Origin of the sequence: Mycobacterium sp. NPDC050551 (genome assembly GCF_040674075.1) — a bacterium.
Lineage (GTDB): Bacteria > Actinomycetota > Actinomycetes > Mycobacteriales > Mycobacteriaceae > Mycobacterium.
This window is the reverse complement of sequence record NZ_JBFARC010000007.1, coordinates 57,118-113,740: the sequence shown is the minus strand read 5'-3', so window position 1 is coordinate 113,740 and position 56,623 is coordinate 57,118. Positions and strand designations below refer to the sequence as shown.

The following is a 56,623-nucleotide window of genomic DNA, read 5'->3' as shown; positions in this document are numbered from 1 at the left end:
GATGTCTGCGGCAAGGGCGCCGAAGCGGCGAGCGTCACCTCCCTGACCCGCTACACCCTGCGGGCGGCGGCAGTGATCGACGGCGACCCGGTGGCGGTGCTGCAGAATCTCGACGCCGTCCTGAAACAGGAACGCGAAGGCGGCACGACCCCGTTCTGCACGGTGCTCTTCGGCGTGCTGGAACGCCGCGGCGACGGCTTCGACGTCGACCTCGCCGGCGGTGGTCATCCGCCTGCGGTGCTGATCTCCGCCGACGGTGCGGTGCACGAGGCGGTGTCGGTCGGCGGGATGCCCGCAGGCATCACGGTGAGCGCCCGCTTCGCCTCGACGCGAATGCGTCTGGGCCCCGGGGACACCCTCGTGCTGTACACCGACGGACTGTCCGAGGCCCGCACCGGCGCGGGCGTCGAACGCTACAACGACGACGGAGCCCTGCTGCGGTTCGCCGCCGCGCACGCCCCGACCACCCCCGCCGACTTCATCGCCGCGGTCCGGGAATTGTTGGAGCAGTTCGGTTCCGGGGTGGAGGACGACGCCGCGGTGCTGGCGCTGGGCGTTCCGAGATGACCGCGCGACTGTTGCATCACCTGATCGCGGACACGGCGGAGGTGTCGCCCGAGCGGCCCGCGGTGCTCGCCGAGGACGCGTCGGCCACCTTCGCCGAGTTGGACCGGCAGGTCGCCGCGGTGGCCGGCTGGGTCGCCGACCGGACCGCACCGGGTGACCGCGTCGCGGTGATCGCCGACAACGGCCTGGCCTATGCCCAGCTGTACTACGGCGTCCCTCGCGGCGGTCGGGTGCTCGCCCTGGTCAACCAGCGGCTGTCGGCGCACGAGCAGATCGCCCAACTCGCCACGGCCGCACCGGTGGTGCTCGTCGCGGACCGTGGTCATCTCGCGGCGCTCGGCGACGTCGCCGGTCGGGTGCCATCGATCCGCCACGTCGTCGAACTGGATTCCGCGCAGTGGCGGCAGATCACCGCCGGGGGCGCCGCGGGACCGAGCCCGGCGCGGCCCGACGACCCCGCGTGGCTGCTGTTCACCAGCGGGTCGACCGGGACCCCCAAGGGAGTCCTGCACACCCACCGCTCGGTGCTGGCCGCCGTGCGCGGCACCATCGCGGGGCGGGCGGTGACCCGGGGGGTGTACCTCCTGCCGTTCCCGATGTGCCACATCGCCGGTTACAACATGCTGGTCCATCACGGCGCCGGGTCCAGTGTGGTGCTGCTGGCGAAGTTCTCGCCGACGGCGTTCGCCGACGCCGTGCAGACCCACGGGGTGACGTCCTGCTCGCTGGCGCCGACGATGCTTCACGGCCTGCTCGACCACCTGGACCGCACCGGGACGACGCTGCCGACGCTGCGGTCGGTCGCCTACGGATCGGCCGCGATCCCCGCCGACCTGCTGCGCCGCGCCATCGCCGTGCTGCGGGTGGACTTCCACCAGGGTTACGGGATGACCGAGACGGCGGGCAACGTCACGTTCCTCGGACCCGACGAACACCGCGCCGGTGTGGCCGCGCCGTCGACGCTGGCCACCGCGGGCCGTCCGCACCGCGACGTCGAGGTCGCGATCGTCGACGACGACGGCCGCCCCGTGCCTGCCGGCGGAACCGGTGAGATCGTGGTGCGCGGCGCGCAGGTCACCCCCGGCTACTGGCCGGACGCCACACCGGCCACCGTGGACGGGTGGCTGCGCACCGGCGACATCGGCCGCATCGACGACGCCGGCCGGCTGACGGTGGTCGACCGCCGCAAGGACGTGATCGTCACCGGCGGCGAGAACGTGTCCTCGCGGGAGGTGGAGGACGTGTTGTCCACCCATCCCGACGTCGCCGCCGTCGCGGTGGTGGGCGTTCCGGACGCCTACTGGGGTGAGGCGATCTGCGCGGTGGTGGTGCCACGCGCCGGCAGCCTGCCGGTTGCCGACGAGCTGATCGCCCACGTCCGGGCGCGGCTGGCGCCGTTCAAACGGCCGCGGCACGTCGTGCTGGTCGACGAGCTGCCGCTGACCTCGAATGGCAAGGTCGCCAAAACCGTTCTGCGACAGAACCTCTGCGCGGCCGGTCAGCCGACGGGGTCGAACCGCACCCGGTAGCCGGTGGGCCAGTTCTTCCCGGTCAGCAGGAACTCGCCGCCGCCGAGGTGGGCGATGCCGTTGAGCACCTGCACGGCCGGCTCGCCGTCGCGCAGGACGGAGCCGTCGGCGCTCGCGGCGACGGTCGCCGACGCCAGGTCGATGCGGACGATCTCGTCGGTGGGCCAGACGTTCGCCCAGACCTGACCGTCGACACATTCCAGCTCGTTGAGCCCGGTGGCGGGCTCGCCGCCGGGCCGGGTGATCTGCACCGAGCCGGTCTCGGTGAAATCCCGCGGATCGATGAAGCGCAACCGGTCGCTGCCGTCGCTGAGCACGAGCCGGTCGCCGTCGCGGCACAGGCCCCATCCCTCGCCTGCGAGCGGCACTTCCCGGCGCGGCGTCAGCGTGGCGCGATCCCACTCGATCGCCACTCCGTCGCGGTAGGTGACCTGCCAGATGCGGTCACCGACCACCGTGATGCCCTCCCCGAAGTACCCTCCGGGCAGCGGCGCGGCGCGGCGTACGGCCCCGGTGCCGGGATCGAGTTCGCGCAGTTCGGACCGTCCCGACAGGCCGGTGCTCTCGTAGAGCGCAGGCCCGCCTGCGGCCGGGGCGATCTCGAGGCCTTCGGTGTAGGCCGAGGTGTCGTGCTGGACCTCGCTCGACACCGTGATGCCGAGGTCGGTCGGTTCCGGGACCGCGTGTGCGTCGGCGCAACCGGCGGCCGACGCGACCACGGCCGCGCAGAGCGAGGCGAGGAGGTGGCGTGGTGTGGGCATCACCGCCATGATGCCCGATCCGGGGGGCGTTCGACACCCGGTCAGGAGACCGAGGACGGCGGCGCCATCGTCGAGTGGGGTGCCCGCCAGTCGGTGGACACGAACCGGCTCCGGATGAGCCAGTCACCGTCGCACGGTGCCAGCGTGTCGCGGTAGCGTCCGCAGTGATCGAGCCCGATCTCGGTGATGACGGTGAAATAGGATGACACGAGCGCGCTTTCGGGTGTCAGCTCGACGAATCGGGTGTTCGAGAGGTTGTGCCGGACGATACGTCGGACGTCGGGCGGCAATTCGGGGTGCGCCGTGGTGACGCCGCCGAGGAAGGCGGCGATCTCGCCGCGACCGGACATCGTCGCGACGCCCCGCACCTCGAGGGTGCCGTGCGGACAGAAGGTGCGGGTCAGCTCGTCGATCCGGCCGGCGTCACCGGCCCAGTGGTAGCGAGCAAGGGTGTCGCGAATTCGTTCGCGCGCCAAGAGCTCCCAGGCATCCACTACAGATCAGACAGCCATCACCACTTCGTAGGACACGGCGTAGCGGCAGACGCCCTGCTGCGGCCGGAACAAGCACCCGCCGTTCTGCGACCACGCCACGATGCGGCGCAGCTTCTTGTGGGAGGGCAGGCGTTTGGTGATCGTGTCGGCGAGTGCGGCACGAAGTTGTTCGTAGTGGCGGGATTCCAGGTCGCGTGAGACCAGAACGTCCCAGGCGGTTTCCTCTACGGGCATCGTCTCAGTGTGGGGTTCCGGCGGTGAGGTCCGGGCATTTGACCGCCGTGTCGGCTGTTGTTATCGAACTGTGTCCTGGTCATTCGCCGCTCGACGCGCACTCCATGCCGCCAGCAGGTGCAGGACGGCGCCGACGGCGAGCAGGATTGCGGCATACAGCCACACCTGCGCGCTCTGCTGCGTCAAGAGCAGCAGGCACGACGCCACACCGAGCACGGGCACCGCGGTCCATACCCGGAAGTGGTTGTGTTCCACAGTGTCCCGGCGCAACACCAGAACCGAGACGTTCGTGGAGATGAAGACGAAGAGCAGCAGCAGCACCACGGTCTCGGCCAGCGTCTGCAGCTCGCCGATCAGCGTGAGCAGCATGGCCACCAGCGTGGTCGCCACGATCGCGGCCCACGGCGTGCGCCGGTTCGGGAGCACCTTGGCCAGCGCACCGGGCAACAGACCTTCCTGCGCCATGCCGTAGGTCAGCCTGCTGGCCATGATCATCGTGAGCAGTGCGCCGTTCGCGACCGCGACGAGCGCGATGGCGCTGAACAGCCAGTCCGGAACACCCACGCCGGTGGCGGACACCACCGCGAGCAGCGGGCCCGACGACTGCGCCAACTCGCTGTCCGGCAGTGCGATGGCACTCGCGACACCGACGAGGGCGTAGACGACGCCCGCGGCCACCAGTGCGCCGAACAACGCCCGCGGATACACCCGGCTCGGGTCGCGGATCTCCTCGACGACGTTGGCCGACGTCTCGAAACCGACGAACGAGTAGTAGGCGATGATGGCGCCGCCGAGGATGGCCAGCGCCGGATTGGCGCCCTCGGGGAACTGACCGACGCGTGACACGTCGCCACCGCCGCGGCCGAGCATGACGGCCACCGCCACGACGACGATCACCAGACCGCTCACCTCGATGCACGTCATCACGACGTTGCTCTTCAGTGATTCGCTGATCCCTCGCGCATTGAGGCAGGCGATCAGCACGAGGAACACCAGGGCGGCGGGTACCGCGGGCACCGGTACGAATGTCGTCAGGTAGTCGCCGGAGAAGGCCAGCGCCAGACCCGCGGCACTCGTCACCCCCGCCGCGAGCATGCTGAACCCCACCAGGAACGACACCAAGGGCTGTTTGAACGCCCGTTCCGCGAACACCGCCGCGCCGCCCGCCTTCGGGTACTTCGTCACCAGCTCGGCGTAGGAACCGGCGGTCAGCAGGGCGAGCAGCAGCGCCAGCACCAGCGGCGCCCACAGCACCCCGCCGACTTCGCCGGACAGCTTGCCCATCAGGGCGTAGATCCCGGCGCCGAGCACGTCGCCGAGGATGAACATGAACAGAAGCGGCCCGGTGATCCGGCGTTTGAGCGCAGGCGGCTGGTCGGTCTGCTGCGGTGCTTCGGCTGTCATCGGTGCTCCCCCTCGCGGCGTATGGCCGTGGGGGGTATTGCCCTCAGAGCGGCGAAGTATGCCTGCCCAGCAGCCACGCGTGCCCGTCGGCTTCGCCGGCGGCGACGATCTCGAGCTCGCCGAACGCGTCGGTCAGCTCGCCGGGAGCCGCGCGGAACGGTCCCGGCGACGCACCGACCTCGCTGAGCGCGGTGACGGCCAGCAGGCCACCGGCCGCCAGCCGGGCGAGGATCGGTCGGTCGAGGCGGCGGTCGCGGAAGTTGTGGCAGACGATGACGTCAGCGGGCGGCCCGGGCGGCAGCCCGTCGTCGAGATCGGCGACGTCGAAGCGGGTGCGGTGCTCGACGCCGCATCGCAGTGCCAGGTCTCGGGCCTGGGTGATCGCCACCGCCGAGACGTCGAGGCCCAGGACGTCCATTCCGCGGTGGGCCAGCCACACCGCGATCCGGCCCTGCCCGCAAGCCAGGTCGAGGGCCCGTCCGGTGTCGGGGAAGGCCGATTCGTGTGCCGTGAACTCGTCGGGTGGGGCCACCGCGTCGACGGGTGCCGGTACCCGGGCGGCGTAGCGCTCGTCCCAGCGGAGCCGGTCGCGTGCGGTCACCCCGGCCAACCTACCGAGCGGGGGCTGTCGCAACTTATTACCGGCCGGTAAGGTTGGGTGGCGCCGCGACCGACCGAGGAGGTCCAAGGTGGAGCTCGAGTTCATGGAACTGCACGGCGAGCGGGTCGCCTACCGCGACGCCGGCGAAGGCGAGACCCTGCTGCTGATCCACGGGATGGCGGGCAGCTCGCAGACCTGGCGCGAGGTGATGCCCCGGCTGTCGCGTCACTACCGGGTCATCGCGCCCGACATGCTCGGCCACGGACAGAGCGGCAAGCCCCGCACCGACTACTCCCTCGGCGCGTTCGCGGTCTGGCTGCGCGATTTCCTCGACGAACTGGGCGTGCAGAGCGTCACCATCGTCGGGCACTCGCTGGGTGGCGGGATCGCCATGCAGTTCCTCTATCAGCATCCCGAGTACTGCAACCGGTTGGTGCTGATCAGCAGTGGCGGCCTCGGGCAGGACGTCGGCTGGATCCTGCGGCTGTTGTCCGCCCCGGGCGCCGAGCTGGTGATGCCCGTGATCGCACCGTCGCCGGTGCTGGCCGCGGGGAACAAGGTGCGGTCCTGGCTGAGCTCGGCCGGGCTGCGGTCACCGCGCGGCGCCGAGATCTGGAACGCCTACTCATCCTTCGCCGACCGCCAGACCAGGGACGCCTTCCTCAAGACGCTGCGCTCGGTGGTCGACTACCGCGGACAGGCAGTGAGCGCCTTGAGCCGGCTGCAGTTGCGCACCGAACTGCCGTCGCTGGCCATCTGGGGTGAGCGCGACGAGATCATTCCCGTGCAGCACGCGCACGACGCACAGGCCGTGCGGCCGGGCAACCGCCTCGAGGTGCTGCCCGACGTCGGGCACTTCGCGCACGTGGAGGCGCCTAATCAGGTCATCGACCTGATCGAGGACTTCATCGCCACGACCACTCCGGCGTTGCCGACCGCAGGCCGCTGAGTCCTACCAGCGGTTGACCTGGCCGGGATTGACGGGCCAGTGTCCCGGCGGGCCATGGAACGGCCACGGCCCGTCCTTGAGATGACCCGGCGGCGGCAGACACCCGGGGCCCGGCGGGTCGACCCAGGGCACGGGGCAGCCGGGGGGGTCCGCTCCTGCGGCGACCGGATTCGCCACTGCTCCGGCGGTGAACAGCCCGGCCAGCATGGCGCCGGCGGCGATTTTCTTGATCATGAGACATCCTCCTCGGGCACACGCCCACTGAGTAGGAACCCGATGTCGGTGATTACCCATTCCCGTGCGTTGCCACGCCGGTACGGCAGCGCAGATAAGTCCTCTTACAACTGCCGATTCCCCATCCGGCCCGGACCCCGGGCTGATACTCGGGGTGGCGGCGAGTGGTCTGACTGATCCGAGAGCCCGACGTTGCGACTCCCTAGACCGGCCACGGCCAATTGCGGCTCAGACCGGCCGCGCCAGGTGCGGCCGGCGTTCGCAGGAAGGGAGTCGGGAGATGTCGGAAGAGACCGAACGCAACATCGAGGTGATCAAGAGGGGCTACGAGGCCTTCGCGGCCGGTGACGTCGACACGGTGATGAGCCTGTTCGACGACGATCTCGAGTGGATCCAGCCAGGCAACAGCGCGGTCAGCGGGACCTACCACGGAAAGGCCGAACTCGGGCAACTGCTCGGACGGATGGCGGAGAAGCAGACCACGGTGAAGGTGAACCGCCTGCTCGGTGACGGGGACACGGTGGTCGCGCTCACCGATGTCACCTCCGACGGTCAGCTGAGCCACGATGCGGACGTGTTCACGATGCGCGACGGGAAGACGGTGCGGGCCGAGATCTATGCCGACACCGCGATGATGGAGCGCGTCTACGGCACAAAGGAGGTGTCGACGACCGGGTGACCGCCCGCGGGGGCCGCGCTAGCCCCGGGCACCCGTGCCGGTGGTAGAAGCCGGCCGGCTGCTCGCGGGGACTCGACGCGCGGCCCCCCACAGCCCCACCCCGATGCCGACGACCGCACCGCCGAGCCCGATGATCTGCTGGCCCCGCTTGAGGTCGTCGTGCACACTCATGCCGCCGAGCAGGTCGGCGGCGTCGGCACCGCCGGAGGCGAGGAACCAGCCCCGGGTGTCGCGGCCTCGCAGGCCTGCGGCGAGGAGGAGCCCGCCGATCAGGGCGTCGCGATACCCCATGGAGCGCAACAGGAGTCGCGCCGAGGGGCCCGGATCGTCGGGTTCTCCCCAGAGCCGGTTGGCGCGCAGCGGGTCGGCGAGGAAAGACACGCCGGACGCCAGCCGGATGCTGCCGGCGACGACTGCGGCTCGGTCCATGGTCATGTCGGGCAGCCTAGGACCATCGACCCGCCGCGGTGCTCAGAATGCGGTCACCCGCCGAAGCCCGCGTCGCGCAGCGCCTGCGCCATCGAGCCGGCGGGCCGGGCCGGTTCCCGGCGACCGGAATCCTTGCCGCGGCTCGGGTTCCGGCGCTCCTGACCACTCCGGCTGCCGGCGTCACGGCGCGGCGCCGGGGTGTTCGCGCGGGGGCCGCGCCCACCCCGTCCCTGCTCTGGCGCGTCCTTCAGCCGCATCGTCAGTGCGATGCGCTGGCGGTCGAGATCGACGTCGGTCACCTTCACCCGCACCACCTGCCCCGACCGGACCACCTCGTGCGGGTCGGACACGAAGCGGTCGGCCAGCGCGGACACGTGCACCAGGCCGTCCTGATGCACGCCCACGTCGACGAAGGCGCCGAACGCCGCGACGTTGGTCACCACACCTTCGAGCACCATGCCGGGCTTCAGGTCGGCCACCTTCTCCACACCTGCGGCGAAGGTGGCGGTGGTGAAGGCGGGCCGGGGATCGCGGCCCGGCTTCTCCAGCTCGGCGAGGATGTCGGTGACCGTGGGCACGCCGAACCGGTCGTCGGCGAAATCGGCGGGTGAGAGCGAGCGCAGGGTGCGTGCGTCGCCGATCAGCTCGGCGAGCGTGACCTTGGAGCGGTCCAGGATCCTGCGCACCACCGGATAGGACTCGGGGTGCACACCCGAGGCGTCGAGCGGGTCGTCGCCGCCGGTGATCCGCAGGAAGCCCGCGCACTGCTCGAACGCCTTGGGCCCCAGCCGCGGCACGTCGAGCAGGGCCTTGCGGTGCGGGAACGGACCGGTCTTCTCGCGGTGGGTGACGATGGCCTCGGCGAGTGACTCGGTGACTCCGGAGACCCGAGCGAGCAGCGGCACCGACGCCGTGTTCAGGTCGACGCCGACCGCGTTCACCGCGTCCTCGACCACGGCGTCGAGGCTGCGGGCGAGCGTGCCGGGCGTGATGTCGTGCTGGTACTGCCCCACCCCGATGGACTTCGGTTCGATCTTGACCAGCTCGGCCAGCGGATCCTGCAGCCGCCGCGCGATCGACACCGCGCCGCGCAGCGTCACGTCGAGGGCAGGCAGTTCGCGCGCGGCGTACGCCGAGGCCGAGTACACCGACGCACCGGCCTCGCTGACCATCGCCTTGATCGGCGCATCGGCACCCGACGCGCGGATGTCGGCGATGAGTTCGGTTGCCAGGGCATCGGTTTCGCGGGACGCGGTGCCGTTGCCGACCGCGATCAGGGTCACCTTGTGGCGTGCGACCAGCGCGGCCAGGGTGGCCTTGGCGGTGTCCCACTGCTTCTGCGGCTGGTGCGGATAGATCGCACAGGTGTCGAGCACCTTGCCGGTGCCGTCCACCACCGCGACTTTCACACCGGTGCGGAAACCGGGGTCGAGGCCGAGCGTGGTGCGTGCTCCGGCAGGCGCGGTGAGCAGCAGGTCCTTGAGGTTGCGCGCGAAGACCGCGGCCGCGTCCTCCTCGGCGCGCTGCCGCAGTCTGATGCGGGCGTCCACCGAGGCGGAGAACATCAGCCGGGTGCGCCAGGCCGCCTTCACGGTGGTGGCCAGCCACGGTGTCGCGGGGGCCGCCGCGGTCATGTCGACTCCGAGCGTGCGGGCGATCATCGCCTGGTAGGCGTCGTCCTCGCCGCCGTCGAAGGTCAGCGACAGCGCTTCCTCCTTCTCCCCCCGCAGCACGGCGAGCACCCGGTGCGAGGGCATCTTCTCCAGCGGTTCGGCGAAGTCGAAGTAGTCGCGGAACTTTTGTGCCGCCGGCGTTTTCGCCGCCTCGTCCGACCACGGCCGGGTGCGCAGTGAACCGTCGGCCCAGAACTTGGCGCGAATCGCGCCGACCAGTTCGGCGTCCTCGGCGGCGCGTTCGACGAGGATGTGCCGGGCGCCGTCGAGGGCGGCCGCCGCGTCGGGCACCCCGTCGCCCAGGTGGTCGGCGGCCAGTGTCTCCGGCAGCTGCCCGGGGTCGGCCAGCAGCCGGTCGGCCAGCGGTTCGAGTCCTGCTTCGCGGGCGATCTGCGCCTTGGTGCGTCGCTTGGGTTTGTAGGGCAGGTAGATGTCCTCGACCCGCGCCTTGGTGTCCGCCGCCAGCAGTGCCGCCCGCAGGTCGTCGTTCAGCTTGCCCTGCTCCTCGATGGACGCGAGCACGGCGGCGCGCCGCTGGTCGAGCTCACGCAGGTAGCCGAGCCGCTCCTCGAGCGTCCGCAGCTGGGTGTCGTCGAGGCTGCCGGTGACCTCCTTGCGGTACCGGGCGATGAACGGGACGGTCGCGCCCTCGTCGAGCAGGCGGACGGCGGCCGCCACCTGGGCTTCCCGCACGGCGAGTTCCTCAGCGAGACGGGCAATTACCGATTCGACGGCGGGGCTCGAAGTCACGCCGAGACCCTACCGAACCCCGCCGACATGTCGCGGCGGGCGGCCGGGGCGTGTCGCCGTCGGCGGTTATCGTCGGGCGATGCCCCTGCAGAACCGGGTCACGCCGGACGGAGACATCATCGCCACCGGGGCGAGGGGCACGCTGATGGGCAACCGGGGCGTCCTGCACGACGCGAACCGCCGCATCGTCCGCAGGTCGCGCAACAGGATGTGGTTGATCTGCCTGCTCGAGTTCCGCGACCGCAGGCGACGGGTGATGACACCGGGCAGCTACACCGAGCTCTTCTTCCTCGACGAGGCCGTCGCGCTGGCCGCGGGCCACCGGCCGTGCGGAGAGTGCCGCCGCGACCGGTACCGGGCCTTTCTCGACGCCGCGGGTGCGGGTGCCGGTCGGGCGGTCACCGGTGCGAAGGATCTCGACGCCCTGCTGGCCGCCTCGCGGCGGGCGCCACGCAGCACCGCTTCGGTCGCCCAACTGCCCGACGGGGTGTTCGTCGACCTCGGCGGCCGAGAGGGCGACCGTGATCTCCGGCTGATCTGGAGCGGCGCGGCCCACCGGTGGACACCGGCGGGCTACGTCGATCCGGTGCCGGTCGCGGCGATGGTCGGCGAGGTGGCGGTGGTGACGCCACCGTTGTCGGTTGCGGCGCTGCGGCAGGGCTACCGGGTGCAGGTCCATCACTCGGTGCAGCGGGCCGGCTAGACCACTGGCCGGCCCGCGCTGAGGCGTGCGGCCATGGTCGCGACCAGGAACCCGCCGAGGGTGAGCCAGCCGGCGGCGCCGGTGAGCCCGTTCTTGGCCAGCAGCACCAGCACGATGCCCGCGAGGCACACCAGCACGCCCGCCGCCGTCGACCGGGCGCCGACGGGGCGCACCGGGGCGTCCCACCACGGCAGGGGCCGGTGTTCCAGCGGCGACAGCAACCGGAAGGCAACAGCCATCACCACCGCGAAGACGACTGCCCGCAGGGCCAGCAGTGCCCAGAAGTGCGGTGCGTGCACGTCGTAGGCGTCCAGACCGAGGGCGTGCAGGGAGAATGCGGCCACTGCGATGGCCGGGATGTGCCAGAGGTAGAGCGTCATCGCACCGCCGTTGCCCACCGCGACGGCGTGCCACACCCGGGGGCGGGCGGCCCACCGCCGGACGGGGCCGGCCGCGGCGACGAACGCACAGGACATCCAGGTGCACTGCAGGGCGAGCAGCAGCGTCGGCGGCGACACGTTGGACATGTGCTCGACGCCGGTCACCACCAGCGACACCTCGTAGACACCGGCTACGGCGAGCGCGATCTGGAGGGCGAGGGCGGCCACAGCGGTGGCCAGCGCGGCGCGCACACAGACCAGGCCCCGCGCGTAGGCCACGCCCAGCACGATCGGGATCAGCCACACGAGCAGGAAGTTGGCGACGCCCGCCACGGGGGTGCCTGCCGTCACCCGGAACCCGTCCACCGCCGCCGCGGCGACGAGCAGCGATGCGACCAGCGCCGCGGCCGAGCGGCCCGACCTCAGCCGGGTCAGCACCGGGACGAAGGCGAGCGTGACGAGATAGACCCCGAGAAACCACAGCAGCGCGACGGACTCGCGTCCGAGCCGGTCGGCCGATTCGCCGCCGAGGGTGACGCGGACGACCAGCAGTCCGAGCGACCACATGGCGAGATACCAGAACACCGGCCGGCACAGCCGTTGAGCCCTGGCGAACAGCCAGCCGCCCCACGCTCCGCCGGAACGCCAGCCGTAGGCGCCCGCGGCGCCGCCCGCAAAGAAGAACAGCGGCATGACCTGGACCACCCAGGTGACCGGCTGGATGTCGGGCAGCGTGCCCAGCAGATTGCCGATGCGCACACCGCCGCTGTCGATCGTGGCGAGCAGCAGGGCGCAGTGGCCGAACATCACGACAACGAGAGCGGCGAGACGGGCGACGTCGACCGCGCGGTCGCGGCCGGGTTTGGTGACGTCGCCGGCGAGCGCGTCGGCCGTGGGCTGGATGAGCGACATGTCCATCAGCATGCCCGGTTGCCCGCGGTCCGGGGATGAGTAGAGCTACGCAACTCGCCCACCCGAGTTGCGCGAGCGTGCACGTCTGCTCGCGACACGCCGTGGCGTACCGGCATTTTGCGCACGCTCGCGAGCCACCACCGGACAGATGTCGAGTAGTGCACTACTCACGACCTACCCCACGCTACGGGCAGACACTCGACGCAGCACATCCCCGGGGGTCGGGGTGTGAAACACGAGAGAAAGGTGTCGCCATGGCCGAGGAGAATGCACGCCACTTCTGCATGGTGCCCATACCGGGGCAGTTCCAGGGCAAGACGAAGGCCGCCATCCTGAACGAGTTCAGATGGGAGCCCGGCACGCAGATCACGGTGGCCTTCTTGGAGGGCGATCCGGATCTGCGGCGGCGCGTCGCCGAGGTGGCCAAGACGTGGACAGGCCCGCAGATGGCCAACCTGGACCTGAAGTTCGTCGACGGCGACGACGCCGACGTCCGGGTGGCGTTCAAGCAGGGCGACGGGTCGTGGTCCTACCTGGGCACCATGTCCAAGGACATTCCCCCGTCGCAGCCGACGATGAACTTCGGTTGGCTCACCCCCGACTCGGACGACTCCGAATTACGGGTGGTGCTGCACGAATTCGGCCATGCGCTCGGCCTGATCCACGAGCACCAGAATCCGATCGGGTCGATCAACTGGGACCGCGCCGCGGTGATCGCCGACCTGTCCGGCCCGCCCAACGAGTGGGACGAAGCGACCATCGAGCACAACATCTTCAAGAAGTACGACCCGGCGGAGGTGGACGCCACCGACGTGGACAACCGCTCGATCATGATGTACCCGATTCCGGCGGCGTGGACCACCGACGGGTTCTCCGCGGGCCTCAACCGCACCCTGTCCGAGACGGACAAGGCGTTCATCCACGACGCGTACCCGTGGTGAGCGACCGCGACAGGTGACGAGGGCACCCGGGTTCCGTGCGCGGAACCCGGGTCTTGCCTCGGCAGAGACGGGCCTCGACGGAACGGGAGACAGTCATGAGAGACCTCGCTGTGGTGGTGGGCATCTCGCGGTATCCACAACTGGCGGCCGACGGCGCCGCTCCCGATCTCGACGGGCCGCACAACGACGCGCTCGCCGTGAAGAACTGGCTGGTCGACCCGGACGGGGGCGCTCTGGCGGAGGACGACGTGCGGCTGATCCGCTCGGACGATCCCGTCGACGCGCACGATCCCGAGCCGGCGACGGCACAGGTCGAACGGGCCCTCAAGTGGGTCGAGGAGCAGACCTGCGAATCGTCGGGACGCAGGCTGTACCTGTACTTCTCGGGGCACGGCTTCGCCCCGCGGCTCGAGGAGGGCGCGCTGTTCACTGCGAACGCATCCCAGATGAGCCCGGAGCACGTGTTCGCCCACGGCTGGATGCAGTGGTTTCGCACGGCGCAGCGATTCCGGGAGGTGGTGTTGTGGATGGACTGTTGCATGAACTTCTCTCAGTCCATCCCGGTCAACGAAGTGCCGCTGCGCACCCGGATCGGCACCGGTTCGGCCGTCCCCGCCTTCCTCGGCCTGGCCGCTCAGACGAAGAGCGCGCTGGAGCACCGCATGGACGACGGGCAGGTCCACGGCGTTTTCACCTGGACGCTGCTGCGAGGTCTGCAGGGAGGTGCCGCCGACGAGCGCGGCCGTGTCACCGGACACAGCCTGCGCAACTTCCTGCTGACGGTGATGCCCGAATTCCTTCCGGATTCTGCGCGCAACTCCACGGCGGTCGACCTCTACCCGTTCGTCCGCGCCGATGACGGGCTGGTGTTCCATCGGCTGCCGGCGCGGCTCAAATATCCTGTGCAGCTGACATTCCCGGCGGAAGCCGAGGGCGAGCCGCTACACATCTGGACGGGTCGCCCCCTGGTGGAGGCCGTGTCGGCAACGGTGCGCAATGGGTCGTGGAGCGGCGAGCTGCTGCGTGGGTTGTACGTGGCCGAGGTGCCGGGAGCCGGACTGCGGCACGGCTTCCAGGTCAGCGGCGCCGGACGGGTACCCGAGACCGTCAGCGACACCGGTCCCGCGGTCGGGCAGTCCGACGGAACGGAGCTCTTCTCGCTCGACGTGGTCGCGGACAACCCGTCGGCGGCGATCAGCGTGATGGACAACGGGTTCGAGCGTGTCTTCGACGGCACCGGGGAGGTGCACGAGGTCGACAGCCCCGGCGTCTACAAGGTGCGGGTGGAGTTCGGCCGTGACATCACCATGGTGTGCGACCAGGTCGTGCTGTTGGACCGCCACGGCGTGCCGGGCCGGGTGAAGTCGCCCCAACTCGCGTCCGCGGCGCCCATCCCGGGAACCGCGTCGACCCTCGGCACGCACGAGTCGCCGTTCGCGGACGCGGCCGAAGGCCGAAGCCGTCACACCCCGTTCGTGCACGGCGGCTCCGGCATCTCGCTGCTGGCACGGCATTGGAGCGACCCCGGCCAGTCCGCGATCGCAGTCCCCCACCCGATGGCCGGCCTCGAACTCGTCGACGCCGCAGGAGTACCGCTGGGCGACCTCGTCGCCGGGTGTGACGTCGACGGACAGCCGGGCGTCGACGCGGTGGCCGTCTGGGAACGCCCGCTCGACCCCGGCGTCTACTTCCTGAGGCAGAGCCGGGACGACGGCCGACGCCACGAGGGATGCCTCGTCGTCTCACCGGGCTGGATCACCCAGGTCGCCGTCAAGCGCGCCGCACACGAAACGCCGTCGGCCGAACACCCCGACGGACTCGCCGGCGTGGCCCTGTTCATGCGCAGGCACGGCGTGCCGCGATCCGCCGACGAGGATGCCGCCGTCGAGGGCGCCCGCGTGGCGCTGGCGCTGAACCGCAACATCCTCGCCGAGGGGCACGGCGAACAGCTCGTCGACATGCTGGTCACGAATGTCACCAGCCCGATCGCCGGCATCATCGGCGGACACCTGCTGCTGCTCGCCATGAAGCAGGCGGCGGCGCCGAATCCCCAGCAGGAGAAGCAGTTCGACACACTGGTGCGGCGGCTGCGGGAACTCGTCGGCGATGCCCACCCCGATGTCGAGGCGCTGTCACTGCGATGCACCGACCCGACGCTGCGCACCACGGCGACTTTCATCGCACCACCCATGCTGCGGTACGGCTGGCAGCTGGTCACCGACGCCAGTTACGACCATCCGGAGCTGATCTCGGCCGCGCTGTGGGAACGGGTGCATGCCACCGTGGCGCTGCGGGCCTACCTGACGTGGGCCATCGACGGGCAGACCCAGCAGGCGCACGCCGATCAACTCAGCGCGTGGATGGGTGCATTCACCTCGGCGTCGCGACCGGCACCGGCCCCCGGGAACGGCCACATCGGGGCGATGGCCGCCCGGCTGCCCGTGCTTCCGCCCGCCGAGTCGTTGCCGTCCGCCGCGAGGGACGCCGCGCGCCGGCTGCAGGTGCCGGCCGTGGCCGCCGAAGCGCTGTGGCGCAGCGCCCGACGGACGGCGGCTAGCTCTTCTCCGTCACCGGCTCCTCGGTGACGCTTTCCAGCACGGTGTTGAGCGTCTTGCTCGGCCGCATCACCGCGGTGGTCTTCTCGCGGTCCGGGTAGTAGTAGCCGCCGATGTCGACCGCATCGCCCTGCACCTCGGCGAGTTCGGACACGATCGCGTCCTCCTTCTCCTCCAGGGTCTTGGCCAGGGTGGCGAAGTGCTCGGCCAGTTCCTTGTCGTCGGTCTGCTCGGCGAGTTCCTGCGCCCAGTACATCGCGAGGTAGAACTGGCTGCCCCGGTTGTCGAGCTCACCGGCCTTGCGGGACGGGTTCTTGTTGTTGTTCAACAGTTTCCCGATGGCCGAGTCCAGCGTCTTGCCCAGCAGCACCGACCGCTTGTTGTCGGTCTTGCGGCCGAGGTCCTCGAAACAGGCGCCCAGGGCCAGGAATTCGCCGAGCGAATCCCACCGCAGGTGATTCTCCTCGACCAGCTGGTGGACGTGCTTGGGCGCCGATCCGCCCGCACCGGTCTCGTACATGCCGCCGCCCGCCATCAGCGGCACGATCGACAGCATCTTGGCGCTGGTGCCGAGTTCCAGGATCGGGAACAGGTCGGTCAGGTAGTCGCGCAGGATGTTTCCGGTGACGGCGATGGTGTCCTCGCCGCGGATCACCCGCTCCAGCGTGTACCTCATGGCCCACACCTGCGGCATGATCTGGATGTGCAGGCCCTCGGTGTCGTGGTCCTTCAGGTAGGCCTTGACCTTCTTGCGCAGTTCGGCCTCGTGGGGACGCTCGGTGTCCAGCCAGAACAACGCCGTCATGCCCGACTCGCGCGCGCGAGTCACCGCGAGTTTCACCCAGTCCCGGATCGCGGCGTCCTTGACGATCGGCATACGCCAGATGTCGCCGGTCTCGACGTTCTGGCTCAGCAGTACCTCGCCGGTGTCGATGTCGACGATGTCGGCCACCCCGTCCTCGGGGATCTCGAAGGTCTTGTCGTGGCTGCCGTACTCCTCGGCCTTCTGCGCCATCAGGCCGACGTTGGGCACGGTGCCCATGGTGGTCGGGTCGAACTGTCCGTGGGTCTTACAGAAGTTGATCATCTCCTGGTAGATCCGGGAGAACGTCGACTCCGGGTTGACCGCCTTGGTGTCCTTGGTGCGCCCGTCGGCGCCGTACATCTTGCCGCCGAGCCGGATCATCGCGGGCATCGACGCGTCGACGATCACGTCGCTGGGCGAGTGGAAGTTCGTGATGCCGCGGGCCGAATCGACCATCGCCAGCTCGGGCCGGTGCTCGTGGCAGGCGTGGAGGTCGTTGACGATCTCCTCGCGCTGAGAGGCCGGCAGCTTCTCGATCTTGTCGTAGAGGTCGGACATGCCGTTGTTGACGTTGACGCCGAGCTCGTCGAACAGCTTCTGGTGCTTGGCGAATGCGTCCTTGTAGAAGACCTTGACCGCATGCCCGAACACGATCGGGTGCGACACCTTCATCATCGTCGCCTTGACGTGCAGCGAGAACATCACGCCGGTCTCGTAGGCGTCCTGCATCTCGTGCTCGTAGAAATCGCACAGCGCCTTCTTGCTCATGAACATGCTGTCGATGACGTCGCCGGCGTCGAGGGCGACCTCGGGCTTGAGCACGATGGTCTCGCCGCTCTTGGTCTCGAGCACCATCTTGACCTTGCGGTCTTGCTCGATCGTCATCGACTTCTCGCCGGCGTAGAAGTCGCCGCCGCGCATGGTGGCCACGTGCGTGCGCGACGCCTGCGACCACTGGCCCATGCTGTGCGGGTGTTTGCGGGCGTACTCCTTGACCGCCTTGGGAGCGCGACGGTCCGAGTTGCCTTGTCGCAGAACGGGGTTGACCGCACTGCCGAGGATCTTGGCGTAGCGATCCTTGATCGCCTTCTCCTCGTCGTTCTTCGGCTCCCCCACCCAGTCGGGCAGGTCGTAGCCCTTGGCCTTGAGTTCCTTGATGGCGGCCAGCAGCTGCGGCACCGAGGCGCTGATGTTCGGCAGCTTGATGATGTTGGTATCCGGCGAGTGGGTGAGCTCACCGAGCGTGGCCAGGTTGTCGGGCACCCTCTGTTCCTCGGTCAACCGGTCGGAGAACTCGGCCAGGATGCGCGCCGCCACCGAGATGTCGCTGGTCTCGACGTTGATGCCCGCCGGTTCGGTGAACGTCCGAATGATGGGCAGAAAGGCGTAGGTCGCCAGCATCGGCGCCTCGTCGGTCAGCGTGTAGATGATGGTCGGCTTCTCGGCGCTCATTGGTCTGTTCTCCCGGCGTCAGTTCGGTCAGTGGCGAAGCGGTCCGCTTGTGGCGGCGGTTACCAGTATTGCCTCGCACACACCTCCCGTGTGATGTGCCCTGCACGACGACCCCGCACCGGCCGTCCGGCGCTGCGCCATGCGGCGCTGCGAGACTTTGCTGCCATCGCCGGCTCCGGCGCGACACGCAGCACCATTCGCGGCGACACCCATGGTGCAGTTCGCCGCAGCCGGCTCGGTCCGGTCGCCCGTCGGGTGGTCGCGGCCCGCCGGTACGGTCACAGTGGGCGCGTGGTCGCAGCCGCGTGCCGGGCGCGATTTCGCAGCCGACACGCTGGAGGAGCACTTCATGAGCACCGTCGCCGAAACCGAGCGGGTCGCCGAACTCGCCCGCACCGTGGTCGCCGAACACGATCCGAAGTCCGTGCCCATCCCTGAATTCCTGGGTGCCTGCTACGACGCCGGCCTGTCCTGGGTGCACTTCCCCGACGGGCTCGGCGGCCTCGGACTCTCCCGCGGGCTGCAGGCCGTCGCCGACGGCATCCTGCAGGGCGCGGGCGGGCCGGTGCCGCTCGGGCTGAATCCGATGGGCTACGGCATGGCGGCGCCGACGGTGCGCGAACATGCCCGCGGCGACGACCTCAAGCGGGAGTGGCTGCGGCCGCTGGCCACGACGGAGCACATCTGGTGTCAGCTGTTCTCCGAGCCCGGTGCCGGTTCCGACCTCGCGGGGCTGTCCACCTCGGCGGTGCCCGATGGTGACGAGTGGGTGGTCAACGGCCAGAAGGTGTGGACCAGCCTGGCCCACCGCGCGCGGTGGGGGCTGCTGCTCGCGCGCACCAATCCCGACGTGCCCAAGCACAAGGGCCTGACCTATTTCGTGATCGACATGCACGCCCCGGGCGTCGAGACGCGGCCGCTGCGCCAGCTGACCGGCCACGCCGAATTCAACGAGGTCTACTTCAACGACGCCCGGATTCCCGACGCCCACCGCCTCGGCGACATCGGGAACGGCTGGGCGGTCGCGATGACCACACTGATGAACGAGCGCAGCGCGCTCGGCGGCAGCGGCAGCCGCCGCGGCGCGGGCACCATCGCCGACGCGGTGGCGCTGTGGGCGTCGCGGCCCGAGCGGCAGACACCGGTGCTGAGGGACCGGCTGACCCAGCTGTGGTTGCGTTCGGAGGCCCAGCGGCTGACGTCGGAGCGCTCGCGGGCCTCGGCGACCGTCGGCGGCCCCGGCCCCGAGGCCTCGATCGGCAAGCTCGTCGGCGCCGAACTCAATCAGCACATCTATCAGTGGTGCATGGATTTCCTCGGCCCGGAGGGACTGCTCTACCACGGCTACGGCATGCAGGACGGCGGCCGGGCCGCCGAAGAGACCGACTGGCGCGGCCCGATCCAGCAGCGGTTCCTGCGCAGCCGCGCCAACACCATCGAGGGCGGCACGTCCGAGGTGATGCGCAACATCCTGGGTGAGCGGGTGCTCGGCCTGCCAGGCGACCTGCGTGCCGATGCGGGCATGCCGTGGAAGGAGATCCCCCGTGGCTGAGAAGTTCAGGTTCACCGACGAACAGCAGCAGTTGCGGGCCGCGGTGCGAAAGTTCTGTGCCGAGCACTTCGACGAGCAGGCGGTACGGGCGTTGATGGAGTCCGACCCGCCGTTCGATGCGAAGCTGTGGTCACGGCTCGGCGCCGAACTCGGCGTGTTGGGACTGTCGGTGCCCGAATCCGACGGCGGCGCGGGCGGCAACCTGGTGGACCAGGCGGTGGCTGTCGAGGAGTTCGGCGCCGCGCTGGCGTGCGGGCCGCTGTTCGGGACGGTGTACCTCGCTGTTCCCGCACTGGTCGCCGCGTCGGCGGGGCCGGCACGTGACGCCCTGCTGGCCGATCTCGTCGAGGGCGCCCGGACCGCGGCGTTCGCGGTGGGTGAGCGCGCCGGCGTCTTCGATCCGGGCGCGGTGACGGTCACCGTCGAGGGTGAGGCATTGACGGGTTCACTGCCGCAGGTCGTCGACGCAGGCGCAGCCGACGTGCTGCTGGTGGCCGCCACCGGAGTCGGCGGCGTGGGGTTGTACGCGGTCGACACCACGGGCGACGGGGTGACGCGGTCGCCGCTGGTGACACTCGACCTGACCCGCCCGCAGGCGGCGGTCGAACTGGCCGGCGCAACGGCCACGCTGATCGCCGGCCCGGACGAGGCGCCGCGGGTGATCCAGCACGCACTGCACGTGGGTGCGGGACTGCTGGCCGTCGAACAGGTCGGCGCCGCACAGCATCTGCTCGATCTGGCCGTCGACTACGCGAAGTCCCGGCTGCAGTTCGGCAGGCCGATCGGGTCGTTCCAGGCGGTCAAGCACCGGTTGGCGGACATGCTCGTCGAGGCCGAGCATGCCCGGTCGACGGCGTATCACGCGGTGTGGGCGCTGACCGACGGGTCCGATGACGCCGCCCTGGCCACCGCCATCGCGCAGGCCACCACCTCGGCCGCGCTGAGCCGCATCGCCGCCGACACCATCCAGGTGCTCGGCGGCATCGGTTTCACCTGGGAGCACCAGGCGCATCTGTATTTCAAGCGCGCCACCACCGATGCGGCGCTGCTGGGCAGCGCCGAGGACCACCGCACGCGCATCGCCGAGCTCGTGCTGGATCCGGCGGTGCCCGACCGGGTGGTCCGGGTCGCCGCAGGCTGAGCCGAATCGGGTTCAGCGCTCCGCGGTGTCGGTGGGGACGGTCTCCTCGGCCGGCGGTCCGCCCACCTCGGCCGCCACCACCGCGGACGGGCGACCGAGGAGCAGGAACAGCGCTCCCCCGACGAATGCCGCGGCGCCTGCGAAGGTCAGGAAGCCGTTGAAGCTGGGGCCGGCCTGCAGGCTGCGGCTCAGGATCAAGGCGCCGAGTGCCGAGGAGACGCCGATGGCGGCCGACAGCACACTGAGCACGGTGCTGTAGATCGTCAGGTGGAAGCGACGCGCCACCAGGTAGGCGATGACGTCGCCCTCGGCGCCCCAGGCAGCCCCGAGGCAGCACACCGCCACCACGACGACGACGAAGCTGTCCCATGGTGACGCGATCAGCAGGCAGCCGAGGCCGGGCAGTCCCATCGCCACGGCCGCGACGATCTGGGGCGGCAGCCGGTCGAGGGCGATGCCGCAGGCGAACCGGCCGACGATCACGGCCACGGCGAATACGGACACCAGCAGGGCGACCGCCTGGCCTGCCGGCACCGAGTCACCCAGCATCACGCCGAGCTGGGTGGTGGTCACCGAGTGGTACAGGTTGCACAGCAGCACACCGGCCAGCAGGATCCAGAACACCCGGCTCCGCCCGATCGCACGGTAGTCGTTGCGGGTGTTTGCTTCTCGGGCGGCGCGACGCAGCGTCCGGTCTTCGGTGGGGATGAGGGCTAGGGCCAGCACGCCGATTGCCGCGATGACGACCGCGATCGCCAGGCAGCCCACCCGCCAGCCGTAGGCGCCGTTGACCGCCTCCAGGGCGGGGACTCCGATCGCGCCGAGCAGAGGCGGTCCGGAGATGGCGATCGCCAGGGCGAGACCGCGCGCCTCCTGGAATCGGGTCGCGACGAGGCGGCTGTACACCGATGGGGTCGTCGTCACGCCCAACGCGATCAGCACGACGTTGATCGCGAAGTACTGCCAGATCGGCCCGGACATCAGCGAATAGGCGATCCAGCAGGCGGGCAGACCGGTGACGCCGAGGATCGCGATTCGGCGCACGCCGAAGAGGTCGGTGAGGCGCCCGTAGACGGGCAGGAAGACGAAGGTGAGCAGGGTGATGACACCGGTCAGTGCGAAATCGGCCCGGCTCCAGCCGAACTCGGCCAGAAACTGCGGCCCCATCGCAGCATTGGTGTAGGCGCTCAGGCTGAGTCCGGCACTGAGGCCGGCGGTCGCCGCGGCCAGTGGCTGCCAGTTGGTCCGCAGTTCGCGGAAGTAACTCATCAAGGGATCGACGGTACCGGTTTGGGTCTCGCGCGGACGGCGAGGAGGCCGCCACCGATGACGAGCACCATCCCGGCGTAGGTGACCGGTGTCGGCGCGTGATGCCAGACCACCCAGTCGATCAGGGCGGTGAAGACGATCACGGAATAGATGAAGGGCCCCACCTTCTCCGCCGAGGCGTAGCGGTAGGCCAGCACGATGAGGACCTGTGAGCCCATCTGCGCGCAGCCCAGGGCGGCCAGCCACACCCAGGCCTGCGCGGGGATCGGTTGCCAGTCGAGGACGGCGACGGGGACGGACAGCAGCGTGGAGAGCAGGAAGTAGTAGAACAGGATCCTCATGACCGGCTCGGTGGATCCGAGCCAGCGCACCGACATCATCGCCACGGCCAAGAACACTGCGCCTGCCAGTGCGGACAGTTCGCCGGTGTCGAACCGGTGGCCCTGGGGCTGCAGCACCAGCAGCACGCCTGCGAAGCCGAGCCCGGCGCCCGCCCATGTCAGCCCGGAGATGCGTGCCCGGGTGACACACCAGGCGACCAGCGGCATCCACAGCGGTGCGGTGTAGGTCAGCAGGGTGGCGTTGGCCAGCGGGATCTGGGTGATCGCGAAGAACAGCGCGTACCAGCAGGCGGTCCCCATTGTCGCCCGCAGGATGTGCATGCCGATCCGGTCGGTCCGCAGTGCCGCCCGTCCGCCCCGCAGCGCCGCAGGGGCGATGAACAGAAAGCAGATCAGGTTTTGGGCGAGCAACAGGACGCCGGTCGAGGTGTACTGGCCCGACACCTTGGCCAGCGCACCCACCAGTGCGACACAGAAGAAGGCGGCGGTGGTGAGAGCCGCTGCCAGCACGAGGTTTTCGGGACGGTACCCGGTTCTGGCGGTCGCCGGCGGCATCATCACCCCCGAGACGCCGGAATGCCGTCCGCGGAAGCGGTTTCGGCGGTGCGGGCATTCATCCGGTTGGTCTCGCGCGCGAGCAGGTGATTGAGTGCGCGTGGCGCGACGACGTCGAGAGCCCGCAGGGCAAGGGCCTTTCGGGGCGCGATGCGGACGGGCCGGTGGCGCGCAGCGGTCACCATCCACTCCGCCGCCTCGTCCGGGGTGAGCGCGGGCAGCCCGGCGTAGGCGCGCGTCGGCGCGATCATCGCGGTCGCCACCAGCGGGTAGTACACGGTGGTCGAGTGCACGCCCGCGTGGCCCCACTCGGTGTCGATGACGCGGCTGACCGCGCTGAGTGCCGCCTTCGACGCGTTGTACACGGCGAACAGCGGCGAGGATTCGGGCAGCACCCGCCAGGTGGCGATGTTGATGATGTGGCCGTCGCCGCGTGCGCACATGCCGGGCGCCAGGCCCCGCATGAGTCGCAGTGGCGCGTAGTAGTTGAGCGCCATGACGCGTTCCACGTCGTGCCAACGGTCGAGCGAGTCGGCCAGCGGCCGGCGAATCGACCTGGCGGCGTTGTTGATCAGGATGTCGACCGGCCCGGCCTCCGCCACGAGGTGGTCGACCTGGTCGAGGTCGGCGAGATCGGCGGTCATGGCGACGGCCTGGCCGCCGTGTGCGGTGATGCGATCGACCAGCTCGGCCAGGAGTTGTTCGCGGCGGGCGACCGCGATGATCGAGGCGCCGCGTGCGGCGAGCTTCTCGGCAGCAACGGCACCGATGCCGGCTGATGCGCCTGTCAGCAGGATCCGCTTGCCTGCCAGATCGACCGGCCGACGCGAAGGCAGATGTGGCAGCGGACGCATCCCCGCCAGCCGCATCGCTCTTCTGATGTCGGGCTTGGCCACCGTTGATCTCCTGTCCGGCCGGCACGAGGCGGCCGGGTCTGTCCACAATCTATGGCCCGCAAGCTGACTCGGCAGCAAATTGACTCAAAGGTCAGAAGCTGACGACGTCGTCATTCCTGCGTGGGTCGGGTCGACTCTCGTGCGGCCCGCGCCAGCACCTGCGGACCCGTCGTGAAGGCTTTTCGCCACGGCGCGACGCCGTCGACCTCCACCTCGATGGTGATGCTCAGCACCGTCCGGATCAGAACGATCATCCCCAGCACCGCCGCATCGGTCAGCGACGGTGTCGAGGTGACGGTCTTGACGATGTCCGCGGCCACGAGCAACTCCAGGCCGAGCAGTATCGCCCCACCGAGTGAGTTGCGCAGCGACTTGAAGGCGCGGCCGCCGTCGCGGGTTCGCCCCCAAGTCACCGCGGCGAGGGCGAAGGCGAACACGAAGCCCACCACCATCGACAGCACACCGGACACCTCGAACACCTGGGTGGCCCGCTCGAAGAACGTCTGCACTCGCACTCAGATCACCCCTGCCTTCACATCGACCAGTCGGCCGCCTGCTCGTTGAGCAGGCCCCATCGCACCGACGTCACCCCGGCTTGCCCGCTCAGCGCACGGATGGCGTCCTCGGCGGACTGGTCGTCGCGGACGGCGGTCGCGTAGTCGGCTCGGAGTTCGGTCTGATCGGCGGTGTGCGCCGGTAGCGACTGCACCGCCCGCAATTGGAAGTGCGGCGCCGGCAGGGCTTGCGTCAACAGTGTTTTGACCGCCGCCTCGACGCGGGCGCCGCACACGACACTGAGCCGGTACTCGGCCGACGTCACGTCGCGCCCGCCCTTGGTGGTCATCCGGTCCAGCCGGGTTCCCAGCGGCTGGAGGAACCAGTTCCCCGCGACGACGATGACGGCGCCGGCAACGGCTTCGCGCCACATCCACGCACCGGCGAGCGCGCCGACGGCGGCCGTCGCCCACAGCGTGGCTGCTGTGTTGAGCCCGGTGACGGACAGCCCGTGCTTCATGATGACGCCGGCACCGAGAAAACCCACGCCGGAGACGATCTGCGCCGCGACGCGAAGCCGGTCGCCTTCCTGGTCGAAGCTGTAGGCGCTGAGGATGAGGAACAGCGCGGAGCCCATGCTGACCAACGCCATCGTCTGCAGCCCCGCCATCCGGGACCGCCACTGGCGTTCGAAGCCGATGGCGATGCCCAGGGCCGTGGCCAGGCCGACGCGCGTCAGCAGTTCGAGGGCCAGCATGCCTGCGATCTTCCCCTCGTCGCCGGCTTTCGTCCGCCCGACACGCTCGGGGAATGCGGCCGGCCCGCCACCTGGTGGTGGCGGGCCGGGTGGGCGGCTCGGATGTCAGGGTTGTGCGGCGACGAGCGGCGGGTTCTGGGCGACCGGACCCGGCTGCTTGGGCGGCTTGGGCGACTGCTCGACGACGGCGAGGCCGGGGTCGACGATCTGGGGCCGGATGTTGCCTGCGCCGCGCTTGGGCGCGGTGGTGACGACGATGGTCCCGCCGCGGCAAGAGACGATCTTGCCGTCGACGAAGACGTCCTGGCCGTCGTCGATCGGGATGTTGTAGCCGTCGGCGTCGGTGTAGTTGCAACTGCCGGCGGGGCCGGGCTCGTTGTCGGTGGCGTGCGCGGTGGCTGGGGCCAGGGCGAAGATGGCGAGCGCGCCGAGCATCGTGGCTGCGTAGCGGAAGCGGGTCAGCTTGTGGGTGTTCGAAGTGGTCATGGTGGGTTCCTCTCGGGCGGGGCTGGTGCCTGGGTGCTGAGAAGAATGTTGCTCGCCGCAGGGGGGTGTCCGTAATCGCCCGCGAGCCAGAGTTCCGCTGTGGCAGGCAAGGTTTCCCTAGTCGTCCGGCAAGGCCGCCGTTGTGGCGCAGTGCTGGTCAGCGACCCGCTTCGCCGAGCGCGGCCCTGACGTCCGCCTGGGTTTCCGCCAGGAAGGTCTGGAACTCCTGACCGGTCATGAAGGTGGTGGTGAAATGGTTTTGTTCGGAAATCTGTTGCCAAGCAGGCGATTTCACCATCTCGCCGAGCGCCTTCTGCCAGAACGCGACGGCGACCTCCGGCATGGCCGGTGGTCCGTAGAGGCCGCGCCAGTTCGACAGCGTGACGTCGAGTCCCTGTTCCCGTGCGGTGGGGGCGTCGAGGCCGGGCAGCCGGTTCTCGGCGAGCACACCGAGCGCCTCGAGCTCCCGTGACTTCAGCTGGCCGACGAACTCGCTGACGCCGCCGATCGCCACGCCGATCGAGCCGTCACGTAGCGCGGTGATCTGGTCGCCACCTCCCTCATGGGTGATGTACCTGATGGTCGACGGGTCGCCGCCGGCCGCCTTGACCAGGAGGTCGAAGGGAGCCTGGTCGTCGTTGGCCGCGCCGACGGCGACACGTCCGGGATCCGCCTTGATCGCGGTCATGAGGTCACCGAGATTCCTGAACGGGGAGTTCGCAGCGGTGACGACGACGTAGTACTCGGTCATCAGACGGGCGATCATGGTGACGTCGCCGTACCCGTACTTCGACACGCCGCGCAGCTCGTTCATCATGATCGACAGCGACGTGACGGACACCTGGTCGTCCCTGCCCTTGTCCTGCTCGACCATGGTGGCCAGGAAGTCCGCGCCGCTCGCGCCCGGCCGGTTCTGAATCGGGAGCGGCACGTCGATGATGCCCTCCTTCTGCAGCGCGTCGACGACCGAGCGGATCGTGAGGTCGAATCCGCTGCCCGGGTTGGCCCCGGCCGTCATCGTGACGGGTCCCGACGGGTATGCCGGTGGGGCCGGCGCCGATTCGGCGTCCTGACAACCGGTCAGCACCAGCGTCGAGGCCACCACGGCGGCGATGGCGTGCATGATCTTCACAAGGGATGCGCTCCTAGGTCGTGTGTCGCGGCCGGCAGCCAGCGCGTTCGGTCGCTGAGAGCTGAGCCCACCCAGAAGCTGTACACGAAACCGCTGCTTCGCGGTCACCGCCTCGATGGATCCTCACACCCAGTTGAAGAATCTGGCCGAGCTGTCCGAGGGGGCGTGGACTTTGCGGATCGACCGCCCAGCGGGATGGCCATCTGTTGCTCAAGATCAACGCAGAGCAGGCCAGCCAGCCCGCTGAGCAGGCACTTCTCTGGACCCGCACCGGTGTGGCCCGTGGGGTTGATTGCGTTGACAAGCACTCGATGCCGTGGTTGCTGTCTCGCGTGGTGGACGGACGGTGATCGCCGCTAGGGTCATCGCGTGCGCACACACTCGACCTTCATGGCATCGGCCGTCGCGGCCGGCGCCGCCGCCTTCCTGCTTGCGGCGCCGATCGCCGATGCCGATCCGCCACCGCCCTGCGCTCCGGAGGATCAGCAGTGCCAAGAGCAGCAGAAGAACCCGGGCGCGGGAATCGCAAACGAGGTCATCGACAACGTCCAGCAGGGCGTCGATCAGGCGAACGAGGCGCTGAACCCGAAACCCAGTGCCTACCCGGGCATCATGGTGCTCAAGAACGGGGTGCCGTGGTGCATGGCTCTGGGCCAGCCCATCCCGCCCGGCGCGGTGATCTCGAACATCCACCCGAGCGGGATGACGTCCTACTGCTGAAACCGCGGGCCACCGTCAGACCGTGACGGCCGCGAGCGCCTCGGCGAGATGGGCATTGAGCTCCTCGACGCTGCCGCTCAAACGGGCCTTGACGTCCTTGGAGTCCTCGTCGGCGAGCACCTCGAAGGCTCCGGCGGCGACACCGTCGTATGCCTGCCCCACCACGCTCGCCGGACTGCTCTTCGGGACCTCGAAGCGGGTGACCATCGCGGTGTCGATCAGCCCGACGATCAGCCCGGTCACGCTGGTCTGCTGCGCCGCCAGTTCGGCGCGCAGAGCATTGGTGGCCGACCACATCGCGGCCTTGGACGCCGCATACGCCGTCGGCATCGGAATCCAGGCGGCCAGCGACAGCACGTTGAGCAGGGCGCCGCCGCCGTTGGCTGCCAGCACCGGTGCGAACGCCTTGGCGACGCGCAGATTGCCGAAGTAGTCGGTCTCGAAGATCCGGCGCGCGACGTCCTCGTCGCCGGTCAGGACGGAGAAGTCCTCCTCGGGTGCGACGGCTGCGTTGTTGACCACGAGATCCACGTCGGTCGCGGTCGCCGCGGCACGGGCGACCGACGCCGCGTCGGTCAGGTCGAGCGGTAAGGGCACCACGCGGTCGTCGTTCCAATCCCGCGGCGCCCGGGCGGTCGCGTAGACGCGTCGCGCACCGCGCGCGAGGGCCTGTCGCACGAATTCACCGCCGAGACCGCCGTTCGCTCCGGTGATCAGCACCGTCCGACCCTCGAGTTGCTCCGTCATCGTGACTCCCGCCGTAGTGTGTGTAAGTGGGGTACGTCCCCACCTACACAAGCGGGGAGACTCCCCGGTTATTCCGAAGCGGAGGTCGATCGGTGGTCACGGTGCCGCGCCCGCTGCGCGCTGACGCACGGCGCAACCGCGAGGCGATCCTGCGCGCTGCCCGAGCGGCCTTCGACACCGAGGGGATCTTCGCTCCCATCGACGGCATCGCCACCGCCGCCGGCGTCGGCAACGCCACCCTCTACCGCAACTTCGCCACCCGAGATGACCTGCTGGCCGCGGTGATCGAGGACAGCGTGGCAGAACTGGTGGCCGAGGCCGACGGCTTCGATAGCGGGTCGGCCGATGATGCGCTGCGCGAGTGGCTCTTTCGGCTCGCATGGGCGCTCCGCATCTGGCACGACCTGCCGACATGCATCGCCGGTGCAGTGGACGACGCCGACTCACCGGTCAAGGACGTGAACACGCGGCTGACCGACCGCACCCGCGATTTCCTGGAGCGGGCCCGCGACCACGGATCGGCGTCCGGTTCCGTCACCGCCGAGGAGTTGTTCGAACTCGTCCTGGCGGTGTCCTGGGCCATCGACCGCTTCGGTGACAAGCCGAAGCGCGCGCGGCGCCGGGTGGCGCTGGCGACGGCCGGGGTGTTCACAGCGAAGTAGATCTCGTCCGTTGACGTTTCGCTGGTGGTTCAGCTCCCCCGGTCCACGGTGTCGAAGATCGTCAACGCGTCTGCGAACGGCGCCGGCGTGACGCCCAGGTCGCGGCCGAACGGCCGGTCGAGCCAGAACACGATGAAGAGCAGAAGCCCGAGTAGTACCGCCACAGAACCGGACAGCAGCAGGTGGACTCGCCGGTTTTCCAGTCGCGAGAAGGTCATCAGGGCGATGAGCAGCACGCCGCCGAACAGGAGACCGACCCAGAGCAAACCGGGTATTCGCGGCCGAGCGTCGAGGAACCGGGCGTTGCGGTCCGAGGCGAGCACAGCCAATTGCTTGAGGAATTCGCCGTCGAGTGGCCGCGACGCCTCGTCGGCCGGCTGATTACCCAATATTCGGTACATATCGGTGATCGCCTTGGGCGCCGCCTCATTGCCGTCGCCCTCGTATTGGCTGTCCCACTCGGCGTCGACAGCGATGGTGTAGTTGCGCAATGCGTCGCGGAGTTGACCTTGTTTCGGGCCTGACATACCGACGGTCTGCCGATACATGGTCGCCAGGGTGGAGGCCTCGTTGCTCACCGTGGCCTCGGCCGAGGAGAACTGCTCCCACGCCACCACGACGGTGAAGCCCAAGAGCGCGCCGTAGACCAGAGCGACGGTGGTGATGAAGGGAGAGAGCGAGTTGTCCGTGTCGCCACCATCTCGGGCGCGTGCCGTGCGGTTGGCCAGCCAGATGCCGAAGACGGCCAAAGCGATCGAACCCGCGACCACCGCGAGCAAGAACAGCCACAGACCGGGAAGACCCATTCCCGCCATCGGCCACCTCCCCACGCCTGGCGAACGTTACTCCAGGAGACGGGGTCGCTTGTGAAATCGTGATGCCGAATGACCGTGCCAAGCGGCCGACGACGGGGTCAGGCGCGAACCAATCAGCGTCCGTCGAAGGTTGCGTGGCCGGGTCCGGCTTCGAGGAAGCTCGCCACCGCACCTTGCAGATCCTCGGTGGCGAACAGGGCGCCGGACACCTCGGGGGTGACTGCATCGGCATGGCGAACACCGCCCGATCGCCACGCCGCGATGATCTCCTTGGTCGCCGCATTCGCTTTGGTCGGTCCGTCCGCCAGGCGGTCGGTGAGTGCGCGGGCAGCCGCGTCGACGTCGTCGTGAACGGCGTTCACCACGCCCCAGTCGGCCATGGTCGCGGCATCGTAGAGATCACCCGTCATGACGAGCTCCCGCGCGCGGCCGGAGCCGGCACGTTCCGCGAGCCGCTGCGGTCCGCCCATCGACGGCGTCAACCCCACCACGATCTCGACCAGTCCGAACTTCGCCTTCGGCGCCGCCAGAATGATGTCGCAGCCGAGCGCGATCTCGAACGCCGCCGTCAGCGTGAGGCCGTGCGCCGCGTACACCACCGGGCACGGCAGCTGCTCGAGGGGATGGATCACCTCGGCGAACAGCCGACGCCACAGGTCCGCGCCCTGCTCCGCGGTCAACCCCTCGAAGACATGGACGTCGACGCCCGCCGAGTTGACCTTGCCCTCGGCTCGGAGCAGTAACGCGCGGGGCGGGTTCGCGGTCACTTCCGCGATGCGGGCGACCAGAGAGTCGAAGGTCTCCTGGTCGAACAGGTTCAGCGGGCCGTTGTCGAAGGTCAGCGTCACCACGTCGGCGCCCGCGGGCGTGGTGGTCGTTTCGAGCACGATCGGATTAGTCGACACGGCCCTCACAGTGCCACACCGGGTTACAGCCGTTGCGTCGATGCCCTGACGGACGTCATGACCTACTTGTCCGAGTCGTCCTTCGAATCGTCATCCGACTTGCCGTCCGACTTGTCTTCCGACTTGTCGTTCGAGTCGTCCTTCGAGTCGTCTTCCGACTTGTCGCTCTTGTCGTCCTTCGAGTCGTCTTCCGACTTGTCGTCAGAATCGTCCTTCTTCTCTTTCTCGTTCTTCTTCTTCTCCGCCTTGTTCCTGGCGGCCTTGACCAACGCGAGCGCCTCGTCGTCGGTGCATTCGGTGCCGGCATCCTTGAACTGCTGTTTGACGGCCTTCACCGCCTCGTCGTCGCTCACATTGAGTGGCACCTCGACGTCTTCGGGCAATTCCGCGTCATCCTCGTCTGCCCGCTTGTTCAGGTCGTCGATCACGTCCGGGTCTACTTCGTCTTCCGCCATACCGCTACCTTAGGAAGTCGGCCGGCAATCCGTGGTCGCTTCGGCTCCATGCTCCAGATACGTACCTCGATAGGCACTCTGATCGGAGAAGTCGGGCATGAACTCCTCGAAGAGCATCGACGGCGCTGACCGCCCGCAGCCGCGGTGGCTGGCCATGGGCAGCTTGTCCGCTGTCGGTGGATTGCTCGTCGGACTGAACGCACTCTTCATGCTGTTGGTCGCCTTCGGGAACATCACCGATTTCGCGACGAATCAGGCGTTCGTTCAACACGTTCTCTCGATGGACACGGCGAACTTCGGTTCGCCGGCCGGCCAGAACCTCGACCCGTCGGTGATGTGGCACGCGATCGAGTCCCGTCCACTTCAGACTGCCGCGTACATCGGCGTCATCGCGTGGGAACTCCTTGCCGGTGTGGCACTGGCGGTGGCGACGGTCTGGTGGTTTGCGCGTCCGGCGCATAACAGGGTGCGGGCGCGGGCCCTGTCGACCATCGGCCTGACGATGATTGTCGTGCTGTTCTTCGGGGGTTTCCTCGCCGTCGGCGGCGAATGGTTTCAGATGTGGCGTTCGTCCGATTGGAACGGGTCCGATGCCGCGTTCCGCAACGCCGTCATGGCGCTCTTCGCGCTGCTCGTCATCCACCTGCCTGCTGCACCGGATGTCAGCGCTCTGCCGTCGACTCCCCGTTGAGGGCAGCGCTCAGACGACGATGGTGTCGGTCAGTATCACCGTGGTCCAGTCGCCGGCGGCGACATCGGAGTAGACCACGCCCGGCGGCGGTGCTGGGACGTTGGTCTGCCCGAGATCGTTGCGGCCGAAGGCGATCACGGTGCCGTCCGAGCGCAGCAGTACCGTGTGATCGAAGCCGGCGGCGATGTCGGTGTAGATCATTCCCTCCGGCAGCTCCGGGATGGCGGTCTGCCCGTAACCGGGCCAGCCGATCGCGACCACGGTGCCATCCGAGCGCAGCAACACCGTCTTGGAGTTGCCCACGGCGGCGTCGGTGTAGAAGATTCCCTCCGGCAGCTCCGGGATGGCGGTCTGCCCGTAGTCGTTGTTGCCGAAGGCGACGGCGGTGCCGTCCGAGCGCAGCAGCACCGTGTGGTTCGCGCCGGCGGCGATACCGGTGTACTTCATCCCCGGTGGCAACGCCGGGACATTGGTCTGCCCGGATGCGTTGTCGCCGAGGGCGACCACGGTGCCGTCCGAGCGCAGCAGCACCGTCTGGAAGCCGCCGGCGGCGACATCGGTGTAGGTCACGTTCGGGGGAAGCTCCGGGATGGCGGTCTGCCCGTAAGCGTTGTCGCCGACGGCGACCGCGGTGCCATCCGAGCGCAGCAGCACCGTGTGGAGATAGCCGGCGGCGACGTCCGTGTAGGTCACGTCCGGCGGCAGCTCCGGGATAGTGCCCTGCCCGTAAGCGTTGTTGCCGACGGAGACTGCGGTGCCATCTGAGCGCAGCAGCACCGTGTGGTAATACCCGCCCTCGACCTCGGTATAGGTCAACCCCGTCGGCGGCGGCGGGATGTCGGTCTGCCCATTGGTGTTCCATCCGACTGCGACGACGGGACCGTCGTGGATCGGGGCGTCCTCGATCGGGGTGACGGTCAGGGTGACCGTGGCGGTGTCGGCGCTGAGGCTGTTCGCGGAATCGGCGACGGTGTAGGTGAATTCGGCGGAGCCGTTGTAGTCCGCGGTAGGGGTGTAGGTGACCGTGCCGTCGGAATTGAGCACCACGGTGCCATGGGTGTTGGCGGTGCTGTTGACCGTCGCGATGTGCAAGACGTCGCCGGTGTCGGGATCGGTGTCGTTGCCGATCAATTCGGCGGCGGTGAGTGTTCGCGAGCCGTCCTCGTCGAGGGTGAAGGGTCCGTCGTTCACAGCGGTGGGCGCATCGTTGATGGCGGTGACGTTGATGGTGACGGTGACAGTGTTGCTGTCCGACGCGCCGTCGTTCACCTTGTAGGTGAAGGAGTCTTGGCCGGTGAAATCGGCGGTCGGAGTGTATGTGAACGTGCGGTCGGGGTTCAGGACGAAGGTCTGTGCGTTGCTGGGGCCGGAGACCAGGACGGCGGTGAGGGCGTCACCGTCGGGGTCGGAGGAATCGGCGGCCAAGTTGACCGTGGTGATGGAGTCCTCGGGCACGGTGATGGTGTGACCCGTGGCCACCGGGGCGTCGTTGACCGGGGTGACCGTCACCGCGACGGTGCGGACACCGGTGAGCGATCCATCGGACACGGTGTATTCGAATGACGCCGACCCGGAGTAGTTGGCCGCTGGGGTGAACGTCACGGTCCCGTTGCTCAGGGCGACGGTGCCACCCTGGGCGTTGCCCACACCGGTGACCGTCAACGGGTCGCCGTCGACGTCGGTGTCGTTGGCGGCCAGATCGGCGGCCGACACGCTGAACACGGTGTCCTCGGCAATAGTGAACGGTCCATCGCCGACGGTCACCGGGGCGTCGTTGACGGGGGTCACCGTCACCGCGACGGAGCCGACATCGGTGAGCGATCCGTCGGACACGGTGTATTCGAATGACGCCGAACCCGCGTAGTTGGCCGCTGGGGTGAACGTCACGGTCCCGTTGCTCAGGGCGACGGTGCCACCCTGGGCGTTGCCCACACCGGTGACCGTCAACGGGCCGCCGTCGACGTCGACGTCGTTGGCGACCAAATCGGCCGCCGACACGCTGAACGCGGTGTCCTCGGCAACAGTGAACGGCCCCTCGTCGACGGCCACCGGGGCGTCGTTGACGGGAGTCACCGTCACCGACACCGTGGTCGTGGACGCGTGCCCGCCGCCGGAGAACAGCCCCGCGAAACCGTGCACATGCCAGGGGCTGGCCTCATCCGAGACGGTGTAGCTGAAACTGTCGTCGCCGGCGAAGTCCGCGTCCGGGGTGTAGGTGAACGTCCCGTCGGAATTCAACGCCACCGCGCCGTGGGCGGGTTGGGTGTAGTCGGTCACCGTCAAGGTGTCACCGGGGAAGGGGCCGGGCGTGGTGTTCACATCGCTGTCGATGTCGTTCACCAGCACCGGAAAGGTCGTCGGCATGCCCTCGGCGGTGCTGACCACATCTGCCACCGCGGTCGGCGACTGATTGAAGAACGTGCGCTGCAGTTCGCGCTGCACCCACCCCAACATCACGAACAACATCACCGGCGGCGCGGGGGTCGTCGGACCGGGCGTGAAGACCGACGACAGGAATGCGTTCACCGCGGTGATGGCGATGTTGACCAACACCGCCGGGGCAGCCACCGCCGCTTCCCAGACGTTGTCGGGCTGATCGATCAATGGCGCCGGCGATGGCGTCCCCGGCGCCGCGGCAGCGGCCAGCAGTTGATCCTCGCCCGGGGCGGTATCGGTCACCGCGAACGCGCGGGCCGTCAACTCGCCGGTACTCACCGACGGTTTCACCGGGGTCTGCGGGGCGCGCAGGGCGGCCGCCATGTCCGATGCCCCATCCGGTGCAGTGACTTCCGACGACCTCGGTGCGCTCGACACAGCCTCGCTCACGGCTGGCGCCACGTACACCGGCGGCGGGTCCACAACGGGCGAAGGTGCGGCCGGCGGCACGTACGCCGGCGGCGGGTCCACGACGGGCGAAGGTGCCGCCGGCGGCACGACCACCGGCTGCGACACCCCGACATCCGCTGTCAGGCCGTCGTTGTCGCTCAGACTCTGCTGCTCGGCCCCGTCCGTGGCACCGACGACCTCCGACGGGCCGAGAGCGCCGGCCCCCTCGACATCGCCGTCGTCGTCATCGCCGTCGTCATCATCGTCATCATCGCCGTCGTCATCAGCGTCATCGGCGTCATCATCGTCATCATCGGCGGCGGCGTTGTCATCGTCGTCGTCATTGGGGGTGGAACTGGATTCAGGATCGCCATCACCGCCCTTGGCGGACGGACGATCCGACGCCGCACCATCCGTCGTCTTTGCCGAGTCCGGTGCAGCGTGCGCCACTCCAGGAGTGGTCGCGACCGCTACACCCACGCCCAGCGCCACGGCCAACGCCCCGACCCGGCCCACATAACGCGAACAACCCACAACGACGCCTCTCCGAGATACCGGTACAACGACAGCTTCCGTCAAGCCTGGCTGAGCGGTGATGTAGCGAACCAGGAGAAACCCGAAAGATCTTGTTTTCCAGCCGGGATTCGCACCATTGTTCCGGTTGAGCGAACAAGCGCGGTCAGACTCAGTCAGAGTAGCGCAGCCGTCGGGACAAACACCGGACAACGGTCCCAGGAAATTGACGGGTCCGATACCAATCTCCGGTGAACGGGATCTCCCGGCCGGACGCGTTCCCTACTTGAACGGGTTGAAGGTGCGGCCCATCACGTACTGAATGCGTTGCGGAATGGGCCGTATCGCCGCGGCGGTGAGCTTGTTGACCGTGCCCGGCACGCACACCGGGTTGCCCTTGGTGACGGCGGCCCAACCTGCGCTGACGACGGCATCGGGCTCTTGCCACAGGAATCCGGGCAGCCGATCCGCCGCGTCACGAGTGCCCATGACGTCGTGGAACTCGCTGTGGGTGAAGCCGGGGCAGAGTGCGGTGACGTGGATGCCGTGCGGCTTGAGCTCCATGTCGAGGGACTGTGACATGTCGAGTACGTAGGCCTTGATCCCGGTGTACAGCAGACCCTCCCCGGGCGGAGCCATCGCGGCCAGTGAGGACAGATTGACGATGCGCCCCCAGCGGCGTTGCTTCATGCCCGGGATCACCCGGTGGGCCAGCTCGGTCGTCGCGGTCACCATGAGCTGGACCTCGGCGGCCACTGCTTCCCACGGAGTCTCGGAGAACTTCGTGGGGGATGACAGGCCGGCGTTGTTGATGAGCACGTCGATGGGCATGCCGATCTTCTCGGCGTGACCGACGATTGCCGCGGGGGCACCGGGGTCGGTCAGGTCGGAGGTGAAGACCTCTCCGCGCACGCCGTGCGCCTGACGCAGCTCGGCTGCCAGTTCTTCGAGACGCTCGGCGCGACGGGCGACGAGCAGCACGTCGAAACCCTGGGCGGCGAGATGGCGGGCGAAGGCTGCGCCGATACCGGCGGAGGCTCCGGTGATGAGGGCGGCTTGTCGATGGGTCGTCATAGGAATTCCTTTCGTGCGCGAGATGCGCGGATTGGTCAGGCCGCGGTTCGCGGTGCTCCGACGTAGCGGTCCAGGAAGGCGATCTGATCAGTCACGATCTGCTCGAAGTGCGGGTCCAGGTAGGGCTCGAAGTGCGTGCAGTCATACGACCGCACCTCACCCTTCGGAATGCGCGCGGCGATCTTCTGCGCCTTCGCGAAAGGAGTGACGTCGTCCTTCGTGGCCAGCTGCACCAGCGTCGGGGCGGTGATCTTGGCGGCGTGACGGCCCGGAGAGTAGAACGGCACCCCCAGGGCGATACGCGCGGCGACGTCGTTCTCGGCGAGCAGTTCCTCGCGGCGGTCCCCGGCCATCCGTTCCACCAGTTCCGCCGCCCCCGGGGAGGTCATCATCGCAACGTCGCCCGGTCGTCCAATGGCGGCGACCCGGTAGGGCGGACGTCCCAGCCAGTCACCCACCCGGTCGCGCAGACCCGCGAGAATCAACCGCGACACCAGCTTCGGGGATTGGGCGAACGCCGACGCTGGGCCGGTGACGTGCGGCACCTGCACGATTGCCGCCGCGAGGTCGTGGTCGTGGCTGGCCAGTACCAGGACGTGCCCGCCGCCGAAGGAGGAACCCCAGCCCACGACCCGGGTGTTGTCGACACCGTCGAGGTGGCGGGCGTAAGCGATGGCAGCCGACCAGTCCGCTTGCTGAGCCTTGATGTCCAAGACTCGGCGGGGCTCCCCGCCGGATGCGCCCCAGAACCGGTAGTCGAACACCAGCGCGGCGTAACCGGCCTGGGCGAACCGTTCGGCGTAGGCGTCCAGGCGCAGCTCCCGGAACGCGGCGAAACCGTGCGCCATCACGACGATCGGCGGATTGGCGACGCCGTCGGGCCGGTACAGCCACGCTGCGCAGGGTGTGCCGTCGGAGGTGAAGGTGACGTCGTGTCGAACGTAGGTGCGTGGGTCAGGCACGGTGGTATCCCTCGTCGAGTATCTTGAATGGTATTCAACAAAACATAGCAGTCTCTTGAACGCCATTCAACAAATGTGATTCACCCGGTCCACGGAAGGACGCCATGGCGCGCAACAAGCGTCCCCAAGCCGCCGACGAGAAGCGGGCTGAGATCGTGGCCGCGGCACGGCAGCTGTTCATCGACGCCGGCTACGACGCCACATCGATGAGCCGACTCGCGAAGGAAGCCGGGGTGGCTCCGAACACGATCTATTGGTACTTCGGCGATAAGGACGACGTATTGATCGCGGTCCTGACTGCCGTGATGGCCGACGTGTGGCCGCAATATCAGGAGGTTGCGGGCGACCCGATCGCAGCCCGGCTGCTCTGGGTGGTCGGGAAGCTCACGGAGATGAGTCGCCTCGTGACGACGGTGCACGCCCGTGTCGAGCACTCACCGGCCGTCGCCGAATGGCATCGGAACTTCCACGCGATCACCGGCAGCATGTTCCGCTTCGAACTCGAGAACGCGGGAGTCTCCACCCAGACGGTGGACGCCGAAGTGATGATCGGCATCTTCACCGTCGAAGGGCTTCTCATGCACCACCTGGATGAGAGTGAGCAGCGCGCCATCTGCGACGCCCTGGCATCGCGATGGACTCCCACTCCGTCGCACCAGAACTGAGGACCGATGCGATGATCCGACGCCGATCGTTGTTGTTCCTCACCGGTGCTCTCGGCGCGGGGGCGGTGTTCGGGGCGTGCGCCAAACCCTCGCGACCACCCGGCGCCAGTGCGACACCGCCGGTGCCCGTGTACGCGGCAGCCCTCAACGAGCAGCTCCCACCCATTCTGAAAGAAAACGGGATCCCCGGTGCGATCGTGTTGATCCGCAGCCCCGACAAGGGCGATTGGAGCGCGACATTCGGTGTGGCCGGCATCGGAAGCGACGCGCCGCCCTCGATCGACGACCACGTCCGCATAGCGAGCATCTCCAAGTCGATGACCGCCACCGTCATTCTGCAGTTGCAACAAGAGGGCGCGCTGGCGATCACCGATCCGATATCGCGGTATGTACCTGGGGTTCCCAACGGGGACGGCATCACCATCCAACAGCTGGCAGAGATGCGTAGCGGGTTGTACAGCTACGCCGATGATCCCGAGTTCGCCGCCACCCTGGAGAAGCATCCCGACACCGTCTGGACCCCGCAGCAGCTTCTCGGGATCGCGTTCGCTCATCCGCAGAACTTTCCGCCGGGCAGCCGGTACGAGTACAGCAACACCAACTACGTGCTGCTCGGCTTGGTCATCGAGAAGGTCACGGGCATGACGGCGGCGGCTGCGCTGCAGGCCCGGATCTTCGATGCGATCGGCCTGCGCAACACGATATTGCCGGCCCCCGCCGATGCTGCGCTGCCCGATCCGCATCCTCGCGGATACATGTGGGGCCCCAATGAGGCGTTCGACGGACCACTGCCCGACGCTCAGCTCGAGGCGGCGCTGGCCGGCGATCTCCAGCCCGCCGATCACACGAACGACAACCCATCGTGGGCATGGACGGCCGGTGGGGTGATCTCTCGGGCAGGCGACGTCGCCGACTTCGTCGAGGCGATGGTGGCCGGACCGCTGCTCGACGCCGCGACCCGGCAGTGGCGGCTGGAGAACATGAAGCCGACGGACCCGTCCGATCCGGGTGGCGCGTCCAAGCTCGGGTTCGGAACCTACGGATTCGGATTGGAGGGCGCAGGCCCGATGTACGGCCATCCCGGGAACATCGTCGGCTTCTCCGGACTCGCCGCACACGACCCGAAGGCCGGCACCACGGTGGTCATCCTGACGACGGTGTATCTCACCCCGCAGGGCGATTCGCCGCAGAATGCACTCTTCGCTCCGATCCTCAGTCAGCTGTATCCAGATGTGGCGGCACAGCTTTCCGGTGGTTCCCCGGCCGCCACACCCGCCCCGTCGACTTCGGCCGGACCCGACAGCTCGACGTCCGCGCCGCCCGCGAGCTCGACGGGACCGGGCCGTTGATGCCGGCGACGATCCGAAGGACCAGCGGACGTCTACGAACCCTATGGCGTCGGGGTATGAGATGGATCGAGGCACCTTCCGAGCCTCCGGAAAGTGCCTCTGACCTGTGTCGGGCTGACAGGATTTGAACCTGCGACCACTTGACCTCAGATCTGCGAACTGGGTATGCGGGGGTTCGTCAGCTTCCGGGTGTTGCAGGTCAGAGCGTTTCGCGAACATCGGCGAATAGCCCCGAACACCCCCGTTCTTGCTGGTTGGCGCGCGTAAAAGATTTACCCGATGATCCGCCTCCCGGATTCGCGCAGTTGCGTCCGAACCGTGTCCACAACCTTCGCGGGCATTTCAACTGTCTTCTTCGGCCCGCGCCAACTGCCACAGGTGGCGGGCCAAGCCTCGTCGAGATCTCCCCGAACATGTCGCATTGCGCTTGCACAATGACGTGACGGACCAGAACGCTACGCGCAGTCGTTGTGTCGCAGTCCAACAACACCCGAGCCAGAAACACGAAATGGGCCGGCGAACCAGCAGTATCGGCACGCCTGACAGGCGTAGCAGCCCCCATCGTCGACGATCTGCAACGCTGGTCGTGCGAATGAGTGTCTTGATGGTGCACCCATATCCAACTTCATCGGCCTAAGGCGACGACGCCTTCCATGTCCAGCCGGGCAAGTGTTGGAGTCGGCTTTGTCGGGCGGCGTCGAGGGTGCCTCTGGCGCGAGCGACCCGTTGCACTGAGACCCACTGACCGAGCGGGTAGCCATCGGACATCTTGTACTTCGCCCGGATCGTGGCGTCGCCATCCGCTTCAATGTGCTGCAGGAGTCTGCTGAAACCCTCTTCCCAACGGGTAGCGAGGACGTTCCACGCCCAACCGCGATCGGTCAATTCCTCCAGTCGACGCACGCGATCGGATTCAAGAGTGCCCTTGCTGTAGAAGTTGCGCTGGTGACTCGCCCACTTACCAAGCGGATACCCATCGAAGGTGTCCTGCGCCCGAAGACGGGCGTGACCGTGTTGTTCGATATAGCGCAGCAGGTGGTCGAAACCTTCTTCCCAGCTATCAGGCCGCGCGTCCCACTTCCAACCGCGATCAATGAGTCCCTCTAGTCGACGCACGCGATCGGATTCGAGAGCACCTTTGGCGTATCTGCGGCGTTGCACTGCTGCCCACGTACCGAGCGGGAAACCATTGAATGTGTCGCTTTTCTTAATGCGGGCGTGATCATTTAGCTTGACATATTCAAGTAAGAGGTCGAAATTCAACTCCCACTGATCGGCCTTGGGAGCCCATGACCAACCCTGGACGGATAATTCATCGAGACGACGCTGGTAATCGGCATCCAGACGACCGCTCTTGCGAGATCTTCGCTGTTTTTGCACCCACGCACCGAGGGCGTAGCCATCAACAACGTAATCATCCGGAACGCGGGCATTCCTGTTTAGCTCGATGTATTCGAGCAATCTGCGGAAGTTCGCCTCCCACTGAGCGGCGATCACATTCCACACCCAACCGCGGTCGCCCAATTCCTCCAGTCGACGCACGCGATCGGGCTCAAGGAGGTTTCTGGCGTATCTTGTGCGTTGCTCAGCGACCCAGCCATCGAGCTTGTGGTTCTGCGGAATACGGACGTCACCATGTTCTTTGAGGTAGTCCATAAGGAGCGCGAAGTTCGCCTCCCACTTCGCGACCCTGGCGTTCCACTCCCACCCGGTCATGTTCTGGAGTCGCTGCTCGCGATCGAGCGGAAGGATGGCCTCGGTGCGGTCGCTACGTTGCTGAGTGACCCACCGGCCCAGCCGGTGGCCGTCGACCTCGTAGGGCGACGGAACGAGGGCATTACCGTGTTCTTTGACGTAGTTCGAAAGTAAGCCGAACCAGAACTCCCAGGAGGCGGTGGTCTGCTCGACAAGGCGCACATTAAAAGCGCGAGCGAAATCGACGCTGACCCGTGCGGGCACATCGAAGATGATTTTTTCTGGGAGCGTTGGCTTTCCGCCGGGCAAACCGAGTTGGCGTCGGAGCGCGTCAAGGTGCTCGCCAAGCTCATCATCGTGGGAGCGCAGCGCCTTGATCACGTCCCACACCGGCTTGAATGCCGAGCCGTCGAGCGCGGTCTCAGGATCTTCGTTGGTGTCGATGAACACCGGTATGACGACTGTGCCGACGGTCTTGTCCGGGGCGAGTCGGATGGCGCGGCCAACGGCCTGCACGATGTCGACCTCAGAGCGGCGTGGGTCGATGAAGGCCACGCCGTCGAGGGTGGGCACGTCGACCCCCTCGGCCAAGCAGCGCGCGTTGGCCAGCAGCCCACGCTCGCCGTCACGAAGCTTGGCGAGGCGTTGCAGCCGCACGTTTCGTTCTCCGGCGGACATCTCGCCGGATGCGTAGTCCGACCACAGGTGGCCGGTGGGCCGCTGACGAGCGGGCATCCAGGCGGTCACCTCGGGCAGGTCGCGGGCGAACTCGCGGGCACTCTTGACCCGGGAGTGAAAGGTGATGATTCGGTGCAGGTCGTAGCGGCGCATCGCCTTGGCCAGCCCGATCTGTCCCGCGAGGGTGCGGGCGTCAGTCACTTCGGTGCCGTCGAGGGTGACGAACCGGCCCCGCTGCGCCCAGTCGCGGTAGGTGGCGTCGTCGACACCGACGACGGCCACCTGGTAGTCGGTGAGCAGGTTTCGCTCGATCGCCTCACCGAACGCGAGCCGGTGGAACACCGGGCCGAACGTGGCGTCGTTGTCCATAGACGCGACCTCGAAGATGGCCTCCTTAGCCTCCCGCATTACGCGACCGGTGAAGTAGCGCGGTGTGGCCGTCATGAACAACCGCCGTCGCGCCCTGATCATCTCACTGTCGAGGACGGTGCCGAATTCGGAGGAGACCCGCCCGGCGCACCGATGTGCCTCGTCGGCGATGACCAGGTCGAAGGCGGGCACCCGGCCGAGCCGGAACGCCTCGGCGATCCGCAGCGACGACTGGTAGGTCGCAAACACCACAAGCTCGCGGGAGCGCCGGCGCAGGAACTCAGCGATCCGCCAGGGATCGGTGGTGACCGGGAGGCCCAGGTCGCTTGTGTGTCCTACGACCGCGTCGCGATCGGTGACGGTCTCGTCAGAGCAGACCGGCAGGAAGTCGAACTCCAGCTGTTTGTTGGCCCTCCACTCACAAAGCGTCTGGGCCAGCAGCGACAGCGACGGCATCAGCACCAGCGTGCGTGGTGCGGCCAGTTTCTCCTTGATGAACAGTGCGGTCAGGGTCTTGCCGGTCCCGCAGGCCATGATCATCTGGCCCCGGTCGGACTGCTCGAACCCCTCCACCACCTTGTCGATCGCTTCGCGCTGATGGTCGCGGGGTTGCTTCGGCGGCGGTTGCGAGGCACGTAGATCCGACGCCGAGTCGGGCCAGTTGACCTGGGCGGCTTCCAATCCCGCGAGGCCGAGGAAGCTCGCTTTCTTCTCCTGCGCGTCGAGCGTGCGCTTGGCGTTATGCCCGATCCGGTCGGTGGTTGCGATCAGCAAACGGAACGAAATCTGCGGCCTCCCCGCTTCGGACAGGAAGGTGTCCACGTCGCGCTTGGTGACCGAATAGGCGGGGTCGTACGCCTTGGCTTGGATCGCCCACAGGCGCCCTTCGTGGTCTTCGGCGATTAGGTCAATACCGGTGTCAGCGCCCCACCGCCCGGGCCACTCTTCCCACAGCCACACCTGGTGAAGATGTGTGTAGCGCGGATCGTGAGTCAGGAACCACTTGCAGATGCGCTCAAACTGCTTGCCTCGCCGGCCTGGGGCGGGATCAAGTTGACTCAACAGCTCCTGCAGTGCCCCCATAGTCCAGAGATTATCTAGCTGCCGCGAAGGTCGTCCAAAACCTTGATTCGCCGGGAGAATCCTCCGAAACTTTTTTGAGCCTAGGACAGCACCTCTCCGCGCCATAGAGCCTTGCGGTCGGCGGGGGTTGTCCCCCGAGCCCAGAAATGCGAGACCGCAGTACGAAGACGAGTCTTGGCGTGAGGTCATGCGCGGACGGGTAAATCACCGCTTGTTGAGGCGGAATCTTTCTTGCAGACTGCCGATGCCGCCTGCCGTCGTGGCGATGCTGCGCAAGCACCGGACGGAGCAGGAGGCCGAGCGGTTGCGCACCGGTAATCAATGGACCGACTCAAGTCTGGTACTCACCACGGAGTTCGGCGGTCCGGTCGACCCTGGGTCGAGGCATCTTCCGAACCTGCGAAAATGCCTCTGACCTGCTAGAACTCTGGTCGGGCTGACACGATTTGAACCTGCGACCGCTTGACCCCGGATAGTCGAACGGCGTTTGCCGGTTCCCGAGTGCCGTCTGCGCAGGTCAAGGCAATTCGGCTATAGCGGCGGACACACGCGGATCGGCCCGGAACTGACGTGGTTGGCGTAAGCGTTGGCGTACGGCGCGGCTGGAGCCATGGGCCCGCGAGCGTCCACGTCACCCCAAACGTGGGAGTTTCGCAGAGGTGTCGCGGATCGCATGCGTCGCCGACTCAGACTGCGCCAAGTTATGGCGGGGAGTCGTCCAGCTGCTGCTCTAACTCTTCGAGGTGACACTGCTCGTCGCTTGGACCGCTGAAGTTCAGGTCGATCTCCGGATTCTGTCGTTTGATCTCGATCACTCGTCCCTGCTGCTCCGCGCAATTCGTGACTGCCGCTGGCGGTGGAGGCGGCTTGATTGAGCTCGCGTAGGTAAAAGAGCCCCCGATCGCGGTGCTGAAGACAAGAAATAGGCCGCCAATTTTGGCGACGCGCAGATCGCGAGATATCTGCCGATCGGTCTTGGCGTCATCCGTTTCAGCCGCCGATTGCCGCGCCACGACAGCCTGCTGTCTGGCCACCTCGAGCTGCACGGACTTGCGAATCTGTTTGCGCACTTCATCCGCTACTGACCATACTTCATCGTCGCCATCGTAATCGCGCGTTCGTTGCGACAAGGCATGCCACCTAGTTGGACTGGCCGTAGGACCGAATGATACTCTCCGCATTCTTGTGCGTTTCTAGAACTCGATCGTATTTGGCTAGCTCGAACCGCAAATCAACCCCGATCTCGGCAGACTTACGCGCAGTGAAAATTGTTAAAAGTAGCGCACCGATTATTGTCACTATGAAGCAGATCAAGGCGAATGCTGGAATCGTGTAAAGCGTGTCCCATCGTTCAATTATTACCGAAGCGGCAATCGCACCGCAGCCGACAGCGACGAAGTTAAGCACGTACAGGGTGACGACCGCTCGCCGTCGCTTCTTAGCTAACACATCCCGAAGCAGTTGAAGCCGGGCTGGGGCGATGTTCATCAATTCTGGCTCTTGGACCATATCCTTAGCGTACGGCGCGCATCAGTTGGTCTGCCGCCCATTCGGTGCCTCGGTCGCGTCTTCAGCGGGGTTACGGTTCACGGATGCGAGACCTCGAAAGCATCGAGTCCGAACTCCGCTTGATCGCCGTGTTCCGCGGCGCACTCCGCGACATCGGTGCCCCGACACCGTCCTGCGCGCCGATGGACCGGTTGCTTGATGAACGTTAGGTCGAGCAGTCGACGTTTGAGCTGGTGCCGACCGGCATGTCGCGAGACGCCCGTGCGCGGTCACAGATAGCGTCGATGTCTATGGCGGATCCCGAACGGAACCCGACTTATCTTCGCGAACTAACAGGCCATGTCGCGGAGTTTCGGGACGCTTTCACGTCCTTCGTGGAGCTACACACACCCACCTATCGCGGCCCAGGTATAGGGATGTTTCCAGCCATTTCCCCGCTCGAAGGCGTCGATCTAGCGGATTTGCAAGCACGCCGGGAACGCGTGTCGATTGCAGCTGGACGTGCGCGGAACGCGCCGAGACTCACCGGGTGCGTGTTCGGCGTCGTCGACCATCAAGGCGCACAAAACGTTGTTGACCCGATCGCGGCTTGGAACACCGTCACTCAGCCCAAACCGATGCTCGAACCGGCAAATGTCGTCGACGCCTGCAACCAGATGATTGGCTCACTTGAAGATCTCGCGGCCTGCGCCGAGGCCGAACATCCACCGACGGTCAACGTCGCGGAGATGCACCCTGCAGTATGGGGCCAGTCAGCGCGGCTTTGGCGAGACGGTCATTACCGGCAAGCAGTGGCGGCCGCCGCGGACGGTGTTGTCCAACTGGTGAAGTCGCGCACCGCACGCACCGATATCGACGACACGCCCCTGTGGCAGCAGGCATTTTCAAACTACGATCCCGAGCCGGGGAAGCCACGCCTACGGTGGCCGGGCGACCAAACCGACAGGACCGTGGTGTCGATGAACAACGGCCTCCGCCAGTTTGCGCCCGGCGCGCAGATGACGATCCGCAACCCCGCTGCGCACGGACTCGGCGAACTCACCCAGCAGGAGGCCATCGAGCGACTTTCGGTCTTAAGCCTGCTGGCGCGGTGGGTCGACCAATGCGACCTCATCGAAGCACCCGACGACCCGACGACGACGGGCACGCCATGACCGTCGCCGCGTTCGTCCTCGGCCTCATCGGTACGGTGCTCGCCGCCGTATCGCTTGGGTGGCAGATGTGGTCGTTCCGGCAGCAAGGTCCGCGACCTAAACTCACGCCCGTCGTCGGCATGATGACGCCGGGCGGCATGGTCACCAACGACGCCACCCGCGATGTCCGCGAGTCGTTGCGATCGGCTGCCGAGCAACTACCTTCCGGCCCGCTAATTATTGGTGTCAAGGTCGTGAACGACGGCCGTGCACCGTTTCACGTCACCGGTTGGGCTGTCCGCGCTGACCCGAGCGCCGTATCCTTCGTGCCCCTAGGAAATCAGATCGGCGGCCCAGCGGTCCCGTGCAACATCGCGCCGGGTGCCGAGGAGGTCTTCGTCACCGAGCTGGCCAGTGGCCGGGCGTTAGCCGCCGCCGGTGAAGCAGTGGACGGCAAGCCGCAGCGGATCTCGCTCACCGTGTCGAGCGGGAGTCGGGGGTTTACCACCAAGCCCGTTGTGCCCGCGTTGCTCGCCGAGCGGCTTTAGCCGAACATCTGCCCGCCTGTTCCAATCCGGCGACCGACCGGTAACGACCCAATCCGGCGTCAGTGGCACGCGAACCGGACGCCGGGCATCCGGCGATCCGCCTCAATTGGCTGCATCGCAACCGCGAGTGGCCGCCAACACCCGGCGGCCACCCGCTAGGGACTCGCCTCATTCGCTGGGCGGCGTGATTTTCTCGGTCGCGCAAAAACAATGGAAGCTACCGCGGCGGAGTCACGCGCGGGGGTGCCTCAATAATTTTCTGGGGGCATGCCCCTGGCACGCTGACTGCCGCGTTCGGGCCACCATCGACACTTCACTCCGCGCCGCGCGTGGCGGAAGTGTGTAACAAAGCTATAACGCTCGGCTTTCTCGGTTACGGATGGCCGAGAATAGAAGCTGCCCCACATCGCGGGAACGATGTAGGGCAGCCGTTACGTCCCTCGTCTTCCGAACTTAGGACATTCGTGAGCATAGACCGCCCTGGTGAACCACAGAACCCCAAATCCGCAAGAGGGGGCGGTCTCAATCCCTTCCTCGCCTTCGCGCTGGCGTGTCTGGGCGGAGTCGTTGCCGCCGACGTCACGGATTGGGACACGGCGATAACCGTGTTCGTTGCCGTCGTAAACCTGTTCACTCCGACAATCGAGAAGCGCCGCGACGACGGCAGTTGAGAACTACGTCCCGGTGCGTAATCGATCCGCAGCGGCGACCGCTCGTGGGCTCGATGAGGGTGAGGCATTGGCGTTGTCGTGGAATGCCGTCGACCTCGACGCCCGGGACGCTACATGAGCCGGAAACGACGCGATCCCGGCGCACAGTGCCACTCAACCCGGTGGTGGTCGCGATGCTGCGTCGACCGTCGGGGACCTCGATCCGGTATCTCTCTGGGACGGTCTTCTCGACTAGGAGTAGGAGGCTCCGCCAAGCCCCTCCTTCGCTGCGGTTTGCGGGGTTGGCGTATGCGTTAACGCGTCTAGGGAAAAAGGCACCTTCCGAACCTCCGGAAAGTGCCTCTGACCTGTCATTTCTGTGTCGGGCTGACAGGATTTGAACCTGCGACCACTTGACCCCCAGGCATCGCAGGTAGTTCCGCGTATGTCCGCTGAAGCCGGCAGTTCGGTTGCGCAGCAGGGTTATAAGCCGTCGGCGGAGGTGTGCGGACATCGGCGCAAACGGGCGGGTTTCAAGGCTGGTTTGGGTACGGGTTTGGGTACAAGAACTCCCTCTGAAGGCAGATGAACAAACCATGCATGCTTGGCGGAATCGTGGTCTAGTCTCCGACCAAGCCATGGGAGGGTTGCCGAATTATGTGAAGTTCGGGACTCAGGAGGTGGGTTCTTTGTTCCGGTCAATATCGGTGGCCGTGGTGCTAGGTTTCCTAGCCTGCACCCACGCCCCGCTTGCGCGGGCCGAATCCGCGACCGTGCACGTGCACGTCACTCTTTACGACTTCCGGTATTACGAAGACCTGGGATCATGCCATGGGGGCCTAGAAGGATACAAGAACGAGGGCTTCGATCCTACCGTGGCGGTCGCGCTCGAAGGCGTCAACACCAGAGAACTAAGCCTCGGCACGGCGTCGGACAAATCTGAATACAACGTCTATCCGGATCTCGGACAGAAATCGTGCTACCTCGACGCGTACGTAACGGTAGACAACCCCGATACCGAGTACAGGCTCAAATGGGGTAGCCGACCGTGGGAACGCGAGACGTTTACAGCGGTACCGTCAGTTGCTGGCTCGGAAGTGAACGACTACATACTCGTGCAGATATAACCAGCCTGAGGTCGCATAATTCCTGGTAGGCGCATCGAAGTCATCCCCCTTTGGCGCTAGCTCGCAGCTTGGCGGCGGCGTGAATCGCCTCTAAGAAGGGCTGGTCCTCGGCCTGGACGTCTGGCTCGAGTTGGTCGAACGGCACCAGTGACTCGTGGCTAGCAGACGTGAGAAGCTTCCACGCCGTCCAGGCATCATGAACATCGGCAAGCCGAACCGCTTCACCTTTCGCCCGCATGAGCACGGCATAGAGCACAAACAAGTAATCGGCGTCTTGCGGCACCTCCACATCCGAGGGCAACGCCGATTTGATCAGCGAGGCGTCGCTATCCAGGTATGTCAATGCCAGAACCTCCCGATAAGTAGAAGCAGATAAAGCGCCGCGAAGATACATGGCAAGGTTCGTTCGGTGAGACCAAGCTCGGCGTATCGGCCTCTCCAGCAACTTACTGGATCGGTCTTGAGCGAGTTCCATTCGTCCGTGAATATTTTCTTGGGTAGCTCTTTCTCCATCTCAAGAATCACGTCGAATTTGGCCCTATTGAGATCGCGGTAACTGCGGAGTTGCAACCACCAAGCTATGGAAAGAGCTAGTCCAGCGGCTGCGATCGCAGCCGTCGACCACCATGGTCGATCCTTTAGCGCTGGCAATGCAAATCCTGCGATGGTTATGAAAGCCGTGTGAACAGTCAGAAAGAAGGAGTTTGACGTGGCACGACGCGCAGATATTCTGTCGGCCATCTCGACCGCTAGCTTATAAAGTTCGAATGCAAGAGCGTCGCCCTGCGGCGCATTCATCTACCACCGCCCACCAGGATCTTCAAGTTGTCCCACGTCCAGGGATACATGCCATCGCTTGAGTACGCTGACGTAGGCTTGTAGCAAGTCACGTCCTTATAACCTTTGAGAAGAAAATACGAAATCGATTCTTCTTGTGCTATCTCCACTTCGGCGGCAACGCCGGCTGCCGTATGGGTATGTTGCCCGCATATCACAGCGACTGTGTCGCTCGACTTGATGCGATTTCGTGCCACTTGCCTCCAATTCGGTGTGGCGACCGTGATTGACGTATCGGAAATCTGAAAGGGCGAATCTGGAAGTTTCGATTGCCCGATAAGAAATTCTTTCAAGACCGAATCGTGGTCATAATCGAAACTGATGAACACGCGCGTCGGCATTTCTGTCCCCTCCTACGTTATGAACTACCCCACTGGCAGAGTAGCGGTAGGAGGTGACACTGACGTCAACGCACGCATCGGACCGTGATTGCTAAGCCGCCGCCCAGACCTTGCGATATGCCGAGATGGATGCCAGGACGTCGGGGTCCAGATCTTGCGTTACCGCGGTGGTGGCCCAGCGTTGGCAGAGACTCGAAAGCTGGTTTGGGTACAGCGTTTGGGTACGAGCACGAAAAAGGCGGCTCCCGGTGACCGGAAACCGCCTCTGACCTGTGTCGGGCTGACAGGATTTGAACCTGCGACCACTTGACCCCCAGTGTTGTTCCTCATGTCCGGTCTCGTCCGCCGGCATCCTGTCTGCGCACTTCGACTTCGGTGTCCGGATGCAGGCGGACGCTGCCGAACACAACGGGATTGAACCGCGTTGCTATCCAGGTTGCTATCCGGGGATTGCATTTTCGCTACGGATCAAGCCGTCCGAGACTGACGGCGTCCGAGTCCACGCGTCGATGGGCCTTGAGGAAGTCGTCCACGATGTGTTCGCAGTGGTGCTGGCTCATGGCGTGGAGTCCGGTCATGCGTGCGAACGCGAGCGGTCCAACGAGTTGGCACATGGCGAGCTCGACGTCGAAGTCGTCGAGCTCGTCGCGCGCATGGGGACTCTGCAGGATGGCGTCGAACGGCTGCCGGTACTGGTCGACCACCTTCGTTCGCAGTGTGGTCGTGTGGCCGGCGTCGTCGCCACTCGTCGATGTGGGTCCCAGTGAGAGCCAGGCCAGGGTGGTCAGGTGCAGCGGCGCGTCGGCGAATAGGGATGCCTGGCGCGTGAGCAGTTCGATCAGTTGCTCTCGCAGGGGAACTGAGCTCGGCGGCGGTGGGGTGACTTGGGGCAGGAGTCGCTCGAAAGTGGCGGCGAGAAGGTGCGAGGAACTGTTGAAATGGCGGTAGAGGGTCGTCCTCGCGACCTTCGAGGCCTTGGTGACCGCCTCGATGGTGACCGCCTCGACTCCGCCCGTGCTGAGCAGATGAGCGGCGGCGTCGAGTAGTCGGGTCCGCGACCGCGCGCGACGCGGGTCGGCGTCATCGTCGTCGAGCGACGCGTATTCGCTCACCGCCACACCCGCCGACCGCATTGTCTGGTGATTCCGATATCCATCACGTTATGGTACCGACAGTAGCGTAACGATACCGTGTGTCCCCCTAATTAAAGTTGGGGTGGAGTGCACCGCTGCGACTGGCCCGCCCCTCGAAAGGCGTAGATCGCGATGACGACAACCGGATCGATCCAAGAGGGTCGCCATGCCGAGGCGATCCGTAAGCGCGAGACCATCCTCGACTGCACCGCGATGATCGCCTCGAGCGGCGGATACGACGCGGTGAAGATGCGCACGGTTGCCGACGGCGCCGGTATCGCGGTCGGCACCCTGTATCGCCTCTTCCCGTCGAAACCGCATGTGCTCGTCGCCGTCCTGGCGCGTGAATTCGAACGCCTTGGCGCGGAGCGGGATTGGACGGCCACATCGGAATCACCGCGGATTCGGTTAAGACAGTTGAATACCCGCCTGTGTCAGGAATGGCAGTCCAGGCCTGCGCTGACCGAGGCCGTGACACGCGCGTTCGTCTTCGCCGATGGCAGCGCGACCGCCGAAGTGGACCGCGCGGCGGGGGTCATCGAGAACCTGATCGGGTTGGCGATCGCCGGCGGGGAACCGAACCCGCGACATCACCAACTCGCTGCCATTATCAGCGACATCTGGTTGACCAGCCTGATCGCGTGGGCCCGGCACGGCATGTCCGCCGAGGATGTCGCAGTCCGGCTTGAGCGCAGTATCGCGTTGATCCTCAGCGACGAGGGGTAGCCTCCACCAAACGCTACTATCGGTAGCGCAGCGATACTGGTAGTCTCACTTTGACTCGGATCGACGGAGAGGGGCGGTCTCATGATCACCCAGTGGATCGAAAACTGCGAGGTGCAGCGCGTCAGCCTGGACGGCGGTCTGGTGCTCAACCTGGAGGATTACAACGAGTTGGTCGTCACAAGACGACTGCTGTTGTCGCTGCCCCCGTTCAAGGAACATCCAGCCGAAGACGTGATCATCGACCCGAACAAGGTGCCGGATCACCAGCGTCCGTTGCTGAACTTCGCCGGTAGCGTCTGCACGCACGCCAGCTGCGATGACGACGGCACCCTGCGTATCGAATTCTCCAACGGCTACCACTTCACGGTGGCCGCCGATGAGCACTTCACGGCATGGGAGTTGTACGGCAAGCGCCACGGCTACATGGCCTGCCTACCCCGTGGCCAAGTCCGCGTCGTCCGTCACGACCTGCCCGAGGACGACCTGGTCTCCGAGCGCCCCGCGGTTCGCCCTTGAGCACTGACGGCAACGAACCGGACGCGCACGACGCCGCCGCCAGTCGGGTGCGTGAACGCGCGGTATCGGCTGCGAAGACCTCCGGCGAGTACAGCGAGCGCCTCGGTGCCCTATCCCGATTCACTGTGCGGCATAAGGCGTTGGTGACCGGCGCCTGGGTTGGACTGGCAGTGATCCTGGCTCTGCTGTTCCCTCAACTGGAAACGGTGGTCCAGAAACAGTCGGTTCAGCTGATCCCGCGCGACGTCGGGTCCTTCCAGACCATCGACCGGATGAGCGAAGCCTTCGGCGAGCAGGGCTCCAAGACCATGGTGTTCGTGGCGATGGAAGACCCGGCGGGCATGACACCGCTGGCGCGGCAACGCTATACCGACCTGGTGTCGCGGCTGCGCGCCGACACCGGCCACGTACTTCTCGTTCAGGACCTGCTGGCCGATCCGGTCACTGCCGCTCAGGCGCTCAGCCAGGACGGCAAGGCCTGGTATCTGCCGGTCGGAGTCGCCGGCACGCTCGGTGACCCCGCTGCCGCCGAGTCGGTCACTGCGGTCCGCGCCATCGTCGCGCAGGCCTTCGACGGCTCGTCGACGACGGCAAAGGTGACCGGTCCGCCGTCGACGTTCAGCGACCAGATCGCCGAGGCCGAACACGATCTGCTGTTCATCTCCATCGCCACCGCGGGACTGATCGCCATGATCTTGCTCATCGTGTACCGGTCGGTGTTCACCGCGCTGCTGCCCTTGCTGGTGATCGGCATCAGTCTGGCTGTGGGGCGGGGGGTGCTCTCCGCACTGGGTGAGCTGGGGATGCCGGTGTCGCAGTTCACCGTGGCCTTCATGACGGCGATCCTGCTGGGCGCTGGCACCGACTACACCGTATTTCTGATCAGCCGCTACCACGAACAGCGTCGCGCGCAGGTCGCCCCGGATCAGGCGGTGGAGCACGCCACCGCCAGCATCGGACGCGTCATCCTGGCCTCGGCGGCCACGGTCGCGTTGGCGTTTGCCGCTATGGTGTTCGCCAACTTGAGCGTGTTCGCCGGGATGGGACCGGCCTGCGCGGTGGCTGTCCTGGTCGGGTTCGCGGCGACCGTGACACTGCTTCCACCGGTACTGTCACTGGCCGCGAAACGCGGTATCGGCGAACCCAAGTCCGACCGCACCCGGCGCTATTGGAACTCGGTGGCCGTGGCGGTGGTGCGCAAGCCCGTGCCGCTGCTGCTCGTCAGCCTGGTCATCCTGCTGTCACTCTCGGCGGTCGCCACGACGATGACGTTGAGCTACGACGACCGGAAGGGGCAGCCCGACACCACCGCCAGCAACGAGGGCTATCAGCTGTTGGACCGGCACTTCCGCAAGGATGTCGTCATCTCCGAATTCCTCGTCGTGGAGTCCCCGACCGACATGCGCACCGGCAAGGGCCTGGCCGACCTCGACGAGATGGCATCGCGCATCGCGCAGATCCCCGGCGTGACGAAGGTCTCCGGGGTCACCCGCCCCGCCGGAGCACGCCTGGATCAGGCCCAATTGGGATGGCAGAACGGACAAATCGGCGACAAGATGGCCGGCGCGGTGGCCGAAGGCAACGCCCGCAAGGACGATCTGGCCAAGCTCACCGGCGGCGCGGACCAACTCGCCGGCGGTCTCGCCCAACTCGACGCCACCCTGCGGACCGCGCTGACCCCACTGACGGGAATCCTCGACCAGGCCCAGACCGCCGGACAACAGGTGGAGCAGTTCCGGCCCCTGTTGAAGCAACTCTCGGCCACCGCACCTGCGGTCGACCAGGCGCTGCGTTCTGGCCCTGGACTGCGCCCACTCGCCGAGCAGGCCGACGGTGCCATCGCCACCATCGACCCCCTGGTGGGCGCCCTGAACACCTCGCCGTGGTGCGCGACCACACCGCAGTGCGCACAAATCCGTGACCAAGTGCAAGTCCTCACGACGCTGCGCAACGCCGGGTTCTTCACCCAGGTCGCCGGGCTCGGGGACACCGTCGGCCAGAACGCATCCGTGGCCGACACCCTGACCGACGTCCAAACCGCCGTCACCTCGCTGGACAACGCGTTCGGGTCGCTCGGTGACCCCGCCGACCTGGCCGGTAACGTCCGCCGACTCCAAGACGGCATCCGCCAACTCGCCTCCGGCGCCCAAGCACTGGCCACCGGTGTGCACACCCTGGCCGACAGCAATATCGAAATGCTCAGCGGGATGAGCCAGATCGCCACCCAACTGCAAAACTCGGCGCGCGCCAGCACCGGCTCCGACTCCGCCAGCGGCTTTTTCCTGCCTCCAAGCGCCTTCGAGAATCGACAGTTCGGTGACGTCGCCAAACAATTCCTCTCCCGCGACGGCAAGACCGCCCGGTTCCTCATTGATTCCAGCAACGACCCCTACAGCGCAGCCGCCATGGACTTGTCCCACCAGATCGTCGCCGTAGCAGAGGCCGCCCGGCCCAACACCTCGCTGGCGCAGGCTCGCATTTCGGTCGCCGGATTCCCGGCGGTCAACTCCGACATTCAGCGCCTCCTGACGGCCGACTTCATGCGACTGGCCGCCGCCACCCTCCTCATTGTGGGTCTGATCCTGGTATTGCTGCTGCGCGCCCTGCTCGCTCCGCTCTACCTGCTGGGCACGGTGGTGCTCAACTACGCCGCATCGCTGGGCATCGGGGTACTAGTGTTCCAATGGGGCCTTGGCTATGAAATCGCCTGGCCAGTACCACTACTGGCGTTTATCATCCTGGTCGCCGTGGGCGCGGACTACAACATGCTCCTGGTATCCCGGCTCAAGGAGGAATCCACCCGCAACATCCGCGTCGGGGTCCTTCGCACCGTGGCCAGCACCGGCTCGGTGATCACTTCGGCGGGCATCATCTTCGCGGTCAGCATGTTCGGGCTGATGGTCGGCTCCATCGCCATCATGATCCAGGCCGGCTTCATCATCGGTTGCGGTCTGCTACTCGACACCTTCGTCGTGCGCACACTCACCGTCCCCGCGATCGCCGTCCTGCTCCGCGAGGCCAGCTGGTGGCCGCAACGCCCCGCTACCACACGATCCAACTAGTGCCTATGGTCGGCTGACTGGCCCTGACGATGATGCGCACTCACGCCCTCGTCGTGTCCGCCCTCATAGCTGGTGAACGGACCTTAAGGACACCTTGGGTCAACCCACCGCCGACCGACCGTGAGCGTGGAGGCGTGGTTGCAACCCCGATGACGAGGTGCCGATGGCGGACGACTGAACATTTTGCTTCGTACGAAGCAATCTCAACTGGCGCTGTATGGCGACGCGAATGGGAAGTTGCCGGTCTGAGCGTCGAACACCCGCATCTCTTCCTCGGTAAGAACCCGACGCGGTTGCGAATGGAGACACGTGATCGGCACGAACTCCGTTGGAGCGCACGACTCGATTTCGGGCGCGACTACTCGTGCAGATCCTTGACGGCACAACGTCGATGCTCCAGTTGAACCTCTACTTGCCCGACGTCGTACCAGGAAAGAAACTATCCGACAACGGGTCATCGTCCAAGATCGAACAGATTTGAAGGGTGGGCTCACGCTAGGGGCAGTAAGACCTGGTGGTGACACGAAACTGTGCAATTCAAGTAACTCATGCACACGAAGGCTGGCGACGATCCCGGCGCGTCTACGGATTCTGGACCGAAACTACTACCAGCACATCTCCCCTACTCTGGAGCGCGGGAACCTCACGCTGCGCCGGGAACTGTGTTGCCCCGCCAGGCCGGCACGTTCGAGTAGTACTAAACGTCGACGCCCGGCTCTAGCAGCCGAATTGCGGTACCCAGGCCTCCGAAACCCGCAGACGACTATCAAGGCGGTCGTGGTGTCGTTCATCTAGCCACCGGTTCGTAGGTCAGCTCCTCGGTCCACGATGGCGCCTTACCTAGCATCGCGGTGGGGAAGTGGTCGATCACGACCCCCAGCCGCTGCGAGATGTAATGCAATGGCTGAGAACGCTTGATGCTTGCCGACATATGCGCCTTCAGGATGTGGTAACCGGGAACGCGGCGCGTGTACTCACTACGGTCCCCTACGTTCTCGTACCGCATCACCGCGTTGTTCAGCTTCTCCTCCGAGAGTCCCATGGCGTTGAGATTTGTCAGCATCCTAGTAAGCAGTGGCACGTAGAGGACGCCGCCGATAAGGACTCTGGGGTCGACGAGCGCCCCTATTGTCTGAATTGCATGGATGCGCAGAGGACTGGCGCCGAGGTCGTTCAGGACTTGGAACCCGACTGCTAGGTGTCGAGATTCGTCATTGTTGACCTTATTGAAGACCTCGGCGCACAGCGGATCCTCCACCTCGTCGAGCAGGAACTTGAGCAGTGCTCCGTCAAGCGCAGTCTCCAAGGCGGGAATCGCCGCTCCGATCACCGTCAGCGGGAGGGCCTCGGCGTATCTGTCGAGCCACTCGATGACGAGCCGAATGTTCTTATTCGGCTGGGGAATTTCGCCATCGTCGAGCATTCCCCAACGTTTCATGAGGGCGAGCTCCGCGTTAGCGTGCCGCTGCTCCTCCGCGTGAAAGTACCTGTAAATGTCACCAAGGGCATCGAACGGCGCCTTCGGCGCCATGGCGGCGAAAGCACGTGCTCCGACGTGTTCTATCCACACCACGTCAGACATGAACTGCTTCAGGGTGGGCCGCTGCTCGTTGGTGATCATGTCGGCGCCCGGCGCATCCCAATCGATGTCGACCAGCGCCCACTGCCGATTCTTGATCGTCTCGAGCATGTCGCTGTACTCGAATGCCATCTGACTGCCTCCTTGGCCCTCATGGAAATCCCTGGCTGGCGATAGGCTTGCCCCGACCGCGTGCGCGGTACAACTCGCAGGCACCCGCGCGTCTGAAGAGCCACGGGATCTGAGCGCCGATCGGGAAACGACGCGCAATTGGTTGCGTGCAAGAGATCTGGTGACACGCGGCCGGCCGGAGTTGACGGCCAGAACGGGTCATCATGGTGTCCGCAGCGAGATTCTTGCAGCCGATTGATGGTCTACGTACCAGCCCCTGCGGCCTCTTTCTGAGCACCGTCTGCGCCGAACAGTTCCCTGGTCCAGCGTTCGAGAATTTCGGTGCTATCCCAGTCGTCTGGGTGAAATCCGGCGCGAGTGTAAGAACGAAAACGTTCAATTGCGGTCGCGCTGAACAGTGGAGAACGACGGAACGCTCGAAGGCTGGTGAGCACGCGTCTCGGGT

General features: G+C 66.7%; 54 protein-coding genes (2 of these 54 running past the window's edge). 20 read left to right on the top strand and 34 right to left on the bottom strand.

From position 1 onward, the window contains the following. Positions 1–567, top strand: the final stretch of a protein-coding gene (locus tag AB0K11_RS24925) for a SpoIIE family protein phosphatase (RefSeq protein WP_364983477.1). Its footprint begins 612 nt before the window's first position; only the last 567 of its 1,179 coding nucleotides appear in the window; the start codon falls outside the window, past its left edge; the stop codon is at positions 565–567. Further along, entirely contained in the window at positions 564–2,096 is a 1,533-nt protein-coding gene (locus AB0K11_RS24920; RefSeq protein WP_364983474.1) for an AMP-binding protein, read from the top strand. The genes AB0K11_RS24925 and AB0K11_RS24920 overlap by 4 nt, the downstream gene beginning before the upstream one ends. Here the strand turns inward: AB0K11_RS24920 and AB0K11_RS24915 are convergent. Genes AB0K11_RS24915 through AB0K11_RS24895 form a run of 5 tightly spaced genes read right to left on the bottom strand, consistent with a single transcriptional unit; the run spans position 2,066 to position 5,590 of the window. Further along, positions 2,066–2,866, bottom strand: coding sequence for a glutaminyl-peptide cyclotransferase (locus tag AB0K11_RS24915; RefSeq protein WP_364983471.1), 801 nt, complete (start codon positions 2,864–2,866; stop codon positions 2,066–2,068). The genes AB0K11_RS24920 and AB0K11_RS24915 overlap by 31 nt on opposite strands. Before the next feature lie 32 nt (positions 2,867–2,898). Next, a complete protein-coding gene (locus tag AB0K11_RS24910; protein WP_364983468.1) occupies positions 2,899–3,351 on the bottom strand; it encodes a nuclear transport factor 2 family protein in 453 nt (150 codons plus the stop codon). A 6-nt stretch (positions 3,352–3,357) separates the two neighbouring features. Continuing rightward, positions 3,358–3,585: a hypothetical protein gene (locus tag AB0K11_RS24905; RefSeq protein WP_264014519.1), complete on the bottom strand. Its 228-nt coding sequence runs from the start codon at positions 3,583–3,585 to the stop codon at positions 3,358–3,360. 60 nt (positions 3,586–3,645) lie between these two features. Continuing rightward, positions 3,646–4,989: an APC family permease gene (locus AB0K11_RS24900; RefSeq protein WP_364983464.1), complete on the bottom strand. Its 1,344-nt coding sequence runs from the start codon at positions 4,987–4,989 to the stop codon at positions 3,646–3,648. Positions 4,990–5,032: 43 nt separating this feature from the next. Continuing rightward, positions 5,033–5,590 (bottom strand): class I SAM-dependent methyltransferase, encoded by a 558-nt coding sequence (locus tag AB0K11_RS24895; RefSeq protein WP_364983461.1) that lies wholly within the window; start codon positions 5,588–5,590, stop codon positions 5,033–5,035. Positions 5,591–5,693: 103 nt separating this feature from the next. Here AB0K11_RS24895 and AB0K11_RS24890 point away from each other — a divergent pair, with 103 nt between their 5' ends. Then, positions 5,694–6,539: an alpha/beta fold hydrolase gene (locus AB0K11_RS24890; protein ID WP_364984147.1), complete on the top strand. Its 846-nt coding sequence runs from the start codon at positions 5,694–5,696 to the stop codon at positions 6,537–6,539. Between the two features lie 3 nt (positions 6,540–6,542). Here the strand turns inward: AB0K11_RS24890 and AB0K11_RS24885 are convergent, their stop codons facing one another. Beyond that, complete coding sequence (locus tag AB0K11_RS24885) at positions 6,543–6,773, bottom strand: hypothetical protein (RefSeq protein WP_364983458.1); 231 nt, start codon at positions 6,771–6,773, stop codon at positions 6,543–6,545. Between the two features lie 280 nt (positions 6,774–7,053). Between AB0K11_RS24885 and AB0K11_RS24880 the strand changes: the two genes are divergently transcribed. After that, complete coding sequence (locus tag AB0K11_RS24880) at positions 7,054–7,452, top strand: nuclear transport factor 2 family protein (RefSeq protein ID WP_364983455.1); 399 nt, start codon at positions 7,054–7,056, stop codon at positions 7,450–7,452. Between the two features lie 18 nt (positions 7,453–7,470). On the opposite strand, the gene AB0K11_RS24875 is transcribed toward AB0K11_RS24880, so the two are convergent. Together AB0K11_RS24875 and AB0K11_RS24870 are read right to left on the bottom strand one after the other, a co-directional pair. Continuing rightward, positions 7,471–7,887, bottom strand: a complete 417-nt coding sequence (locus tag AB0K11_RS24875; protein ID WP_364983452.1) for a DUF4267 domain-containing protein — start codon at positions 7,885–7,887, stop codon at positions 7,471–7,473. Between the two features lie 47 nt (positions 7,888–7,934). Next, positions 7,935–10,304, bottom strand: a complete 2,370-nt coding sequence (locus tag AB0K11_RS24870) for a Tex family protein (protein ID WP_364983449.1) — start codon at positions 10,302–10,304, stop codon at positions 7,935–7,937. A gap of 79 nt (positions 10,305–10,383) precedes the next feature. Between AB0K11_RS24870 and AB0K11_RS24865 the strand changes: the two genes are divergently transcribed. Continuing rightward, complete coding sequence (locus AB0K11_RS24865; protein ID WP_364983446.1) at positions 10,384–11,007, top strand: hypothetical protein; 624 nt, start codon at positions 10,384–10,386, stop codon at positions 11,005–11,007. Here AB0K11_RS24865 and AB0K11_RS24860 read toward each other — a convergent pair. After that, positions 11,004–12,299 carry an acyltransferase gene (locus AB0K11_RS24860; RefSeq protein ID WP_364983443.1) on the bottom strand — a complete coding sequence of 432 codons (1,296 nt, stop codon included), beginning with the start codon at positions 12,297–12,299 and terminating at the stop codon, positions 11,004–11,006. The genes AB0K11_RS24865 and AB0K11_RS24860 overlap by 4 nt on opposite strands. A gap of 254 nt (positions 12,300–12,553) precedes the next feature. Here AB0K11_RS24860 and AB0K11_RS24855 point away from each other — a divergent pair, with 254 nt between their 5' ends. After that, entirely contained in the window at positions 12,554–13,240 is a 687-nt protein-coding gene (locus tag AB0K11_RS24855; RefSeq protein ID WP_364983440.1) for a M12 family metallopeptidase, read from the top strand. A 95-nt stretch (positions 13,241–13,335) separates the two neighbouring features. Then, positions 13,336–15,825, top strand: coding sequence for a caspase family protein (locus AB0K11_RS24850; protein ID WP_364983437.1), 2,490 nt, complete (start codon positions 13,336–13,338; stop codon positions 15,823–15,825). On the opposite strand, the gene AB0K11_RS24845 is transcribed toward AB0K11_RS24850, so the two are convergent. Then, positions 15,794–18,052, bottom strand: coding sequence for an NADP-dependent isocitrate dehydrogenase (locus tag AB0K11_RS24845; protein WP_364983434.1), 2,259 nt, complete (start codon positions 18,050–18,052; stop codon positions 15,794–15,796). The two genes, AB0K11_RS24850 and AB0K11_RS24845, sit on opposite strands and share 32 nt — an antisense overlap. Positions 18,053–18,401: 349 nt before the next feature. On the opposite strand from AB0K11_RS24845, the gene AB0K11_RS24840 reads away from it, so the two are divergent. Both AB0K11_RS24840 and AB0K11_RS24835 read left to right on the top strand, forming a co-directional pair. Continuing rightward, a complete protein-coding gene (locus tag AB0K11_RS24840; RefSeq protein ID WP_364983431.1) occupies positions 18,402–19,604 on the top strand; it encodes an acyl-CoA dehydrogenase family protein in 1,203 nt (400 codons plus the stop codon). Continuing rightward, on the top strand, positions 19,597–20,745 hold the full coding sequence (locus tag AB0K11_RS24835; RefSeq protein ID WP_364983428.1) for an acyl-CoA dehydrogenase family protein: 1,149 nt from the start codon (positions 19,597–19,599) through the stop codon (positions 20,743–20,745). Before AB0K11_RS24840 ends, AB0K11_RS24835 begins: the two co-directional genes overlap by 8 nt. A 12-nt stretch (positions 20,746–20,757) precedes the next feature. Here the strand turns inward: AB0K11_RS24835 and AB0K11_RS24830 are convergent, their stop codons facing one another. From AB0K11_RS24830 to AB0K11_RS24800, 7 genes are all read right to left on the bottom strand, one after another. Then, positions 20,758–22,014 carry an MFS transporter gene (locus AB0K11_RS24830; RefSeq protein WP_364983425.1) on the bottom strand — a complete coding sequence of 419 codons (1,257 nt, stop codon included), beginning with the start codon at positions 22,012–22,014 and terminating at the stop codon, positions 20,758–20,760. Next, positions 22,014–22,865: a DMT family transporter gene (locus AB0K11_RS24825; protein WP_364983422.1), complete on the bottom strand. Its 852-nt coding sequence runs from the start codon at positions 22,863–22,865 to the stop codon at positions 22,014–22,016. The genes AB0K11_RS24830 and AB0K11_RS24825 overlap by 1 nt, the downstream gene beginning before the upstream one ends. A gap of 47 nt (positions 22,866–22,912) precedes the next feature. Next, entirely contained in the window at positions 22,913–23,806 is an 894-nt protein-coding gene (locus tag AB0K11_RS24820) for an SDR family oxidoreductase (protein ID WP_364983419.1), read from the bottom strand. Positions 23,807–23,916: 110 nt separating this feature from the next. Beyond that, the gene (locus AB0K11_RS24815; RefSeq protein WP_364983416.1) at positions 23,917–24,321 is read right to left on the bottom strand and encodes a DUF1622 domain-containing protein; all 405 of its coding nucleotides are present in this window, start codon (positions 24,319–24,321) and stop codon (positions 23,917–23,919) included. Between the two features lie 17 nt (positions 24,322–24,338). Then, entirely contained in the window at positions 24,339–25,058 is a 720-nt protein-coding gene (locus tag AB0K11_RS24810; protein ID WP_364983413.1) for an MgtC/SapB family protein, read from the bottom strand. A gap of 105 nt (positions 25,059–25,163) precedes the next feature. After that, a complete protein-coding gene (locus tag AB0K11_RS24805) occupies positions 25,164–25,544 on the bottom strand; it encodes a hypothetical protein (RefSeq protein ID WP_364983410.1) in 381 nt (126 codons plus the stop codon). Between the two features lie 157 nt (positions 25,545–25,701). Then, complete coding sequence (locus AB0K11_RS24800; RefSeq protein ID WP_364984144.1) at positions 25,702–26,667, bottom strand: tripartite tricarboxylate transporter substrate-binding protein; 966 nt, start codon at positions 26,665–26,667, stop codon at positions 25,702–25,704. A 378-nt stretch (positions 26,668–27,045) separates the two neighbouring features. Here AB0K11_RS24800 and AB0K11_RS24795 point away from each other — a divergent pair, with 378 nt between their 5' ends. Next, a complete protein-coding gene (locus AB0K11_RS24795) occupies positions 27,046–27,396 on the top strand; it encodes a hypothetical protein (protein ID WP_364983407.1) in 351 nt (116 codons plus the stop codon). A 15-nt stretch (positions 27,397–27,411) separates the two neighbouring features. Here the strand turns inward: AB0K11_RS24795 and AB0K11_RS24790 are convergent, their stop codons facing one another. Continuing rightward, positions 27,412–28,143: an SDR family oxidoreductase gene (locus AB0K11_RS24790; protein ID WP_364983405.1), complete on the bottom strand. Its 732-nt coding sequence runs from the start codon at positions 28,141–28,143 to the stop codon at positions 27,412–27,414. A 92-nt stretch (positions 28,144–28,235) separates the two neighbouring features. Here AB0K11_RS24790 and AB0K11_RS24785 point away from each other — a divergent pair, with 92 nt between their 5' ends. Beyond that, complete coding sequence (locus AB0K11_RS24785; protein ID WP_364983402.1) at positions 28,236–28,805, top strand: TetR/AcrR family transcriptional regulator; 570 nt, start codon at positions 28,236–28,238, stop codon at positions 28,803–28,805. A 29-nt stretch (positions 28,806–28,834) separates the two neighbouring features. Here the strand turns inward: AB0K11_RS24785 and AB0K11_RS24780 are convergent, their stop codons facing one another. The 3 genes from AB0K11_RS24780 to AB0K11_RS24770 form a co-directional block, all read right to left on the bottom strand. Continuing rightward, on the bottom strand, positions 28,835–29,620 hold the full coding sequence (locus tag AB0K11_RS24780; protein ID WP_364983399.1) for a hypothetical protein: 786 nt from the start codon (positions 29,618–29,620) through the stop codon (positions 28,835–28,837). 113 nt (positions 29,621–29,733) lie between these two features. Next, positions 29,734–30,534, bottom strand: coding sequence for an enoyl-CoA hydratase/isomerase family protein (locus AB0K11_RS24775; protein ID WP_364983396.1), 801 nt, complete (start codon positions 30,532–30,534; stop codon positions 29,734–29,736). A 53-nt stretch (positions 30,535–30,587) separates the two neighbouring features. Beyond that, positions 30,588–30,980: a hypothetical protein gene (locus tag AB0K11_RS24770; RefSeq protein ID WP_364983393.1), complete on the bottom strand. Its 393-nt coding sequence runs from the start codon at positions 30,978–30,980 to the stop codon at positions 30,588–30,590. A 97-nt stretch (positions 30,981–31,077) separates the two neighbouring features. Here AB0K11_RS24770 and AB0K11_RS24765 point away from each other — a divergent pair, with 97 nt between their 5' ends. Further along, positions 31,078–31,671, top strand: a complete 594-nt coding sequence (locus AB0K11_RS24765; protein ID WP_364983390.1) for a DUF2165 domain-containing protein — start codon at positions 31,078–31,080, stop codon at positions 31,669–31,671. Positions 31,672–31,680: 9 nt separating this feature from the next. Here the strand turns inward: AB0K11_RS24765 and AB0K11_RS24760 are convergent, their stop codons facing one another. The 4 genes from AB0K11_RS24760 to AB0K11_RS24745 form a co-directional block, all read right to left on the bottom strand. Then, positions 31,681–34,431, bottom strand: coding sequence for an Ig-like domain-containing protein (locus AB0K11_RS24760; RefSeq protein WP_364983387.1), 2,751 nt, complete (start codon positions 34,429–34,431; stop codon positions 31,681–31,683). 224 nt (positions 34,432–34,655) lie between these two features. After that, positions 34,656–34,829, bottom strand: a complete 174-nt coding sequence (locus tag AB0K11_RS24755) for a hypothetical protein (RefSeq protein WP_364983384.1) — start codon at positions 34,827–34,829, stop codon at positions 34,656–34,658. A gap of 463 nt (positions 34,830–35,292) precedes the next feature. After that, the gene (locus AB0K11_RS24750) at positions 35,293–36,084 is read right to left on the bottom strand and encodes an SDR family oxidoreductase (RefSeq protein ID WP_364983381.1); all 792 of its coding nucleotides are present in this window, start codon (positions 36,082–36,084) and stop codon (positions 35,293–35,295) included. Positions 36,085–36,119: 35 nt separating this feature from the next. Continuing rightward, positions 36,120–37,046, bottom strand: a complete 927-nt coding sequence (locus tag AB0K11_RS24745; RefSeq protein ID WP_364983379.1) for an alpha/beta fold hydrolase — start codon at positions 37,044–37,046, stop codon at positions 36,120–36,122. A gap of 104 nt (positions 37,047–37,150) precedes the next feature. On the opposite strand from AB0K11_RS24745, the gene AB0K11_RS24740 reads away from it, so the two are divergent. Continuing rightward, on the top strand, positions 37,151–37,711 hold the full coding sequence (locus AB0K11_RS24740; RefSeq protein ID WP_364983376.1) for a helix-turn-helix domain-containing protein: 561 nt from the start codon (positions 37,151–37,153) through the stop codon (positions 37,709–37,711). An 11-nt stretch (positions 37,712–37,722) separates the two neighbouring features. Beyond that, a complete protein-coding gene (locus AB0K11_RS24735) occupies positions 37,723–39,060 on the top strand; it encodes a serine hydrolase domain-containing protein (RefSeq protein WP_364983373.1) in 1,338 nt (445 codons plus the stop codon). Positions 39,061–39,693: 633 nt separating this feature from the next. Here the strand turns inward: AB0K11_RS24735 and AB0K11_RS24730 are convergent. The 3 genes from AB0K11_RS24730 to AB0K11_RS24720 form a co-directional block, all read right to left on the bottom strand. Then, positions 39,694–42,885, bottom strand: a complete 3,192-nt coding sequence (locus AB0K11_RS24730) for a Helicase associated domain protein (protein ID WP_364983370.1) — start codon at positions 42,883–42,885, stop codon at positions 39,694–39,696. A 701-nt stretch (positions 42,886–43,586) separates the two neighbouring features. Continuing rightward, positions 43,587–44,015 carry a hypothetical protein gene (locus tag AB0K11_RS24725; RefSeq protein ID WP_364983368.1) on the bottom strand — a complete coding sequence of 143 codons (429 nt, stop codon included), beginning with the start codon at positions 44,013–44,015 and terminating at the stop codon, positions 43,587–43,589. Between the two features lie 10 nt (positions 44,016–44,025). Continuing rightward, positions 44,026–44,394 (bottom strand): hypothetical protein, encoded by a 369-nt coding sequence (locus AB0K11_RS24720; protein ID WP_364983365.1) that lies wholly within the window; start codon positions 44,392–44,394, stop codon positions 44,026–44,028. Positions 44,395–44,684: 290 nt separating this feature from the next. Here AB0K11_RS24720 and AB0K11_RS24715 point away from each other — a divergent pair, with 290 nt between their 5' ends. From AB0K11_RS24715 to AB0K11_RS24705, 3 genes are all read left to right on the top strand, one after another. Further along, positions 44,685–45,548, top strand: a complete 864-nt coding sequence (locus AB0K11_RS24715; RefSeq protein ID WP_364983362.1) for a TIGR02391 family protein — start codon at positions 44,685–44,687, stop codon at positions 45,546–45,548. Then, complete coding sequence (locus tag AB0K11_RS24710; protein ID WP_364983359.1) at positions 45,545–46,075, top strand: hypothetical protein; 531 nt, start codon at positions 45,545–45,547, stop codon at positions 46,073–46,075. Before AB0K11_RS24715 ends, AB0K11_RS24710 begins: the two co-directional genes overlap by 4 nt. A 1,357-nt stretch (positions 46,076–47,432) precedes the next feature. Further along, a complete protein-coding gene (locus AB0K11_RS24705) occupies positions 47,433–47,852 on the top strand; it encodes a hypothetical protein (protein ID WP_364983357.1) in 420 nt (139 codons plus the stop codon). Positions 47,853–47,892: 40 nt separating this feature from the next. Here the strand turns inward: AB0K11_RS24705 and AB0K11_RS24700 are convergent, their stop codons facing one another. The 4 genes from AB0K11_RS24700 to AB0K11_RS24685 all read right to left on the bottom strand — a co-directional run bounded on the left by AB0K11_RS24700 (position 47,893) and on the right by AB0K11_RS24685 (position 50,163). After that, positions 47,893–48,195 carry a hypothetical protein gene (locus AB0K11_RS24700; RefSeq protein ID WP_364983354.1) on the bottom strand — a complete coding sequence of 101 codons (303 nt, stop codon included), beginning with the start codon at positions 48,193–48,195 and terminating at the stop codon, positions 47,893–47,895. Then, positions 48,192–48,650 carry a hypothetical protein gene (locus AB0K11_RS24695; RefSeq protein ID WP_364983351.1) on the bottom strand — a complete coding sequence of 153 codons (459 nt, stop codon included), beginning with the start codon at positions 48,648–48,650 and terminating at the stop codon, positions 48,192–48,194. Before AB0K11_RS24695 ends, AB0K11_RS24700 begins: the two co-directional genes overlap by 4 nt. Continuing rightward, complete coding sequence (locus tag AB0K11_RS24690; protein WP_364983348.1) at positions 48,647–49,030, bottom strand: hypothetical protein; 384 nt, start codon at positions 49,028–49,030, stop codon at positions 48,647–48,649. Before AB0K11_RS24690 ends, AB0K11_RS24695 begins: the two co-directional genes overlap by 4 nt. A gap of 461 nt (positions 49,031–49,491) precedes the next feature. Then, the gene (locus AB0K11_RS24685; RefSeq protein ID WP_364983345.1) at positions 49,492–50,163 is read right to left on the bottom strand and encodes a TetR/AcrR family transcriptional regulator; all 672 of its coding nucleotides are present in this window, start codon (positions 50,161–50,163) and stop codon (positions 49,492–49,494) included. Between the two features lie 132 nt (positions 50,164–50,295). Here AB0K11_RS24685 and AB0K11_RS24680 point away from each other — a divergent pair, with 132 nt between their 5' ends. The 3 genes from AB0K11_RS24680 to AB0K11_RS24670 all read left to right on the top strand — a co-directional run bounded on the left by AB0K11_RS24680 (position 50,296) and on the right by AB0K11_RS24670 (position 54,467). Then, positions 50,296–50,889, top strand: coding sequence for a TetR family transcriptional regulator (locus tag AB0K11_RS24680; RefSeq protein WP_364983342.1), 594 nt, complete (start codon positions 50,296–50,298; stop codon positions 50,887–50,889). An 81-nt stretch (positions 50,890–50,970) separates the two neighbouring features. After that, the gene (locus AB0K11_RS24675; protein WP_364983339.1) at positions 50,971–51,405 is read left to right on the top strand and encodes a DUF6188 family protein; all 435 of its coding nucleotides are present in this window, start codon (positions 50,971–50,973) and stop codon (positions 51,403–51,405) included. 47 nt (positions 51,406–51,452) lie between these two features. Continuing rightward, positions 51,453–54,467, top strand: coding sequence for an MMPL family transporter (locus AB0K11_RS24670; RefSeq protein WP_364984141.1), 3,015 nt, complete (start codon positions 51,453–51,455; stop codon positions 54,465–54,467). 787 nt (positions 54,468–55,254) lie between these two features. Here AB0K11_RS24670 and AB0K11_RS24665 read toward each other — a convergent pair. Then, entirely contained in the window at positions 55,255–56,178 is a 924-nt protein-coding gene (locus AB0K11_RS24665) for a ferritin-like domain-containing protein (RefSeq protein ID WP_364983336.1), read from the bottom strand. A gap of 242 nt (positions 56,179–56,420) precedes the next feature. Continuing rightward, positions 56,421–56,623, bottom strand: the end of a protein-coding gene (locus tag AB0K11_RS24660; RefSeq protein WP_364983333.1) for a metal-dependent hydrolase. Its footprint extends 673 nt past the window's final position; 203 of the gene's 876 nt are visible here — the last part of the coding sequence; its start codon lies beyond the right edge, outside the window; its stop codon occupies positions 56,421–56,423.

Bases quoted from the DNA above. Each gene is read 5' to 3' on its own strand.
- AB0K11_RS24920 (WP_364983474.1), top strand. From the start codon at position 564: ATGACCGCGCGACTGTTGCATCACCTGATCGCGGACACGGCGGAGGTG.
- AB0K11_RS24915 (WP_364983471.1), bottom strand. From the start codon at position 2,866: ATGGCGGTGATGCCCACACCACGCCACCTCCTCGCCTCGCTCTGCGCG.
- AB0K11_RS24905 (WP_264014519.1), bottom strand. From the start codon at position 3,585: ATGCCCGTAGAGGAAACCGCCTGGGACGTTCTGGTCTCACGCGACCTG.
- AB0K11_RS24900 (WP_364983464.1), bottom strand. From the start codon at position 4,989: ATGACAGCCGAAGCACCGCAGCAGACCGACCAGCCGCCTGCGCTCAAA.
- AB0K11_RS24890 (WP_364984147.1), top strand. From the start codon at position 5,694: ATGGAACTGCACGGCGAGCGGGTCGCCTACCGCGACGCCGGCGAAGGC.
- AB0K11_RS24885 (WP_364983458.1), bottom strand. From the start codon at position 6,773: ATGATCAAGAAAATCGCCGCCGGCGCCATGCTGGCCGGGCTGTTCACC.
- AB0K11_RS24880 (WP_364983455.1), top strand. From the start codon at position 7,054: ATGTCGGAAGAGACCGAACGCAACATCGAGGTGATCAAGAGGGGCTAC.
- AB0K11_RS24875 (WP_364983452.1), bottom strand. From the start codon at position 7,887: ATGACCATGGACCGAGCCGCAGTCGTCGCCGGCAGCATCCGGCTGGCG.
- AB0K11_RS24865 (WP_364983446.1), top strand. From the start codon at position 10,384: ATGCCCCTGCAGAACCGGGTCACGCCGGACGGAGACATCATCGCCACC.
- AB0K11_RS24860 (WP_364983443.1), bottom strand. From the start codon at position 12,299: ATGTCGCTCATCCAGCCCACGGCCGACGCGCTCGCCGGCGACGTCACC.
- AB0K11_RS24855 (WP_364983440.1), top strand. From the start codon at position 12,554: ATGGCCGAGGAGAATGCACGCCACTTCTGCATGGTGCCCATACCGGGG.
- AB0K11_RS24850 (WP_364983437.1), top strand. From the start codon at position 13,336: ATGAGAGACCTCGCTGTGGTGGTGGGCATCTCGCGGTATCCACAACTG.
- AB0K11_RS24845 (WP_364983434.1), bottom strand. From the start codon at position 18,052: ATGAGCGCCGAGAAGCCGACCATCATCTACACGCTGACCGACGAGGCG.
- AB0K11_RS24840 (WP_364983431.1), top strand. From the start codon at position 18,402: ATGAGCACCGTCGCCGAAACCGAGCGGGTCGCCGAACTCGCCCGCACC.
- AB0K11_RS24830 (WP_364983425.1), bottom strand. From the start codon at position 22,014: ATGAGTTACTTCCGCGAACTGCGGACCAACTGGCAGCCACTGGCCGCG.
- AB0K11_RS24810 (WP_364983413.1), bottom strand. From the start codon at position 25,058: ATGCTGGCCCTCGAACTGCTGACGCGCGTCGGCCTGGCCACGGCCCTG.
- AB0K11_RS24805 (WP_364983410.1), bottom strand. From the start codon at position 25,544: ATGACCACTTCGAACACCCACAAGCTGACCCGCTTCCGCTACGCAGCC.
- AB0K11_RS24800 (WP_364984144.1), bottom strand. From the start codon at position 26,667: ATGCACGCCATCGCCGCCGTGGTGGCCTCGACGCTGGTGCTGACCGGT.
- AB0K11_RS24790 (WP_364983405.1), bottom strand. From the start codon at position 28,143: ATGACGGAGCAACTCGAGGGTCGGACGGTGCTGATCACCGGAGCGAAC.
- AB0K11_RS24780 (WP_364983399.1), bottom strand. From the start codon at position 29,620: ATGGCGGGAATGGGTCTTCCCGGTCTGTGGCTGTTCTTGCTCGCGGTG.
- AB0K11_RS24770 (WP_364983393.1), bottom strand. From the start codon at position 30,980: ATGGCGGAAGACGAAGTAGACCCGGACGTGATCGACGACCTGAACAAG.
- AB0K11_RS24765 (WP_364983390.1), top strand. From the start codon at position 31,078: ATGAACTCCTCGAAGAGCATCGACGGCGCTGACCGCCCGCAGCCGCGG.
- AB0K11_RS24760 (WP_364983387.1), bottom strand. From the start codon at position 34,431: ATGGCGGCCGCCCTGCGCGCCCCGCAGACCCCGGTGAAACCGTCGGTG.
- AB0K11_RS24755 (WP_364983384.1), bottom strand. From the start codon at position 34,829: ATGACAACGCCGCCGCCGATGATGACGATGATGACGCCGATGACGCTG.
- AB0K11_RS24750 (WP_364983381.1), bottom strand. From the start codon at position 36,084: ATGACGACCCATCGACAAGCCGCCCTCATCACCGGAGCCTCCGCCGGT.
- AB0K11_RS24740 (WP_364983376.1), top strand. From the start codon at position 37,151: ATGGCGCGCAACAAGCGTCCCCAAGCCGCCGACGAGAAGCGGGCTGAG.
- AB0K11_RS24735 (WP_364983373.1), top strand. From the start codon at position 37,723: ATGATCCGACGCCGATCGTTGTTGTTCCTCACCGGTGCTCTCGGCGCG.
- AB0K11_RS24730 (WP_364983370.1), bottom strand. From the start codon at position 42,885: ATGGGGGCACTGCAGGAGCTGTTGAGTCAACTTGATCCCGCCCCAGGC.
- AB0K11_RS24720 (WP_364983365.1), bottom strand. From the start codon at position 44,394: ATGGTCCAAGAGCCAGAATTGATGAACATCGCCCCAGCCCGGCTTCAA.
- AB0K11_RS24715 (WP_364983362.1), top strand. From the start codon at position 44,685: ATGGCGGATCCCGAACGGAACCCGACTTATCTTCGCGAACTAACAGGC.
- AB0K11_RS24710 (WP_364983359.1), top strand. From the start codon at position 45,545: ATGACCGTCGCCGCGTTCGTCCTCGGCCTCATCGGTACGGTGCTCGCC.
- AB0K11_RS24695 (WP_364983351.1), bottom strand. From the start codon at position 48,650: ATGAATGCGCCGCAGGGCGACGCTCTTGCATTCGAACTTTATAAGCTA.
- AB0K11_RS24690 (WP_364983348.1), bottom strand. From the start codon at position 49,030: ATGCCGACGCGCGTGTTCATCAGTTTCGATTATGACCACGATTCGGTC.
- AB0K11_RS24685 (WP_364983345.1), bottom strand. From the start codon at position 50,163: ATGCGGTCGGCGGGTGTGGCGGTGAGCGAATACGCGTCGCTCGACGAC.
- AB0K11_RS24680 (WP_364983342.1), top strand. From the start codon at position 50,296: ATGACGACAACCGGATCGATCCAAGAGGGTCGCCATGCCGAGGCGATC.
- AB0K11_RS24675 (WP_364983339.1), top strand. From the start codon at position 50,971: ATGATCACCCAGTGGATCGAAAACTGCGAGGTGCAGCGCGTCAGCCTG.
- AB0K11_RS24665 (WP_364983336.1), bottom strand. From the start codon at position 56,178: ATGGCATTCGAGTACAGCGACATGCTCGAGACGATCAAGAATCGGCAG.